The organism is Streptomyces cylindrosporus (assembly GCF_022698165.1).
In the GTDB taxonomy this organism is placed as follows: Bacteria; Actinomycetota; Actinomycetes; order Streptomycetales; family Streptomycetaceae; genus Streptomyces; species Streptomyces cylindrosporus.
In genome coordinates, this window is sequence record NZ_JALDAY010000002.1 from 621367 (window position 1) to 678237 (window position 56871).

Sequence of the window (56871 nt, forward strand, 5' to 3'; positions counted from 1 at the left end):
GTCACCTACAGCGGTGTCCGCACCGTGGAGGCGGCTCTGGTCAAGGCGGGCCTCCTGTCCGCGAGCAAGGCGGACGGGCACTACGGCACGGACACGATCAAGGCGTACGCGGCCTGGCAGCACAAGTGCGGCTACTCCGGCAAGGCGGCGGACGGTGTCCCCGGCCCCTCGACCCTGCGGAAGCTGGCCGCTAAGTACGGCTTCACCGTGACCGCCTGACGTGACCCGGGAGGACAGCGTGGACAACGACCTTGGGACAGTGTCCATCGGCGCTCGCGAGATCTACGACCAGCTGGTGGCCATGCGGGACGAGGTCCGCGCGTCCGCTCAAACTCACGTGGCCGTGGCCGAGAAGCTGGCCGACCACGAGGACAGGCTTCGGTCAGTGGAGCGATGGAAGTACGCCGTCCCGACCGCCCTGGCCACGGCCGTCATATCGGCGGCCACCACCATCACAACCGTCGTCCTGAAGTGAGGCATACATGGGAGAGCACTCCGCCCCGAACGCTGGCGTCGCGGGCAAGGCCCTGGAGGTCGTCCGCTGGGTCTGGCGCAACCGGCGCAAGGTCGCTGCCGCAGCGATCGTCGCGTTGCCGTTCGTCGCTCGGTACGTACCCGGCTTCCCCTCCGAGGAGGCTGTAGACGTACTCCGCGCCTTCCTGGGCGCCTGACGGGGGACGTCCTCTCCGGGCCGGTAGTGACAGCACTGTTGCCCCGGGGAGGACCCTTGAAGGACATCGCACTGACCGGCCTGTCTCGCAGCGGGAAGGACTCCGTGGCCGCCCGCCTGGTCGAGGCCTACGGGTACGTCCGCGTCGCCTTCGCCGACACCCTGAAGGAGGCGGCCCTGAAGGCGAATCCGTACATCCCCGTTGACGAGTACGGCGCGGACTGGGACCGCCTGTCGGACGTCGTCTCCCTCCATGGGTGGGAGATGGCTAAGGACGCCTTCCCGGAGGTCCGCCGGTTCCTTCAGTACTACGGACAGACGGTCCGGGAGATCGATCCGGAGTTCTGGATCAGGGCAGCCTGGCCCGCCGCCGTCCGTGCCAAGAGGGCGCGCCGCCCGGTCGTGTTCACGGACGTCCGGTACGTCAACGAAGCGGACATGCTGAGGCGCAACGGCTTCCGCATCGTGCGCGTCGTCCGTCCGGGCCAGGTCCCCGGCGACCATCCCAGCGAACGCGAGATGCTGGCGTACCCGGTAGACGAGACGATCGTGAACGACAACACGCTTGCCGTACTGGCGGTGAAGGCGGGAGGCCTGGCGCTGCTGTGACTGGCCGAAATCGGGGTCCCTTCGGGGGCCCCTTTTTCGTTGTAGGCGCCACAGTTGAGGCGCCTGCGCTACGCTGTTCCCTCGTTAGATGATCAAGGATCCCCCCGGGTAAGGGAGCACCACCATGGCCACGAAGAAGGCCGCCGCTCAGGCGCTGATCGAGCGCGTGTCCATCCTGCGCAGGGAAGGCTTCACAGAAGACGCTGAGGCCTTGCGCGAGGAGGCGGAGGCAGCGGTGGCGGCCTGCGCTCCCCGGGACAGGAAGGCCCTGGGCGAGGAGCTGGAAGCCGCCTTCGAGCTGGAGCCTGCCGCGCCGACCAAGGAGCTGGTCATCAGGTCCTGGCGCGACGTGGACGACGTGGAGGGCATCGTTAACGCAGGCGTCCGCCAGGTCCGCAAGGCGGTCGACGCAGGCCTGAAGACTGCCGACATGGCCCGCCAGATTGCGGTCACGCTCCTGGACGCTCGCCTGAAGATGCCGAACGACGACACGCACCTTCCGGACATCATCGCCCAGCGGAAGTACACGAAGGACATTGCCCGCGACCTCTTCAAGGAGGCCCGCAAGGGAGTCACGGAGGAGGACGTTCACCGCTGGGACACACACGAGTCCCTGGCGAAGGCCGTACGCAACCGCATGTCGGACGTGATGGTCGACTTCCTTCGCGGCCTGGAGGAGGACCCGGACAAGGCGAAGGCCGTCTTCCCCATGCTGGAGTTCCCGGAGGGCGTGTCCGCTACGGAGGTCGTTTACGACGCCTACGCCAGCCAGGGCGTGAACCTCCCGCGCAAGGGCCGCACGGAGCTGGCCCGCGAGGACGCGGCCCGGAAGCGGGAGCTGGTACAGAGGGCGATCGCCGGCGAACTCCCCCCTGGCGATGACGAGGACGTTGACGAAGAGGAGGAGCTGGCCCGCGACATGGCCGCCCTGGACCGCGTGGAGAAGAACTTCATCAGCACGACCCGGCGGGCGGAGCGGCTCACCCCCGATGCGCGGGCGGCGCTGAAGGCGAAGATCAACCAGACGATCGTGAACCTGTCCGCTGCGGCGGCTCAGCTGTAGCGCAACCGACGGACGAGGGTCGGCCCCTGGGTGGGGGTCGGCCCTTTCTGTTTCGGCGAGGAGGGCGGACCCTCTATTAGTTTCTATATTTTTGTTTAGTCCCATTTAGAAAAACAATTCTCTATTCAGTTCGTCTCGTCGCACTCTCCTCACTAACTGGGACAGTTCACGACTTCCGATCCTCCATTCCTGGGGACCTCCTCCCCGGTCAGTGGTGAAGGCATCTCGCCCCCACCACCTGGAGGACTCCCTTGTCCAAGATCGATACCGTGAAGAAGGCGGGCGCCCGCTTCTACGTGAATGAGGCCCGCCCGAACGTCACCGTCCCGGGCGTCACGTCCATCGTCGGCATGCTGCCGAAACAGGATTTCCTGGGCCCGTGGCAAGCCAACATGGCCGCTGACCTCGCGATCGACTCGTTCGAGTACCTGCGCCAGATGGCGGAGAGGGACCGCGCCGGCGCGAAGCGGTACATCGCCGGAGCCGCCCGCCGCTACACGGAGGTCCGCTCGAAGCTGGGCTCCCGCGCACACGACGTCTTCGAGCGCCTCATGAACGGCGAGGAGGTCGACTACGTCCACTCCGACATCGTGAACCACGTCGAGCACTTCCGGCAGTTCCTCGCCGCCGTGAACCCGGAGCTGGTCCGCGCCGAAGACGTCGCCTGGTCGTACGAGCACGAGTACGCGGGGTCCTTCGACGCGATCCTTCGCATCTGGGTCGAGGTCCTCCCCTCCGGCAAGCTCCGGATCACCCCGGACCGGTCCGGTACCCCGATCCTCGTCATGGTCGACTACAAGACCTCGAAGTCGATCCACTCCGACGTCGCCCTTCAGCTGGCCGCCTACCGCTACGCGGACGTGATCATTGACCCGGAGGGCAACGAGACGCCCATGCCGGAGATCGACTCGGCGGCGGTCCTCCACATCACGGACGACCAGTGGACCTTCAAGGGCGTCCGCGCGGACCGCGCCGTCCACGCCTCCTTCCTGACCCTGCGGGAGACCTTCCGCTGGGTGCGCGAGGACTCGAAGGACGTCGTCGGCCTCGCCCTGGCCTCCTCGAAGAGCCGCATGGTGACCGGCACCGAGCGACGGGGGAAGTGACCCATGGCCGCTGAGGAGTTCCTGTCGTACGTCCCGTACCGCAACGGGGAGTGGAAGGACCACAAGACGAAGGCCAACGTGCGCAACGTGATCCGCGCCAACAATGGCCGTGACCTCCGCATCTTCGTCGCCCGCGAGTCGAACGGCGTCGTGTCGTACACGGAGGTTGCCCCCTCCATCTGGCCCGCCTACTTCCGGGAGGCCTGATGGCGCGCAAGATGAGCAAGGCCCCTACGCACGCCTGGCGCACGGTCCTGGTGACCAAGTCCGCAGCGAGCGGCGAGGAGAAGACGGAGTACCTGGGCCCGTACTGGCGGAGGAGCGACGCCACGGGCCGGCTGACGACCCTGCGGTACTCCTACTCCCGCCCCTGGTCGACCTGGCAGCTCGTTAACGGCTGGATCGAGGCGGCTCCGCTGGGCGAATGGATACCCGCCCCCTGATCTATCCCTGGCCCCCTGGCCTGGCCTCGTGCCTGGTCGGGGGGCCTTTCTGCGTTTCAGGGGACGTCCTCTCCGGGCCGGTGGTGAGACAGCCACACCACCTGGAGGTTCACGATGCGCGTGTTCCGCGTCGGTCACCGAGAGAAGACGTTCACGATCGCCGACAAGCCGTTTCCGATAGGTCCCTACAACCGGGACGACTACAACGCGGACCTCAACACGGACATGATCCGCGCCCACGGCGGCTGGGGCAGCCACAAGCATCACCCGACTCCGGCCGCTGACCCGTACCTGAACGGGGTCTACTCCTGGGAGGTCTGCGGCTTCAGCTCTCTGGGCGCCCTCCTGGACTGGTTCGAGACCTTCCTTCAGACCCTCGACAGGAACGGCTACGCCCTGTGGGTCTACGACGTCCCGGACGAGGACGTTCGCGTAGGGATGCGATGCGGCCAGCTGGTCTTCGAGCCGGAGTCCGCCGTCAAGGTCAGCATGTCGCGGCTCCCGCTGGACCCGGAACAACTTGCGCTGTTCGACGCGGAGGGGACGTCCTCTCCGGACCAGGGGTGAGGGACAGCGAGGCGCCAGCTCAGGGCCAGGGGACACCCTCCCCGGACCAGGGGTGAAGGGGCGCTTCAACCCCAAGCCAGTCACCAGTCAGCCACCCCTGGAGGGACCCCCATGCTCGACATCTTCGCGACGGACCCGGAGGCCAAGGAGAAGCGGGAGGAGCGCGAGGCCGCCCGCGAGAGGGCCACGCGTCCGACCTGGGACTTCCAGTTCCGCTCGGGCAAGCGCAACGGCACGAAGCCGGTCAGCCTGCGGAAGTGGCGGATCACCACGCCCAAGCAGGAGGTTGCGAACGCCCTGAAGGAGCTGTTCGGCGGCTCGATCACGGAGGCCCCGAACGGCGACTACGCCGTGGACACCGACACGGACGCGATCGAGGTCGTCGTGGACGCCTCGAAGATCGAATCCAAGCTGATCCAGTGGGCGGACGGCCTCCCCATCCACGAGTGCGACGGCTCCAAGTACCTGTCCCCGGAGGACGACAAGGGCAAGCCGTGCGGCTGCCCCAAGCTCCTGGACGAGCGCAAGGACCTGGCCAGGCAGCGGCGCGGCCCGAAGCCGAACATCGTCCTCCCGCTGCGCCTGGCGCAGGACGAGGAGCTGGGCCTGGGCAAGTACACGGCCACGGCCTGGTCGTTCGCGGAGGACCTCCCGTACACCATGAGGGCCTTGCAGCGGATCGACGGCGAGGCGCTGTGCATCCTGCGCCTGGAGTTCGTGGAGTACGAGGTCGGGGGCGAGACCCGGTCGTTCACGAAGCCGGTCCTGGACGTCGTGTCGTCCTTCCAGGACGCCATCGCCGACGACCCGGAGAGCTGATCGTGAACGCCCTCAACCCGCTTACCGCCCTGCGGGGGGCCAGCGACGTCAACGTGAAGTTGCCGCTATGGACCTGGCCTCCCCAGCTCCGGAAGGCGGTCCTCCACGAACGGCGCCGCCGATTCGGGATTGAGGACGAACGGATCCTGCCCGCTGACCTGACCGAGGAGGACGCCCCCGCATGACCCGTTGGTCCGGCCCTTGACGGGGTCGGGCCTTCGGGCGTGCCAGAACCACTTTACGTGATCGGAGCGTCACAGTATGGTCTTCAATCTCGCCAGCGGTTCGCGAGTCACCGTCTTCGACGTGGGCGGAGGCTCCAAGGAGTTCACGACCCGCAACGCGGACGGCGACGTGGTCTCCACCGTCATCCTGGGCGCCGCCTACGCCAACCGGACCGTCGCGGACCTGGAGGCGAACGCCCGATGAAGACGAATCCGTATCTCCGCGCCGTGAACCGCCAGCCCCGCCGCTCGGTCGGGGTCATCATCGCCGCAGTCCTCAGCGTGGCCCTGGTGGCTGGCCTCCTGGTCTGGGCCGCAGTGGCGGGCCCGACGTGCGCGGAGTACCGAACGCACTGGGTCTCCGGGGTCCACTTCGTCAACGGCAGACCGCACCACTACTCCGGCTCCGAGACCTACTGCGCCCGCTGGGAGGACAGCAAGTGAAGTACGAAGCCGCACCCCTGGAGGAGCACGGTTCGACCGTCCAAGAGGCGAGCGCGAACCTGTTCCGCGAGCGCTGGGCCGACGGCCAGCCGATCCGCCTGTACGTGTCCGGAACGCACCGCGATGGGGACAACTCCGCAACCTCCGGCTTCGTCCTGGAGGACCGCCGGGCACTGCGCAACCTGATCGCCGATCTGACCGACGCCTTCAGCCACTGGCCCGCCGACCATCGCTGACCCACTGCCTGGCCTCCTGACGGGGGTCAGGCCTTCGGGGCGCCCGGACCAACCGACGCTCAGGAGGCACCCATGGCCGAAGCCACGAAGACGACGCGCACCGTGACGACCACGGAGGAGCGGTACACCCTCGACCTGTCCGCCCAGGAGTTCAGCTACCTGAAGGGCGTGATCGGGGACCTGCCGACCGGCGACGGCGACGGAGCCAGCCGCCGTATCTGGAACGCCATGCAGTCGCCGGCCAACGGTGACATGTTCGAGCACCAGGGCGTGACGTACGACCTGAAGGCGGAGTACCTGGACGCGTCCGGGGACCGCTGGAAGTTCACGGGTGCGCGGGACACCAGCGGTCAGCCGCTGATCTCCTGCCTGGTGGAGGACACATCCGAGTACCAGGACTGGTCGCTGTCGCGCTTCGTCGAGACCTACTCGTACGGCTCCGGCATCCGCCGCCGCTGACCCACTGCCTGGCCTCCTGACGGGGGTCAGGCTTCTGGCGTGCCCAGACACCCAGCCGCCCCAACGTAGGCGCCTGACGAGAGGACACGCACATGGCGAAGGTCGAGACATTCACGATCGGCGACACCGTCCGCACCACGCTGACCAGCGTCCCGAAGGGAACGATCGCCTTCGGTCCCTTCAAGGCGACCCAGAACGGCCCGGAGCGGTACATGGTCCAGCGTGAGGACGGTACGGCGCATTCGGTTGCCACCACGGACATTCGCCCGCACGTCGTCTTCAAGGTCGGCGAGGAGGCCGAGGAGAAGGCCATGGGCCGCACGGTCGAGATCGTCGCGGGCCCGTTCAAGGGCATCTCCGACCTGGACAACTACGTGATCAAGTACAAGGCGTCGGGCGCACACGGTTGGATCGGAACGAATGCCCTCCGGAAGAAGCCGACCGCGACGGTCACCTTCGACATGGCCGGCAGGCTCCAGGAATCCGTTCGCCGCATGGCCGACGACATGGATCGCGCCGCGCGCCTCTTCGGCGGTAGCTCCTACTCCTACAAGGGCCGGACCTACAGCCTGGACGGCGAGTACGAGGACCGACAGGGCGACGTCTGGAAGTTCAACGGCAAGTCCACGACCGACGGTACGCCGCTCATGGACTGCAACCTGTGCTCGCCCTTCCGCAACGTGCCCTTGTCCGACGTCCTGACCTCCTACGGCCCCCTCTCCCGCGCGTAGCGCGCGCCTGGCTCGACTCCTGACGGGGTCGGGCCTTCGGCCGTGCCCGCATCCGTTAACGAGAGGAGGCCCGCATGATCCGCGTCATCACCTCCAGCCAGGCGCCCGCCCTGGGTGACCTTCGCGTCATGCAGTCGGGAGACCTGGTCATCGTCGCCAGTGACGCGACCGACCGCGAGGACTGGCCCCGCGTCCAGGACGCCCTGAACGTGGCCGCGAACCGTGGCGCTGAGGTCGCCTGGTCCCGCGTCCCGGAAGTTCCCACGGTTCCGTTCCCGAAGGAGGTACAGGCGTGAACGACTTGGGCCTGATCATCATCGTCGCCGTGATCCTCCTGGCGGCCGGCGCCTTCGACAGCAACTCCGGGGGTGACTGATGGACGCCTGGTCCGTCCTGGTCCGCGTCGCTGCCCTCCTGGCCTTCATCGCTGCCGTGGCCTGGGCCCTCGACCTGTTCCCGTGGCAGCGACCGCCCCAGGCGCCGGATCCCGCCCGCTGCGTCGGATGCGGGGAGTACGACCAGCCAGGATGCCCGGAAGGGGTGTGCTGCCGTGGCTAACCCGTCGAAGGCGCGCGGTACCGCCTGGGAATCGCTCACCCGTGACTTCCTGAACGTGACCCTGGGCCTGTACCGAGACAACTGGAAGGACCTCACCCCCGCCCAGCGGTTCCTGAACGCCCTGGACTGGCGCAACATCAAACGCCAGACCCAGGAGGGCGCGAAGGACGTCGGGGACCTCCACGCCTGGCCGTTCATCCTGGAGGCGAAGGACGTCAAGTCTGCCGCCGTCCCGACCTGGCTCCACCAGGCCGATCAGGAGGCCGTTAACGCTGGCTTCCCGTACGGGGTCGTGATCCACAAGGTTCGGGGGAAGGGGCCGGCGCTCGCTCGCGTGCACATCTCCAGCGAGACCCGCCGCCGCCTGTCCGCTGACGGAGCCTTCCCGATGTGGGCCCTGCCGCTGGCGGACCTGAACACGCGCTCCGGCTACTGGACGTGGACCCTGGCGGAGTTCACGAAGGTCCTGGCCGCTGTTCGACAGGTGGCGTCCCTGGACGTCGCCTCATTCGACCAGCCCGCCGCGCGCGTGTTCACGGGCCAGCGGGACGACGAGTGTCCGTGTGTGCTCCGCGCTCCGGCGGACTACGACGGTCCGATGGAGGACTGTCCCGTTCACGGTCGTCAGGGGACGTCCTCTCCGGTCCAGGGGTGACCGACCCCCGATCGAGAGGAGTCCTCACCCCATGGACGTGAACGCGATCCTGGACCGATTCCAGGACGTTGACGATCACGCGGACGGTGGGTACATCGCCCTCTGTCCTGGCCACTCGGACAGCCGCCCGTCCCTCCGGATCTGGTTCGGGGAGGACGGGCGTGTCCGTATGACGTGCCGCGCCGGTTGCGAAACGGGCGACGTGATCCGCGAAGCGGGTCTTCGCTGGGCCGACATGTTCGGCGCAACGGGGGCCGCCCGGACCGTGTCGTCCGTGAAGCCGGAGACGGTGGGTACGGCGGAGGTCGCGGGCCTGCGCGTGTACCTGGACGCTGCGGAGCGCTCGTACGCCGACTCCCCCGCCGAGTCGTACGCGGTCCGCCGCTTCGGCCTCCACGACGCGGAGCGTCTGGGCCTGGGCTACGACGACGGCTCCCTTCCGGGCCTGCGCTACGAGGACGCGGAGGGGCGGACCAGGAACTACCGCTCCACCGGCTTCCGCCGCTTCCCCCGCCTGATCGTCCCCCTGGTCGGCTTCGACGGCATCGCCCGTGGCCTCCAGGGCCGCGACGTGTCCGGCGACTGTCCGGCGCGATGGATGTCCTTGACCAACCCGGAGGCTCTCCGCTGGGCGTCGTACGGGGTCCTCCTCGCCGACCGCGAGACAGCCACGTTCATCGTGACCGAAGGCCCCGGGGACGGTCTGACCGCCGTCGCGGCAGGCTTCAACGCGGTCATCATCCGGGGCGCCTCCCTCGTGAACTCCCCGGAGCTGGTGGCGGAGCTGGCCGCAGGCCTTCGCGGTAAGCGCGTGGTCCTGGCGGGCGACAACGACACGGCTGGCAACGGCTTCACCCAGCGCCTGGCCGACGGACTGGCCTCACATGGCGTCCCGACGCAGTCCCTCACGATCCCGTACGAGGGCGACGACCTGACCGACTGGAGGGCCCGCAACGTGGCCGACTTCCCCGCCGCCCTGGAGGCTGCCGTTAACGGCTCCGCTCCCGTGGCTGCCCAGCCGCTGGGCCTGACCGACGTGGACACGGGCGCCCTCGTCCCGGACGCGGACCAGGTCGAGAAGATCACGGAGCTGTACTACGAAGCGCTGCGGAGCTACGGCGCGAGCGACGTCCTGAACGCCTACCTCCTGGTCTCCTTCGCTGACGGAGCGATCAAGTACGCGCCTGGTCTCGGCTTCTTCACCTGGTCGGGCCGCGTCTGGGAGCGGTCAGACACGAAGGTCCGGCAGACGGTTCACTTCATCGGCCGCGCGCTGATGGCTGCCGCGAAGGAGAAGACGGACAACAAGGCCCCCGACGCGAAGGAGGACCCGGGCGAGGGCCTGCGCAAGGCCGCGAAGGGCTTCACGACCCGCCGCCGGATTGACGACCTCCTGGCGGAGCTTCAGTCGGTGCCTGCCGTTCACGTGCTGCCCACGGACTTCGACAACCAGCCGGACCTCCTGTCCTTCCGCAACGGAACGGTCGACCTCCGCACGGGCACGATTCGCGAGCACCGTAAGGAGGACCTCCTGACCTACTGCCTGGACCTCGACTACCGTCCGGAGGCCGCCTGTCCGCGCTGGGAGTCCTTCCTGGAGGAGGTCTTCCCCGGCATGCCCGACATGCCCTCGTACCTGCGGCGGCTGATCGGCTACGGGGCGACCGGCCACACGGCCGAGCAGTGCTTCGGGGTCCTCTGGGGCAAGGGCGCCAACGGCAAGTCCGTGATGACGGACACCCTGACCTCCGTCTTCCGTCCGATCACGGAGACGACCCCGTTCAGCACGTTCGAGGAGAAGTCGTCCGGCGGCATCCCGAACGACATCGCGGCCCTTCGCGGGGCCCGCTACGTCATGGCCAGCGAGGGCGAGTCCGGCAAGCCCATGTCGGAGGCCGTCCTGAAGCGCGTGACCGGCAAGGACGAGATCTCCGCGCGCTTCCTGCGCCAGGAGTTCTTCACCTTCAAGCCGACCTTCCTTCTCCTCCTCGCGACGAACTTCAAGCCGAAGTTTCGCGGCCAGGACGAGGGCCTGTGGCGACGCGTCAAGCTCCTGCCGTTCACCCGGTTCTTCGCGCCGGAGGAGCGGGACCCGCACCTGGACCGCAAGCTTCTGGCGGAGGCTGAGGGCATCGCCGCATGGGCCGTCCGGGGCGCTGGCGAGTGGTACCGGTCGGGCCTCCAGGACCCGGAGCTGATCGTTAACGCTACGAGGGACTACCGCCGCACCAGCGACGCCCTCGCCGGTTTCTTCCCCGGGGTCCTGGAGGAGTACGACGGAGCGGAGCTGACCGCCGGCCAGGCATACCAGGCGTACTCGCACTGGTGTGAGGCGGAGGGCCTTCCGACCCGCGAGCGCTGGACCCGCCGCACCTTCCTGGACGCCATGGAAGAGCGCCAGGTGGGACGTGTGACCACGGTGAAGGGCGTCACCCTGATCGGGGTGCGCATCGCCGCTGACCACGCTGACGTCCCCGACGGTCCCGGCATCTTCAGCGACGAGTGACCCGGGGGACGTCCTCTCCGGATCGGTAGTGAACAGCCTGGGTCCGGCCCTTGACGGGGTCGGGCCCTGGTCCGTGCCAACACACATCAATCCGAAGGACGGGCCAACGTGTCCATTCTCGAACTGTGCGCAGGGTACGGAGGGCTGGGCGTCGCCGTTGAGGCACTGACCGGGGACAAGGTGACCGTGGTGGCGGAGGTTCATCCCGCTGCCTGCCAGGTCATGGCCACGAGGTTCCCCGACGCTCCGAACATCGGGGACGTCAGGTACCAGACGTGGCGACCGCTGGTCGGCCAGGTCGACATCATCACGGCGGGATTCCCCTGCCAGGACATCAGCAACGCAGGCCGCCGAGAGGGGATCAAGGGTGAGCGCTCCAGCGTCTGGTTCAACGTCGCCGAAGCAATACGGGTCATTCGACCCCGATACGCGTTCCTGGAGAACGTCTCAGCTATCCGAAATCGGGGCCTCGACGAAGTCGTCACATCGCTTCACGAGATCGGGTATGACGCGAAGTGGACGACTGTACGAGCTTCCGACGTCGGGGCTCCGCACCATCGGGACCGCTGGTTCTGCGTTGCCGTGCCTTCCCAGTCCGACGGTGTCTGACGGCTACCGGGGACCGGACTACGCGAAGCGGGACCGCCCGAACTCCGGCGGTGACGACCTGGTGACGGCGGTCGCCCGCCTCTTCCCCCGGGACAGGGCGGAGAAGCTCTTCAAGACGCCGACGGCCAACCTGGGGTCCAACGGTTCGGCCCAGCACCCGGACAAGCGGAAGGCTGGCGGTCACGGCCCGACGCTGGAGGACGAGGTCTGTTTCCTCCTGAACGTCGACCCCGAAGCGGAGCATCCGGACGACGGTCCGCACTCCCCCGCTGAGTGGTGGGGCCAGTTCGCCCAGGCCGTGTACCGCTGGGAAGTCCTCATGGGGACTGCGGCTCCCGTTCCGATCGTCCGTGGACCGCGAGGCGGGATCAAGCTGTCCCCCAAGTTCGCGGAGTGGCTCATGGGCATGCCGGACGGCTGGGTGACCGACGTTCCGGGCCTGGACCACAAGGAACAGCTGGGCCGCATCGGTAACGGCGTGGTCCCCCAACAGGCCTACGAAGCCTTCCGGTTCCTCCTCCAAGACGCATGACAGAAGGCCTGGCTTCCTGACGGGAGTCAGGCCTTCCCCCTGTCCGCATCGTCAACGGAGAGGGGACGGCATGCGCCACTTCAGCGGAGTGCTGAACGGGCAGCCCTGGGACGGCCTTGTTGTGGAGCGCCCGGAGGACCTGGGCCCGTTCCGGCGCTGGGTCGCGGACCAGGCCCAGAGCGGGACCCCGGTAGCCGCCGACACGGAGACGTGCGGCCTGAAGATCTACGCCTGGGGGCCTGGCTTCCTGCGCCTGGCTCAGTTCGGTACGGAGACGGAGGCCTGGGCGATCCCGATCGAACACGGCCCGGAGTTCGTGGAGGCCGCCGCCTGGGCTCTCCGCATCCTGCCCGACCTGACCGGTCACAACTGGGCAGGCTTCGACGCCCTGGTCAGTGACGAACACCTGGGCGTCCCCCTGGAAGAGACCTGCGCGAAGGTCACGGACACCCAGATCCTCGCCAAGCTGGTCGACCCCCGACAGCAGATGGAAGGAGGGATTGGCTCCAGCCTGAAGCCCCTGTCCGCCCACTACATCGACTCCGCCGCCCCGGACACCCAGGACGGCCTGAAGTCCGTCTTCAAGGCCTTGAAACTCCGCATCGCCGAAGGCTTCGCGAAGATCCCGCTGGACCATCCGACGTACCTGGAATACGGCCTCCTGGACGTCATCCTGACCAGCCGCCTTCGCCCCCGCCTGGAGCGGACGCTGGAGAAGCTGGGCGTCCCGAAGCGCCTGGCCGTTTACGAGCACCGCGTAGCGCGCATCTGCGCTCAGATGGTCCGGGCCGGAATGGTCCTGGACGAGGAGTACACGCTGGGCCTCCAGTCCGACCTGTCGTACGACGCGGAGCGCTTCGCCGAAGTGGCCGCCGGCTACGGCGTGGACTCCGTGAACTCAGGCCGCCAGGTGGCCGCCGCCCTCATGGGCATGGGCGAGACCCTGACGGAGAAGACGGCCTCCGGGGCCTGGAAGGTCGACAAGGCCGTACTGATGGCTCTGGCTGACCTCGACCGAGATTGGAAGCCGATCCACTCGCGCACCGCCAACCCCCTTGCTGAAGCGGTCCTCCGCTCGAAGCGTGCGGGCAAGTGGCGCTCCGCGTACGCGGACAACTTCCTGGACAACGTGGACGCTGGGGGCCGGATCCACCCCAACGTTCAGTCCATGCAAGCGCGGACCTTCCGCATGTCCGTGACCAATCCCGCCGTCCAGACGCTCCCCTCGTCGGACAAGATGATCCGCCGCGCTCTCCTCGCTGACGAGGGTCACGTGATGATCTCGACCGACTTCCAGGCCGTGGAACTCCGCGTCCTGGCCGCCCTGGCGGACGTCAAGCGCATGAAGCTGGCGATCGCCAACGGCGAGGACCTGCACTCCTTCACCGCCCGCCTGGTCTTCGGCGAGGGGTTCACGGAGAAGGACCGCAAGGTCTCGAAGGGGATCGCCTTCGGCAAGGTCTACGGAGGCGGAGCCAGCACAGTCAGCCGCCAGACCGGCGCCCCGATCGACGCTGTCCAGCGAGCCATGGTCAAGTACGACCAGGTGTACCCGGAGGTCGGTCGCGCCGCGAAGGACTGGCGGATTGAGGCCTTCAACAACCGCATGGTCGGGATCTCGATCACTGGTCACCGCCTGCCGCTGGACCGCGACCGCTCCTACGCGATCACGAACTACCTGGTCCAGTCGACAGCCCGTGACTGCCTGGGCCAGGCCCTGATCCACATGGACGAAGCCGGCCTGGTTCCCTTCCTGCGCCTGCCGATCCATGACGAGGTCCTGGCCAGCGTCCCGAAGGGGGATGCCGAGGAGGTCGGACGCGCGATCGCCCGCTGTATGACCTTCGACCTGAAGGGCGTCCAGATCGAGGCAACGCCCGACATCGGGAAGCGGTCCTGGGGCTCGCTGTACGGCGCTGACTACTAGCCGACTCAAGATCTGGGCCCTGTACGGATCGTCTTCCGCTTCCGTTCAGGGCCTTGATCGAATCGTTACTTAGCCTCCTCAATTGAGTCGGCTGACGTTCACGGTTGCCCACACTTCCATCACAAAACGTGCCGACCTGCGGATACGTCCTCATACCCAGGTCCGATCTGGCGTCACGCGTCTGTTGCTACCAGCCGGTAACGGCATCAGGTGCCTCACAGTTGAACGCAGATCGCATTGACCCGACTCAATTGAGTCGCTTACTTTCACAAGGCGTCCACAAGGCGCGGCCCGATCAGCCGCGAACGGATGGGCGCCTTCCCATTCCGCTTCCCCCTGGTTCCCCATGCCCTGGCACAGCCATGCCCTGGCCCAGTCATGCCCGGAACCGGGGGCCTCCCAAGAGGAGACCTCCGTGAACGTCACTTCCCGCGCCCAGGTCATCGGCTCCGTCATCAGTGAGGAGGTCACGGACGAGACGCTGGCCGCCGCGAAGGCTGGCGACCGGGACGCGGCAGCGTCGATCCTGGCCGACCTCGAATCCCGCTTCGCCGCGATCGCCCGCCGCACCGCGTCCCGCACTGAGGGCGACGCCAGCGAGGGCCTGCGAGCGGCCTACGCGGAGGACTTCCTTCAGGAAGCGGACCTGATCGCCCTGGAGTGCCTGGCTGGCTACGAGGGGGACAGCGTTGACGACTTCCGCGCCTACGCCTTCCGCTACGTGGAGCGCGAACTTCCCGCCCGTGGCCGCGACATGCTGAACGGCACCGACGACGACTCCGACGGCAAGAAGCTGTTCGCCCAGATGGTCAAGCACTTCCGCGCCGCAGACGTGAACCACACCATGACGGAGTCCGACTACGTAAACCTTGCCGAGTCGGCGGTCCAGGACAAGGGCCTGGTGGCGACCCTGAACGGCGGGGCCTACAAGTCCCGCATCCGCATGTCGCCGGAGGCCGCCTACGCCGCGCGCCTGGCGTACCAGGGCATGGTCTCGATCTTCACGCCGACCGCTGGCGAGGAGGCCGATACGACCATCGCCGACACCCTGGTTGACGCCCAGCTGGTCGAGCACGCAGCGGACGTCGCGCACGCTGGCTTCCGTCCGGTCCAGTGGGTCGTCCCGACCCGCGTCCTGGAGTCGAACCTCCCGACGCCAAAGGACTCCGAGACCCGCGCCCGCGTGCTGACTGCGATGGAACGTTTCCGCGCTGGCACCGTGACGGACGAGGACCTGGAGCTGTTCGAGTCCCTCCCCTGCCGCTCCTTCGAGGTCGGGGCCGCCGTCGACATGCTGGCCGCCCTCCAGAACCAGCGCCAGGAAGGCCCGCAGGCCTCCACTGCCGAGACCCAGACGGACGCTGCCCTGGGCCGTGGCTCGATCGCCCTCAACGCCCAGCGGGCGATCCTGGAGAAGGCCACGGAGGACGCGGTCAAGCGGGCCCTGGTCCGCCGCGTGCTCGGCATGCTGTCCCCGCGCCAGGCGTACATCCTGGCCGCCTCCTTCGGCTTCATGGGCAAGTTCAAGGACGACGCCCAGGTGGCCCGCGAGATGTCGAAGGCGGGGATCGCCGACCTGGAGGCCGCCCGCGTGCGCAAGGACCGCGACAAGGCCCGTGCGTCGTTCACGAAGAAGTGGGCGGACCTGGTGGCCAAGACGGGCGGGGAGCGCATGGCCCTGGAGCTGGCCGCCGCCATGCAGGGCGTTCCGATCGCTGAGGCCCTCGACGAGGACTGAGGGGACGTCCTCCCCGGACGGTCGCAAGGGGGTCCGCGCCTGGGCCCCCTCCAGCCGCCTCAGTGGAGGCGCCTACCGAAGGAGCAAGCCGTGTCCGACCTCGAAGCCTGGGGGAACCCTGAGCACCAGTGCGACGACCGTTGCGCACCGTACGAGCCGCTGTCGGACCGCGACCTGGAGACGCTCGACGAGTCGACCCACATCGACACCCTGTACGAGGACCTGAACCTGGTCCGTGAACACGCGGCCCTCCTCTTCCTGGCCATGAACCAGCGCGTACCCGACTTCCGCGTCCCGGTCCGCTCGTTGGCCGTCCTCCTGGACATCTCCGAGTCGGAGGCTGAGTGCCTCCTGGGCCCGGAGCACCAGCGCGTAGGCGACATCGTCCAGCACGCGGTGAACGTGGCCGGCGAGGACGGCTATGTCGGCCTGGCCATGGCCGCCGTGTTCCGCGCTGAGCTGATGGAGGTCAGCACCACCCAGGACGAGGACGGCCCTTCCGAGTAGGACTTGACTCGACTCAATTGAGTCGGCTAACTTCAGTGCTCCCAGCCGCCTCGACTGAGGCGCCTAGCGAGAGGACACCCCAATGGCGATCATGCGAATCACGAAGGCCCAGACCCTGGCCCTGGCCGGCGCCTTCGAGGGCAGCGGCCCCCAGACCGTGGTCAAGGCCGACCGTGAACAGCTGAAGCTCCGCTGGGTCATCGCCTGGGGCTCCGGTCACGGCACGCGGAACGCCCTCCTGCGCATGGGCCTTACCGAGCGGGTCAAGGTCGGCCACAACGTGTACGACGTCCTGACCGGGCGCGGCCTGAACCTGGCCAACTACCTCATGAAGGGTGGCCAGCTCCGCGCCTTCGACCCGGTCCTGATCGACCTGGGCCAGATGCCCTCGCAGTGACCGCCACCTGGCCCCTGGACCGCCCGGGGGCCTTTCCGTTAACGACTTGAGAGGACCTCACCGTGAACACGCTCCGCGCCCGCCTGACCCTGACCGCCGGTCTGGTCATCGTCGCCCTGACCGCTGCGGCCTTCTGGCTCTCCTACGCGCACCTTCACGACGTGGCGTCGAGTCACGGCCTGGGCAACTCCACGGCCAGAGCCTGGGCATGGCCCGCGACCCTGGACCTGTTCATCGTCGCCGGAGAGATCATGATGCTGGTCGCCGCTCTGGCGAAGCGGCGGGACTTCTGGGCGATCGGCCTTACCGTCGCCGGGTCGGTCGGCTCGATCGGCCTGAACGTCTACGGGGTGGGTGCGGGCGCCCAGAAGATCGAGTACCTGGTCGCCGCCGTGCCTCCGACCGCCGCCCTCCTGGCCTTCGGTGCATTGATGCGCCAGGTTCACCACGCGATCGCTGGCGAGGAGGCCCAGGCCGCCCCGGTCGTTAACGGCCTGTCGGAGTCGCTGGCCGACACCTGGTCCGCCGACGGCCCGATGATGATCCTCCCGAACCACACGGTGAACGAGGAGTCCTCGCCGCTGGACGAGGTCCTGGCCGACGAGCAGGACCAGGAGGACGCCCCGGAGGCCGACGAGGACGAGGATACGGAGACTGTCCCCGTATTCACGATCGCCACGAAGCCGACCATGACCGAAATCTGCGCTGCCGTGAACGACATCCGCGCGGAGGGAACGGCGCTCTCCGGCAAGGCGCTGGCCAGGTACTTCGGTGTCAGCGACCGCTCCGGCCGGCGCTACCTGAAGGACTGGAACGACGCCCAGACCGGCGCTGCGTAGGCAGTGGACTAGACCGCATTGCAACCCCTTGCAACCTTCTGACCAGGCCCCTTCGGGGGCCTTTACCTTTGGCCATGGCCTACTAGCCGGTAGCTAACAGGTCGATAACGCAAGCATCTTCACAGGAACCACACGCTCCTCTTACCTTCCCTTTGACGTACTGTCCAAGTGGGAACTACACCTAACGCGGGGGGAATCCGTGTCTGTGCTTTCTGTCATGCTCCGTGCCTTTGTGCCCGTTTCTACGTCCTTCGGATGGACCTGGGGAACCTGGCCGGGAACCGACCCTCTGGCGGTCGAGCGGATCGCTAACGTGAACGAACTCCCGCGCGTCCTGCGCTCGTACTCGTTCACCGTGGCGACCATGCTCCGTCCCGCTGATGTCGGCGAGCGCTTCAACGTCACCGTCTTCGGCTCCAGTTCGGGCCGTGTCTACGGACGGGATCAATGGGCCTGGGACGCGATCGCCGGCCGGTACCAGCCGCACGGTACGCCCTGGGTGCCTCGCACGGAGGCCGTTAACGAGGACCTGGCGCACCTGTCCAGCGTCATACCCTTCGGCCGCAAGGCCGTCCCGGCGGACGCGCCTCCGATGGCTGCCTGACCGCTGGGTACGCTGCGGGTATGGAATCTGAGTCGCCAGCCTTCCCGCCCAAGGTGCGGACGTACAACGACACAGCAACGCTGCTGAACAAGCTTCAGGACAAGGCGAAGTTGTGGCATCGAACCGCCAAGGAGAACGAAGCGCGCGCCAATGAGTTCGACCGCGCCGCACAGCAAGTCGAGGACGGCGCAACGACCGTGACGGTTGGACTCACCACCTATGTGGTTGACGAAGAGCGTGACGAAGGCCATACGCAGCGCTAGCCTGATGGGAAGCGGTCCGGCTATCCGGGCCGGACCTGACTTCCAGTTAGGACAACCGAAGAATGACCGCCAGCGGACAACGCGCAAGCGTTGAGAAGGTCGCTGCACCTGAACCCATCGGTCAGGCGCAAGCGACGACCTCTTGTGACCGATGGGAATTTTGTGCTCTCTGCGGACTCGGTACGACCGAGCCTGTCTTCATCGGGAGCACGGAGACTTCGTCCGGCCCTGGCCACGCGCTGTACGCCGACCCGTCCTGCGCACGGGCGTACGCGCACACCAGTAGCGCACCTGAGTGGCTCCAGGAGAACTACCGGGGAGCCGCGTAGTGGACCAGCCGAACGGCAGCGAACAACCCCAGGACAAGGCAACAGCCGTCTACCGGGCATGGATGCAGCACGTAACCCACAACGACAAGGGTGAGCGCTGCGTGGTGTGCACTGAGGCGGATACGCCGAACAACGGATGCCCGGAGGGACGACGACTGTGGGGTGACTACCGACTTGCAAAGATCGTCACCGCTGTACCTGTAACTGACGGCTCGTAGCGCGACCGCTGACCGGCCCCGTTCGTCTGTGCTCCCCTTCACAGATGACCGGGGCCTTCGTCATGCCCGCTCGCTATACTCCTGGCCCCCACTGGAGGTGAGGCCATGAGCGTCGTGTGGACGACTCTGGAGGTCCTACTTATCATCGCGCTCTACTTCGTTGTTGCCCTTCTGGTCTGCGCGTTCGTCCCGTCCTGGACCCAGATTCAGCAGTGGCGGCGCGAGCGGCAGCGACACCGATAACGTGCGTCTGGAGGCACCTTCGACCCGACGATCGTGCAGCACAGCGGTTTCGCGGCGCCGAACACGCCGGGGGTGCGCTTCCACGACCTGCTGGTGGTGTCGCTGGGCGGGAACGGCCAGTACGAGCACGTCATCAACGACATCGGTGCGCCCACCTCGGGAACCTCGACCACGCCGTCGACGGTGGTGTCGTACCCCTGACGGGTTTTTGACGGGCCGTCACTTCCCGGCCGCGGCGACCGCGTCCCGTACCGCCGGGGCGATCTCCTGGGCCCAGAGGTCGAGCGCGGTCTCGTACGGCAGGTCGCCGGCCGGGAAGTGGACGAAGCCGGAAGCGCCGAACTCCAGTACCGCGCCGGTGAGTTCCTCGATCCACTGGGACACCGAGCCGCCTCGCCAGCGGCCTCCGGCGTCGCGCGGGGCGTCCACCGGGCCAGGGGTGATGACCCCGGGCATGTTGTAGACCGTGGCGATGTCACCGGGGTCGCGGCCCGCGCTCGCCGCCGCCTCGTCGATGACCGGGCGGGACTCGCGGTAGCGGCGGCTGAGCCAGTCGGCGGCCTGTCCGGGGATCCATCCGTCGGCCAACCGCCCTGTCACGGCCAGGGACTTGGGGCCGACGGAGCCGGTCCACACGGGCGGCGCGGGCACGGGGGCGGGTTCGAGGTCACGTACCTCGTAGAACTCCCCCTGGAACGTGACCGGTTCGCCCCCGTCGCACAGGGCCCGGATCAGGGTGATCGCCTCGGCCATGGCCCGTACCGCGGCGCCGGGGCCGAGCCTCGGCACGCCGAGCCGCTCGATGTCGTCCCACCGGCCGCCCGCGCCCAGCCCGAGGACCAGGCGGCCGCCGGTCAGGGCGGAGAGCGAGGCGACCGTGCGGGCGAGCATGGGCGCGGGGCGGCTGGGGAGGTTGGTGACGCTCACCAGCCCCGAGATGCGCTCGGTGCGGCCGAGTACGACGCCGGTGATCGCGTAGGCGTCGAGACGGGTGCCGAAGTAGGGGTGGTCGGAGACGGCGAACAGGTCCAGGCCATGCCGGTCCGCCCGGAGAGCGAGGCGCAGGATCGCGTCGGCCGCGTCGACACCGGTCGGGCCGCCGATTCCGAACAGTGGCGTGGGTGTCGTCATCACGCCGCCGCCCTCCCGTGGTGCCGAGTGCGTGCGTCTCACGCTGCGATCCATGGTAGTTGGGGTCGCAGTCAGTGGACACCGCATGTGCTCGGGAGCGCACGCGGAGGTGGCCCCCACCCATGGGCGGATGGGGGCCACCCCGGCCGCTGAGCACTTCGCCGGCTGTGCCGATCAGCGGCTCCGCCGCGGGGCGGCGGTGGGCCGCGGGTCGGCGATGGACCTCCCCAGGACCGCTCAGGTCCGGGTCACTGCCGCGGCCGGTGCCGGTGCGTGGCCGATCGGACGGGCGGTGAACGTGCCCCGGCCCTGGCTCCGGCTGCGCAACCGGGTTGCGTAGCCGAAGAGTTCGGCCAGGGGCACGATGGCCGTCACCACCGCCGCGCCGGCCCGCGTCGTCGAGCCCGAGACCCGGCCGCGGCGGGCGGCGAGGTCGCCGAGCACCCCGCCGACGGACTCCTCGGGCACGGTGACCGTGACCTCGGCGACCGGTTCCAGCAGGACCATCGCGCAAACCCGCAGGGCTTCCCGGAGGCCGAGCCTGCCCGCCGTACGGAAGGCGGTCTCCGAGGAGTCCTTCACGTGCGTCGCCCCGTCGGTCAGGGTGACGCGCAGCCCGATCACCGGGTGTCCGCCGAGCGGGCCCTCGGCGAGGGCGTCCCGGCAGCCGGCCTCGACCGCGCGGACGTACTCCTGCGGTACCCGCCCACCGACGACCGCCGACCGGAACTCGAACCCGGCCGCCAGCGGCTCGACATCGAGGACGACATGGGCGAACTGGCCCGCCCCGCCGTCCTGTTTGACGTGCCGGAAGACCAGACCGGACACCCCGCGCCCGACGGTCTCGCGGTAACTCACCCTCGGGCGGCCGACGTTGACCTCCAGCCCGTGCGCGAGCCGGAGCTTCTCCGCCGCCACCTCCAGATGCAGTTCACCCATGCCGGACAGCACCGTCTGACCGGTCTCGGGGTCCGTCCGTACGACCAGCGAGGGGTCCTCCTCGGCAAGCCGTCCGAGCGCCGAGGCCAGCCGGTCGGCGTCGGTGGTGCGTCGCGCCTCCACGGCCACGGAGACCACCGGTTCGGTGACGCCCGGGGGTTCGAGGACGAGCGGATGCCCGGGAGCGCACAGCGTCGAGCCGGCGCGGGCCGACTTCAGCCCGACCACGGCGACGATGTCCCCGGCGACCGCGCGCTCCACGCGCACATGACGGTCGGCCTGGACGCGCAGGATGCGCCCGATCCGCTCGGCGCGGCGCGTGCCCGCGTCCCACACGGCGTCTCCTTTCCCGATCGTGCCCGAATAGATCCGTACGTACGTCAGCCGTCCCGTCGGCGTGGCGTTCACCTTGAACGCCAGCGCGGCGAAGGGCGCCGCGGGGTCGGCCGCGCGCTCCTGCTCCGTACCGTCGTACGTGCCCCGTACGGCGGGCACGTCGAGCGGGGAGGGCAGGTAGGCGACGACGGCGTCGAGCAGTGGCTCGATGCCGCGGTTGCGGTAGGCGGAGCCGCACAGCACCACCACGCCGTCACCGCTGCGGGTCAGGTCCCGCAGGGCGCCGGCGAGGGTGTCGGCGGACAGCGACTCCCGGTCGACGAACTCCTCCAGCGCGGCCGGGTGGAGCTCGGCGACGGTCTCCTCCAGCAGCCGTCGGCGCCGCCGCGCCTCGTCCCGCAGTTCGTCGGGCACGGGCGTGTGCTCGACGCCGTCGCCGCCGTCGGCCCAGACCAGGGCACGCATGCGCACCAGGTCGACGACACCGGTGAAGCGGTCCTCGGTGCCGATGGGCAACTGCACGACCAGGGGCGCCGGATGCAGCCGCCGCCGGATGGAGGCGACCGCGGTGTCGAGGTCGGCGCCCGCGCGGTCCAGCTTGTTGACGAACGCGATCCTCGGCACGCCGTGCCGGTCGGCCTGCCGCCACACCGACTCGCTCTGCGGCTCCACTCCGGCCACCGCGTCGAACACCGCGACCGCCCCGTCCAGAACCCGCAGCGAACGCTCGACCTCGTCGGCGAAGTCCACGTGCCCGGGGGTGTCGATCAGGTTGATCCGATGGCCGTCCCAGTCGCAGCTGACGGCCGCGGCGAAGATGGTGATGCCACGGTCGCGCTCCTGCGGGTCGAAGTCGGTGACGGTGGTGCCGTCGTGGACCTCGCCGCGCCGGTGGATGGTGCCTGTGGCGTACAGGATCCGCTCGGTGACGGTGGTCTTGCCCGCGTCGACGTGGGCGAGGATGCCGAGGTTGCGGACGAGGACGAGGGGGTTGGTGTCGGTGCGCACGGCCCGTTGGCCTTTCTGGTGATCTGGTGATCTGTTGATCCGTTGGATCGGGCAGCGCGATTTCCCGGGCGGGGCGGGCACGGCCATGGCACGCCGGTGAGGGCGGCGGGTCGTGTCAGACGTTCGCCACGGGCATCCGGTACCGGCCGCGCAGCGGGCACCGGACGGACGGGGACACGAGGATCACCTCGTACTGGGCGCAGGGGACGACGACATCGGTGCGGTACCGCACGGCCGTCCTCCCCTCGCCTGCCCGCGCGTCACGGCGACGCACGGTGCGTGGCGAGTGTAGGGAGCGGGGAGGGTCCCGGGCACTGGATTTTCGCGGCGTGGCGCGGCAGGTGAACTTTCCTGGAACGGACGGAACTTATCCGCCGCGCCACTAGTTTCTACGGTGCTGTAGATCTCATACGACACCGAAACACATGGAGTTCTCATGGCCCTGTGGGACCGCATCAAGGAATCCGCGACGACGATGCAGACCCAGCTCGTGGCGAAGAAGAACGATCTGAAGAGCGGCGCCTTCCGTGACGCCAGCATGGCCATGTGCGCCCTGGTCGCGGCTGCCGACGGCACCATCGACCCGGCCGAGCGGCAGCGCGTCGCCCAGCTGATCGCCACCAACGAGGTCCTTCAGAACTTCCCCGCCGACGACCTGCGCCGCCGCTTCGAGGAGAACCTGAACAAGCTCACCACGGACTTCGCGTTCGGCAAGGTCAGCGTGCTGCAGGAGATCGCCAAGGCGAAGAAGAAGCCCGCCGAGGCCCGTGCCGTCATCCAGATCGGCATCGTCATCGGCGGCGCCGACGGCGACTTCGACAAGACCGAGCAGGCCGTCGTACGAGAGGCGTGCTTCACCCTGGACCTGCCGCCGCACGAGTTCGACCTCTGACCGGCGCCCGGCCGCCCGGCACGGGCCCCGGCGTCAACCACTGAGTTCACGCCAGGACCCGTACGGGGTGGTTTACGGCCGTCGGAACGGGTGAGGCGGTCGTAATGTCCCAGGACCAGGCCACGGTGGCCACCACCGAAGCTCCCGTAACCGCTCTGCCGGAGCGCGGGGTCTCCCCGCCGCATGCGCGGGCGAAGGAGCGTGACTCCTACTTCGACAACGCGAAGTACCTGGCGATCGTGCTGGTGGCCGTCGGACACGCCTGGGAGCCGCTGCGGGACGGCAGCCGTACCGTCACCGCGCTGTACACGCTCGTCTACGCCTTCCACATGCCGGCGTTCATCGTCGTCTCCGGCTACTTCTCGCGCAGCTTCGACGCGAGCCCGGGCCGGATCCGGCGCCTGGTGACGGGGGTGGCCGTGCCGTACGTCGTGTTCGAGACGGCGTACACCCTCTTCACCCGCTGGACCGACCAGCAGCCGGACCGGCCCATCAGCCTGCTCGACCCGCTCTATCTGACCTGGTTCCTGGTCGCGCTGTTCGTCTGGCGGCTGACCACCCCGATCTGGCAGCGCGTGCGATGGCCGCTGCCGCTCGCCCTCGTGATCGCCGCGCTGGCGACCGTCTCGCCGTCCATCGGCAACGACCTCGACCTGCAGCGGGTCCTGCAGTTCCTGCCCTACTTCGTGCTCGGCCTGTGCCTGCGGCCGGAGCACTTCCGGCTGGTGCGCCGCTGGCGGGTGCGCCTGCTGGCGGTCCCGGTGTTCGCCGCCGCGCTCGCCGTGGCGTACTGGACGGTGCCACGGATGACCGGCTCCTGGTTCTTCCACCGCGACAGCGCCCCGGAACTGGGCGCGCCCACCTGGTACGGGCCGCTGATGACGCTGGCGTCCTTCGGGTGCTCCATGGTCCTGGTCGCCTGCTTCCTGGCCTGGGTGCCCGGGCGGCGCACGTGGTTCACGGCCCTGGGCGCGGGCACGCTCTACGGCTACCTGCTGCACGGGTTCGTCGCCCAGGGGTCCAAGTTCTGGGGCTGGTACTCGCCCGACTGGATCCACCGGCCGCTCGGCGAGCTCACGGTCACGGTGGCAGCCGCCACGATCGTGACGCTGCTGTGCACACCGCCCGTCCGGCGGATCTTCCGCTGCGTGGTGGAGCCGAACATGGGGTGGGCGTTCCGACGGGACCCGCGGGACCCGCAGGGCGCGCCGGAACCGGCCCGTGAGCTGGGAACTCGGATCGGGTCACGGGCGTTGTCCTGATACCGACCGAGCAGGAGTAGCCACCCGCTGTCCGCCAGACCGACGGCTGGCCCCGGCGAGTTACGGACCGGGATCTCGGCATGGGCCAGGACGCCCTCACCACCTCACGATCGCTCAGGTACCCCGGCGGGCTCGCTCGACGATCTCGTCCTCCGTGAGCGGCACATCGTGGTGACTGAGGCAGATCGGCACCTCGATCTTGCTGAATCCGGTCCCTTCGGTTGCGGCGTTGAACATGCCGCGCGGGAGACCGGCGAGGTTGTCGAGAACCGTGTTCCGCGCCTGTGCCATGCCCTCGGCCGCGCCGATCTGAGCATTGGCGGTGAGCCGGCCGATGAACTGGGTCACGGTGTTGCCCAGTGCCTGGTTGTGGATCCCCTTGGGCGCCTGCGAAGCAAGGACCATTCCGAGCCCGTACTTGCGTATCTGGCGGATGAGTTCGACCGTGCTCTCCGTACTCGGATTCGACGCCCCGGAGGGCACGAAGTTCTGCGCCTCGTCCATCACCAGCAGCCCGCCCAGGGCACGGTCGCCGACCGGATTTGCCCTGAACCAGGAGAACAAGGTCGCCTGGAGGCGGCTGACGAACTGGGCCGGTCCGTCGCCGGACAGGCCGATGAAGCTGATCACCGAGATACGGGCGGCCTTTCCCGGCGACGGGATCAGGAGCATGCCGGGATCGGCAGGTGCGCCGGACTCCCCGAACAGCGGGTCGGTCTCCATCGCGGCTTCCAGCGTGTCCGCCATCTGCACCGCGAAGCGCATGGTCCTGCTGTTCACGATGTCGTTCGGGGGCTCGGCGAGCAGCTCGACGAAGCCGGCCAGGGTCTTGCCGCCGTCACGCGCGTACCGTTCGAGGGCACGCTTGAGGACCCCCAGCTGCTGGGTCGCGCGACCACTGCTGCCACGTACACCGGCGTGCGGCGCGAGTGAGGTCACGGTCGACCTGACCAGACGGGGAAAGTCGTCCTCGTCGTCGAGGACGGGCCCGAAGTCGGGAAGCGGGTGGAAGGAGATCGGACGTCCCCGGTTCAGACCCGGTGTCCACACCACCACTTCGACATCCGCGAAATAGCGTCGGGCCTCGCGCTCATGGTCGTCCGTCCAGCCCTTCGGCGGCCGCGACCAGGGGTCGCCGAGCCGGGCCAGGTCGTCGTTCGGATCCAGCACGATCGCCGAGACGCCGCGCAGCGCGCACTGCTCCACAAGCCGCTTGATCAGGACCGTCTTGCCCGATCCCGCCGCGCCGACCACCGCGGTGTGCATCCGGAGCCGTTCCATGGGTATCGCAAACGGACGGCTGCCCCGGACCGTGGTTCCGACGACGATGTCGGTACGAGCGAGCTCGGCGTCCTCCGCCACCCTGGAGCCGGCATCCGCGGTCGCGATGCCGAGATGCTGCCGCAGATCGGCCAGCACCGGCGCGAGGACCTCGATGCGGGAGGCGGGGCGCTCCTGTCGTAGCCATTCGTCCAGGCCCGACGTACGGTCGTCGAGCATGGCCCGGAGGGCGGCCAGGGTTCGCAGGTCGGCGGCGCCGATCGGTAACGACACCCCGCCCCGCGCCTCGAAGTCGTCCTTGATCTCCTTGGTCTTGGGGCCGCTCGGGTACGGCATGTTGCGCAGCAGGATCAGCCGGCGGCTCGCCAGACCGGCCGTCAAACCGGCCTCCACGGCCGCGCTACGGATCCGGGTCTGGGCGGCGATGGCGTTGCTCGCGGCGATCGCCCGGAAGGACCAGTGGATCTCGTTCTCGCTGGCCTCGTCCACGACATAGCGCAACCGGGCGTGCAGCGCCGCCTTGCGGCCGAAGTCGGTCTCGATGAGGAACCTTGTCTCGTCCGCACCGAGTTCCTTGACCAGGCTCAGCAGCCCGACGCCCAGCAGAGCCGGCATCAGGTCATCCTCGAACGTGGCATCGAGGGGCCGGAGGTCATCGGCCTCGGCTCGGAGCTTTTCGAAGGACTCGGTCAGGGCGTGCAGGTTGCCGGCCTTCGCGTGCGGGGTCTGTACGGCCGTCCTGGGCTCTTCGTCTGTCAGGGAGGTCAGCTCGATGACCGTGCCGGTCCGCTCGCACTCGGTGAGGTGCTTCTCGACGCGCTTGAGCAGTCGCCGTGCGGTGAAGCGGTGGGGAGCTTCGGCCAGCGCGGCCGGGCTGATCGGCCAGGTCGGGTAGGGCGGGGTGAACCCCTCCGCCTCGTAGCCCTGGCGAAATCGGCTGCTGATGATGGCGGCAGCCGTGTCCGCGTCGGGAATCGCTCCGAGCGTCGGCAGGACGTCGAACCGATCCAGGGCGGAACGAAGTGCCGATCGGGAAATCAGTTCCCAGGTGTCCTGGAGGCACGCCACGACCATCAGGGTCCGGCGGGTTTCCTCCCGCAGATCCATCAAGCCGGCAGCGATGTCCTTGGTCAGCCCTTTCGCGGTCGCCTTCTCGGCAGCCACCAGGTTGTCGAGCTGGTCGAAGGCGAACACCAGCGGTCCGGCAAGGGCGAACAGGCGCGTGAGATCGCGGAGCAGGACTTGAGCAGCTCTCCCGCGCGACGACATCCCCCAGGCGGCGCGTCGGCCCGGATCGTCGTCGCCAAGTGCGAGGTAGGCGTGGCCGACCCCCGCGGCATCGCCTGTGGAGGCGACGAGCGCCAGCGCGCGGGCCGTATCGCCGGCCTCGTTGCCGACCTGCCGGTCGATCTTGCGGATGCCCTGCACGAACGCGTCGACATGCGCGCGCGTCAACTCGCGCTCACCGACGAGGGCGTTGTGGGTCTCCGTGTCGAGGCCGGCTTGGCGCGACAGCTCTCCGAGCAGGCGAACCAGTTGCAACTGGCCGCCCTCGTCCTCCCGGTACAGACTGCCGACGAGACTGTCAGTGGCGCCCTCCCAGAAGTCCCGGCCGGTCACGAGCTTGATGTAGAAGAAGAAGCCGCCGCGCTCCTGGATCTCGTGGCGGGTCCAGCCGAGCAGATGCGTCTTGCCTGATCCCCGCTCCCCGCACACCACCGCCGCGACCGGCGAGTGGGCGCGCTCGACGGCGCTCATCGCCCTTTCCAGCCGCCGGTACACCTCCGGATGAAGGCCGTCGACGTGGTAGGCCACCGGCTTCCAGACCTCGTCCTGCGTCGGCGCGGTGCTGATGTGGAGGGTCTTCAGGGCCGCGATTTCCCTGTTCACGCCGGTCCGATCCGCAGCAGGTGGCGGGGTTCGCCGCCGATCTCGACGGCAGCCTTGTGGTCGTCGTCGTTCAGCGTGCGCTGGTTCAGTCCGGCCATCAGCTGTACGTCGGGCTGCTCGATCATCCGGTCGAGTTCGGCGTCGACAACCCCTCGCGGCAGGTCCACCAGCCACGGACGCAGCGCCGACAGTCTGACCCAACTGCCCGGTTCCCGGCGGACGGTGAGTTCCGTGTAGACAGCGCGGATCCAGTTCTCGACATCGGGCTTGAAGAACTCGCCGAACTTGGTGCCCGAGCGGGCCAGATACTGTCCGACGTTGTCCAGCACCGCATACAGCACCCCAGCCGGAAACTTCGCTCCGTCCGGGCGACCGGCCACCAGAGCGGACTCGCACCAGCTCCGGCCCGCAGGGGTGAGCTGGTGCGTGTTGACCGCGCCGCGCTTCTTGGTCGCGATCCGCTCGGCATCCTCGTTCACGCGTCGGCGTACGGCCGCGGTGATCTCCAGACCGGCGAGTTCGCGCAGTTCACGGTTTGTCACCGGCCGCGCGACCACCATCAGGGCAAACAGCGATGCGTGGTCCCGTAAGGTCAACTCCGTCGGCACAGTCCCCTCCTCGATGAGGCCTCAGTGGGCCGAAAGCCGTTCAGATGTCGAGCTCCCGCCCGGGCACCAGCTCCACCCGGCCGGTCGTGCTGGACAACTCGCCCGCCACTTCGACCTCGCGCCCCTCCCGATGCGCGGTGATGGCGCGGTCGTACGACTCCTGGTCCGGAAGTCGCACCCAGACAGCACGCCGGACCGGTTCGGCATGCTCGGTGCGCAGGTCGCCGCGGACCCTGATCCGCCACCGGTCGTTGCCGGATGCGTCGTCGTGCAGCCCCTCGACCACACCGGAGACCGTCGCGGCACCGCCGGCGTTGAGGCGACGAAGTCGCTCGTGCGCCGCCGACAGCAGCGAGCCCGAAGTCTCCGGGAAGGAGACGACGTGTGACGGCGCATCGAGTGGCTGCGAGCGCGCCCACCGGAACGTGATGTCGAACGGCTCGCTCCCTTTGGCGCCGCTGAGTTCGCTGAGCGCCTTGCACAGATCCGCGGAGACGCCGGCCGTGACGGTGTCGTCGAATGACGCGGGGTCGCCGTCCGCCACGGCTGCCCGCGCTGCGCTCACCGCCTCATGCATCTGAACCAGGACGGCCCGGCCGGTGACGTTCTCTCCACTCGGCGACCAGACCGTCGCATCCGCCGGGACCCGGGTCTCCACGACATAGCTCCCGGCGCGAGAGGGGCCGAGTTCGGCCGCACGCAAGAGGTCGCCCACCACGCCCGGTTGCCTGCCGGCGAAGGCGAAGTGCGGGCCCTGTACGACGGTGCGCGCCGCCGCGGCCAGAACATTGCGGACTCCCAGCACCGCCTGCATACCCAGGAGCAGTGAGGTGTAGCCGGAGTCGTGGCCGGTGGGAAAGGTGCGGAAGGACTGCTTGTCCAGCTGCGGTCTGGCGATCTCCAGGGCGATCTCACCGGCCGGCCGGTCCTCCAGCGCGCACAGACAGCGCAGGATCTCCCGTACCCGGCGGTCGTTGTCGCCCATGCCGTCGCGAGCGGGCACCAACACCTCGTAGTCGCCCGGGTGTTGCCAGACACTCGCCCCGCGCCAGCCTTGTGGATCCCGCTCCCAGCCCGTTTCCGCCAGATAGCTGGCGATGTCGTCGACCTTCAGCGGAATCGTCATCGGTTCCCCTACCAGTCCGACTGTGTCTCGGCGAGCCGGCGCAGTGAGGCGGCGGTGAGCACGTTCGCTGTCGGAACCCTGACCGGACGTATTCGCTTACGATCAGGATCCTTGATCGGCTCCTCGCAACGAAGCGAGACAAAGTAGCCCAGGTGACGAAGCATGACGCCCTCGGTGGTCATGGCCGCGTACTCATCCTTGTCCGCGGGGACGCAGATGACGAACAAGAACCGGGGAACGGTGAAGTCGGGGCCGGCGAGCTTGTTGAACTGCCATTCGTTGAGCCCGCGGTAGTGCAGATGGCCGGATGAACCGGACGGCTTCGACCACGTCTTGACCTGGGCTTCGATCCTGGGTGACAGCCACCGTCCGTACCGACCGGTGGCACGGAATCCGAGGTCGATCCCATCAGCATCGAGATCGTCGTGCGAAACGATCAACCCTGCCGCTGAGGCCAGCACACGGACGTAGTCCTCCCCGAACTTGCCCTGATGCTGCTTCGCATCGAGCACGAAAGCCCCCCAGATGTCCCCCTACCGTGGCGCACAGTAGCCGGAATCTTACGGGACGCACTGAAGGCTGTCAGGGCCGAATAATGGCCCTTTCAACAGGCAGCCGCCACGTGCGCCGCCTGGGCTGGGCCGGCGGCTGACCTACGACCCTGAAACAGGAAAAGTGCTGGCCAAAGCACGGCCAGCACCCCTTGTGTGTGCACAGTCAGTGTCCGAGGGGGGACTTGAACCCCCACGCCCGATAAAGGGCACTAGCACCTCAAGCTAGCGCGTCTGCCATTCCGCCACCCGGACCAGGTGTCTGCCGCCCGGCCGGGGGTGTTCCCCGCGGCGACACGGACAACAATACCAAGGTTTCGGAGCGCCTTTCACCTGCATATCCGTCACCCGAGGTGACCGTTCCGCTACGGCTTCCCGTCGGCGAGCAGGGCCTGAAGCGCCCGCACGAGACCCTCCGCCTGCCCCTCGTCCAGCGGCGCGAGAAAGCGCCGTTCGGCGGCCCGCCGCGCCTGCTCCGCCTCGCGCAGGCACTGCTCGCCCGCGGGGGTCAGCTCGACGATGTTCTTGCGGCGGTCCTGCGGGCTGCGCCGCCGCGTCACCAGGCCGTGGTCCTCCAGGCCGTCGACCAGCGACACCATCGTGGTCCGGTCCACCCCGAGCCGGCCGGCCGCCTCGGCCTGCGACAACGGCTCCTCGCCGGACAGCACCACCAGCACGGCCAGTTCATGACCGTCTATCCCGTACGGCGCGAGCGCCTCCGCGGACGCCCGGGCGAGCTTGGCCTGCGCGTGCTTGAGGAGGTAGCCGAGCCGGAGTTCGAGGGGTGCGGGTCTCGCGTCTGCTGCCATGCACAGACTGTAACCCCGCCTGATCGTCAGTACTCCTGATGATTTAGTACGCTGACGAATATGATGGTAAAGAACATGACGGTGACGAGCATGACGACGACTGTGCGCTTCGGCATCAAGACCACCCCGATGCATGTGCCGTACGAGGACATCCTCCGGGTCTGGCTGGAGGCGGACGCCGTGCCGGAGATCGAGGACGCCTGGCTGTGGGACCACCTGCTGCCGGTCGCCGGCCCGAAGGACGGACAGATACACGAGGGCTGGACCCTGCTCAGCGCGCTCGCCGCGCAGACCGGACGGCTGCGGCTGGGTCTGCTGGTCACGAGCAACCGGATCCGCCCGCCGGCCCTGCTGGGCAAGATGGCGTCCACGGTGGACGTGATCTCGGGCGGGCGGCTCGTGCTGGGGCTCGGCGTGGGCGGCACGCACCAGCCGCCGGGTGCGGGCGGGATCGCCGGGGCCAATCCCGCGATCGAGGAGTACGAGGCGTACGGGCTGACGCTGGTGCCGCCGGCCGAGGGCATCGCGCGACTCGCGGAGACCGTCGAGATCCTCAAGCTGATGTGGACGCACGACGTCTTCGACTTCGCCGGCCGGCACTACCGGCTGAAGGGCACGCGGAACGAGCCCAAGCCGGTGCAGCGCCCCGGTCCCCCGCTGCTGATCGGCGGCTGGGGCACCCGGCTGCTGCGGCTGGTCGCCGAGCATGCCGACGTGTGGAACATCCCCGGACCGCCGCACAACAGCGTCGAGTTCGTCGCCGAGCGGGCGCGCGTGCTGGACGCGCACTGCGCCGACCTCGGCCGCGACCCGCGCGAGATCACCCGGTCCGTACAGGTACTCGTGTCGTACGACGACCCGGCGGCGACCCGCGCGACGGTGGCCACACTGGTCGGCGCCGGCGTGAACCACGTCGTACTGAACCTGCCCCGCCCCTATCCGCGGGGCGTGGCACGGTGGTTGGCGGACGAGGTGATCGCCGGGTGGCGTCCCCGGGACGCGGACGCGGACGCGGGCGCGCACACGCACACGGGGGACGCCACCCAGCCGTCGGTCACGGCATGAGCCGGGCGGCAGTCCGGTTCACGGCATGAGGTGGTAGTCCGGGAAGTTCCCGGGCAGCCGCTCTCCCGCCGGGCCCTGTGTCACGGCGCGCACGAGCAGTTCGCCGCCGACGAACGCGCCGCGCCAGGACGCGCCGAATCCGCCGAACAGCTCGTCGCGGTCGCCGCGGGAGCGCGGCTTGCCGTGGCCGACCTTGAACGCCCGGATCTGCGGGGCCAGTCGGTCGAAGGTGGCCCGGTCGTCCGTGGACAGCGTGGCCACCAGCGCGCCGTTGGAGGCGTTCATCGCGGCCAGCAGCTCCGCCTCGGTGTCGACCAGGACGATGGTGTCGACCGGGCCGAACGGCTCCGCGTGGTGCAGTGGTGAGGACGGCGGCGGGTTCAGGAGCGTGACCGGCTGGACATACGCCGAGGTGTCCTGGCCCGGCAGGAAGCGGGCGTCGGCCTCGCTGCCGCGGTGCAGCGGGACGGCGCCGCGGTCGACGGCCTCGGCGACCTGGTCGCGCAGCTCCTTCGCCTTGGCCGCGTTGATGACCGGCCCGAAGTCCAGTACGGGGTACGGGTCTTCGGCCTGCTCGACGGCGAGCGGGTGGCCGACCCTGAGCGTGCGCACCGCCGGGAGGTACGCCGCGAGGAACTCGTCGAACAGCTGCCGCTGGACGACGAAGCGCGGGTACGCCGTGCAGCGCTGCTTGCCGTAGTCGAAGAGCTTGGGGATCACCGCCGTCAGCGCGTCCCAGTCCGAGTGGTTCCAGATGCCCCAGGTGTTGAGTCCCTCCTGTTCGAGTACGTGTCGTTTACCCAGGTCGGCGACGGCGGTGGCCACCGCGGCGCCGGTGTCGCGGCCGCCGACGAAGGAGACGCAGCCGATCTCGGGCGCCCGCACCAGCGCCTGGGACAGCTCGCCCCCGCTGCCGCTGACGAGGGTGGCGGGAATCCCCTCGCGCGCGGCGAGCGCACAGGCCAGGGTCAGACAGGCGAGGCCGCCGTCGGTCGGGGTCTTGGCGATGACCGCGTTGCCTGCCAGTGCCTGGACCAGCATTGCGTGAACGAGCACGCTCATCGGATAGTTCCAGCTCGCGATGTTGGAGACCGGGCCGTCGAGCGGGGCCCGGCCGTCGAGCATGGGGTCGATTCCGTCGACGTACCAGCGCACTCCGTCGACGGCCCGGTCCACGTCGGCCTGCGCGAGCCGCCAGGGCTTGCCGATCTCCCAGACGAGGAGCAGGGCGAGCAGTTCGCGGTGTTCGGTGAGTGCGTCGAGGGTGGCCGCGACGCGGGCCCGGCGCTCGTCGAGGGGGACGTGCCGCCAGGCGCGGTGCTGGTCGAGCGAGGCGCGGACGGCCTGGTGGGCGGTGTCCCGGTCCAGGCGGGGCGGGCCGGCGATGGGGCTGCCGTCGACGGGGCTGGTGGCGGGCAGCGCCCGGCCGTCCGTCCGCCAGGCGGAGCCCCAGAGGTTGAGGACGCGGTCGTCCTGGAAGGCCTCCGGGGCGACGGCGAGGCAGCGCTGCCAGGCGTCTGCCCAGGCCGTGCCTGATTTGAGGGTGAGGGTGGGAGTGTTGCCAGGGTTGAGGTCGGTTGCCATCGGGTTGCTCCGCTCTCGGTGCACAGTCGGGGGCGGGGGTTGCATGGCTCACATCAACTATGAGTGTCGGCAGGCCCGGCTTCGAGACAGGCGAGCACGAGTTTCGCCGTCTCCGTGGGTGTGGATCCCACCCTCACCCCGACCGCCTCCAGCGCCTCCTTCTTCGCCTGCGCGGTGCCGGAGGAGCCGGACACGATCGCCCCGGCATGCCCCATCGTCTTTCCCTCGGGGGCGGTGAACCCGGCGATGTAGCCGACCACGGGCTTGGTGACGTGCTCACGGACGTACGCGGCCGCGCGCTCCTCCGCGTCGCCGCCGATCTCCCCGATGAGGACGATCAGTTCGGTGTCGGGGTCGTCCTGGAAGGCGGCGAGGCAGTCGATGTGCGTGGTGCCGACGACGGGGTCGCCGCCGATCCCCACACATGTCGAGAAGCCGATGTCGCGGAGTTCGTACATGAGTTGGTAGGTGAGCGTGCCGGACTTGGACACCAGGCCGATGCGGCCCGGCTTGGTGATGTCGGCCGGGATGATGCCGGCGTTGGACTGGCCGGGGGTGATCAGGCCCGGGCAATTGGGCCCGATGATGCGGGTGCCCTTCGACTTGGCGTACGCGTGGAAGGCGACGGAGTCGTGGACGGGGATGCCCTCGGTGATGACGACGGCGAGCCCGATGCCGGCGTCGGCGGCCTCGGTCACGGCCGCTTTCGCGAAGGCGGGCGGCACGAACACGACCGTGACGTCCGCGCCGGTGGCGTGGATGCCCTCGGCGACCGACCCGAAGACGGGGACGGCCCGGTCGTCGAAGTCGACCGTCCGGCCGGCCTTGCGCGGGTTGACGCCGCCGACGACGTTCGTGCCGGCCGCGAGCATGCGCCGGGTGTGCTTCATGCCCTCGCCGCCGGTCATGCCCTGGACGAGGACCTTGCTCTCCTTGGTGAGGTAGATGGCCATGTCGGGCTCCTTCAGCCGGTGGTGGCGAGTTCGGCGGCGCGGCGGGCGGCGCCGTCCATGGTGGTGGCCTGCTGGACCAGCGGGTGTGCGCGGCCGTCGAGGATGGCGCGACCGCGGGCCGCGTTGTTGCCGTCGAGGCGCACGACCAGCGGTTTGGTCAACTGCACGGAGTCCAGGGCCTGCACGATGCCGTCGGCGACCGCGTCGCAGGCGGTGATGCCGCCGAAGACGTTGACGAAGACCGACTTCACCGCCGGGTCGGACAGGATGACGGTCAGGCCGTCCGCCATGATCCGGGCGGAGGCGCCGCCGCCGATGTCGAGGAAGTTGGCGGGCCGGGCGCCGCAGCCCGCGACCACGTCCAGGGTCGACATGACGAGCCCCGCGCCGTTGCCGATGATGCCGACCTCCCCGTCGAGCTTGACGTAGTTCAGGCCCTTCGCGGCGGCCGCCGCCTCCAGGGCGTCGTCGTGCTCCATGTCGTCGGCTCCCCAACGCGCCTGCCGGAAGCGGGCGTTGTCGTCGAGGGTGACCTTGCCGTCGAGGGCGAGGACCTGCCCCTGCCGCGTGCGCACGAGCGGGTTCACCTCGACGAGCACGGCGTCCTCGCGGACCAGCACCTCCCACAGCCGTACGAGAACGTCGACGGTCTGCGCGGGCAGTCCGGCCGCCTCGGCGATCTCGCCCGCCTTCGCCGAGGTGACGCCCTCGGCCGGGTCGACGGGGATGCGGGCGACGGCCTCGGGCCGGCTTGCGGCGACCTCCTCGATGTCCATGCCGCCCTCGGCGGACGCGATCGCGAGGAAGGTGCCCGCCGCGCGGTCGAGGACATAGGAGACGTAGAACTCGGTCTCGATGTCCACGGGTTGGGCCAGCATCACCTTGCCGACCGTGTGGCCCTTGATGTCCATGCCCAGGATCTGGCGCGCGGTGAGCTCCGCGGCGGCCGGGTCGGCGGCGAGTTTCACACCGCCCGCCTTGCCTCGTCCGCCAGTCTTGACCTGGGCCTTCACTACTACGCGCCCGCCGAGTGCGCGGGCGATCTCACGGGCCTTCTTGGGAGAATCGGTCACCTCGGCCCTCGGCACCACAATGCCGTGTTCCTCGAAGAGTTCCCTTGCCTGGTGCTCGTACAGGTCCATTCCGGCTCCTGACTTAAAAGTGCCGCACGCCCCCTGGACACCACCCACCGGATGCGGGATAACAAGCTTCATACAGTATTCGTCGACTGTATGCAATGTACCGCGAGAGCGTTCCAACCCCCTACGAAGGGACAGGACTTCGCCATGCCCGACGACACCCAGGACGTGATTTCCGGTGGTCATCTCGTTGCCAAGGCGCTCAAGGCAGAGGGAGTCGACCGCATCTACACGTTGTGCGGCGGCCACATCATCGACATCTACGACGGCTGCGTCGACGAGGGCATAGAGGTCGTCGACGTCCGCCACGAACAGGTCGCCGCCCACGCCGCCGACGGCTACGCGCGCATCACCGGCAAGCCCGGCTGCGCGGTCGTCACCGCCGGTCCGGGTACGACCGACGCCGTCACCGGTGTCGCCAACGCCTTCCGCGCGGAGTCCCCGATGCTGCTGATCGGCGGCCAGGGAGCGCTCACCCAGCACAAGATGGGGTCACTGCAGGACCTCCCGCACGTCGACATGATGACGCCGATCACCAAGTTCGCGGCGGCCGTGCCGGACACGGCCCGCGCCGCCGACATGGTGTCGATGGCGTTCCGCGAGTGCTATCACGGGGCGCCGGGGCCGTCCTTCCTGGAGATCCCGCGCGACGTCCTCGACGCCAAGGTCCCGGTGAGCAGGGCGCGCGTGCCGAAGGCCGGTTCCTACCGCGCCTCGACCCGCTCGGCCGGCGACCCCGAGGCGATCGAGAAGCTCGCCGACCTGCTGGTGCACGCCGAGAAGCCGGCGATCCTGCTCGGCAGCCAGGTGTGGACGACTCGGGGCACCGAGGCCGCCATCGAGCTCGTACGTACCCTCAACATCCCGGCGTACATGAACGGCGCCGGCCGCGGCACCCTCCCGCCCGGCGACCCGCACCACTTCCAGCTGTCGCGCCGGTACGCCTTCTCAGGCGCCGACGTCATCGTCATCGTCGGCACGCCCTTCGACTTCCGCATGGGCTACGGCAAGCGGCTCTCGCCGGACGCGACCGTCGTGCAGATCGACCTCGACTACCGGACCGTCGGCAAGAACCGCGACATCGACCTCGGCATCGTCGGTGACGCGGGCCTGGTGCTGAAGTCGGTGAGCGACGCGGCCTCCGGGCGCATCAACGGCGGCGCCGCCAAGCGCAAGGAGTGGCTCGACGAGTTGCGCGCGGCCGAGCAGACCGCCATCGAGAAGCGGCTGCCGAGCCTGAAGTCGGACGCCTCACCGATCCACCCGTACCGTCTCGTCAGCGAGATCAACGACTTCCTCACCGAGGACTCCATCTACATCGGCGACGGCGGCGACATCGTCACCTTCTCCGGGCAGGTCGTCCAGCCCAAGTCACCCGGGCACTGGATGGACCCGGGCCCGCTCGGCACCCTCGGCGTCGGCGTCCCCTTCGTGCTCGCGGCCAAGCAGGCCCGGCCCGACAAGGAGGTCGTCGCCCTCTTCGGCGACGGCGCCTTCTCCCTCACCGGCTGGGACTTCGAGACCCTCGTCCGCTACGACCTCCCGTTCGTCGGCATCGTCGGCAACAACTCCTCGATGAACCAGATCCGTTACGGCCAGGCCCAGAAGTACGGCCTGGAGCGCGAGCGGATCGGCAACACCCTCGGCGACGTCCACTACGACAAGTTCGCGCAGATGCTGGGCGGTTACGGCGAGGAGGTCCGCGACCCCGCCGACATCGGCCCCGCCCTGCGCCGCGCCCGCGAGTCGGGCAAGCCGTCGCTGATCAACGTCTGGGTCGACCCGGACGCGTACGCCCCCGGAACCATGAACCAGACCATGTACAAGTGAGGTGGCCCGCATGACTGGAACGCCCACCAAAGCACTCGCCGGTGTCCGTGTCCTCGACATGACCCACGTCCAGTCCGGTCCCTCGGCGACCCAGCTGCTGGCCTGGCTCGGCGCGGACGTCGTCAAGCTGGAGGCGCCGACCGGGGACATCACACGCAAGCAGCTGCGCGACCTCCCGGACGTCGACTCCCTCTACTTCACCATGCTCAACTGCAACAAGCGGAGCATCACCCTCAACACCAAGACCGAGCGCGGCAAGGAGATCCTCACCGAGCTGATCCGGCGCTCCGACGTCATGGTCGAGAACTTCGGACCGGGCGCGGTCGACCGCATGGGCTTCACCTGGGACCGCATCCAGGAGATCAATCCGCGGATCGTCTATGCCTCCATCAAGGGGTTCGGGGACGGCCCGTACACCAACTTCAAGGCGTACGAGGTCGTCGCGCAGGCCATGGGCGGGTCGATGTCGACCACCGGCTTCGAGGACGGGCCGCCGCTGGCGACGGGAGCCCAGATCGGGGACTCGGGCACGGGCGTCCACGCCGTGGCGGGGATACTCGCCGCACTGTTCCAGCGCGAGCACACCGGGCGCGGGCAGCGGGTGAACGTGGCCATGCAGCACGCTGTGCTCAACCTCTGCCGGGTGAAGCTGCGCGATCAGCAGCGCCTGGCCCACGGTCCGCTCCGTGAATATCCCAACGAGGACTTCGGCACGGAGGTTCCCAGGTCCGGGAACGCGTCCGGCGGCGGCCAGCCCGGCTGGGCGGTCAAGTGCGCGCCGGGCGGCCCGAACGACTACGTGTACGTCATCGTGCAGCCCGTCGGCTGGCAGCCGATCAGTGAGCTCATCGGCCGGCCCGAGCTCGCGGACGACCCCGAGTGGGCGACGCCGGAGGCCCGGCTCCCCAAGCTCAACAAGATGTTCCAGCTGATCGAGGAGTGGTCCTCGACGCTCCCCAAGTGGGAGGTGCTGGAGCGGCTCAACGCCCACAACATCCCGTGCGGGCCGATCCTCTCGACCAAGGAGATCATCGAGGACGACTCGCTGGTCGCCAACGAGATGGTCGTCACCGTCCCGCACCCCGAGCGCGGCGAGTTCACGACCGTCGGCAGCCCGCTCAAGCTCTCCGACTCCCCCGTCGAGGTGACCAGTTCACCCCTGCTCGGCGAGCACAACGAAGAGGTCTACATCGGCGAGCTCGGCCTCGGCGACGAGGAGCTGCGCCTGCTCAAGTCGAACGGAGTGATCTGACGTGATGGCGGAAGACCGGGAGCTGAGGGTGCGGTCGCTCCTCGACACTGTGCGGGCCGAGGGGCGGACCGCGCTCACCGCACCCGAGGGCAAGGTGATCGCCGACGCGTACGGGATCGCCGTACCCGGGGAGGAGCTGGCGACCGACGTAGACGAGGCCGTGTCGTACGCGGCGCGGTTCGGCGGGCCCGTGGTGATGAAGATCGTCTCCCCGGACATCCTGCACAAGACGGATGCGGGCGGTGTGATCGTCGGCGTCGAGGGTGCGGCGGACGTACGGGCGGCGTTCCACAAAATCATCGAGAACGCGCGCGCGTACGACGCGAACGCGCGGATCGAGGGCGTGCAGGTCCAGGAGCTGCTGCCGCAGGGGCAGGAGGTCATCGTCGGCGCGGTGACCGACCCGACGTTCGGGAAGGTCGTCGCCTTCGGGCTCGGCGGGGTGCTCGTCGAGGTCCTCAAGGACGTCACGTTCCGGCTGGCGCCGGTGAGCGCCGACGAGGCGCTGTCCATGCTGGACTCGATCCGGTCGGCGGAGATCCTGCACGGGGTGCGCGGCCAGGCCGGGGTGGACCGGTGGGCGATCGCCGAGCAGATCCGGCGGGTGTCCCAACTGGTCGCGGACTTCCCGGAGATCGCGGAGGTCGACCTCAACCCGGTGATCGCGACCCCTGAGGGCGCGGTCGCGGCCGACATCAGGGTGATCCTCTCCGAGGCGCCCGCGAAGCAGCGCCGCCGCTACACGCGCGAGGAGATCCTCACCTCGATGCGCCGGCTGATGCAGCCCTCGGCGGTGGCCGTGATCGGTGCCTCCAACGAGCAGGGCAAGATCGGCAATTCGGTCATGCGCAACCTCATCGACGGTGGATTCGCCGGGGACATATTCCCGGTGAACCCCAAGGCCGATGACATTCTGGGCCGCAAGGCGTACAAGAGTGTCACGGACGTTCCCGGTGAGGTGGATGTGGCGGTCTTCGCGATACCCGCCAAGTTCGTGGCCTCGGCGCTGGAGGAGGTGGGACGCAAGAACATCCCCAACGCCGTCCTGATCCCCTCCGGCTTCGCGGAGACCGGTGAGCACGAGCTCCAGGAGGAGATCGTCGCGATAGCCGAGCGGTACGGCGTCCGGCTCCTCGGCCCGAACATCTACGGCTACTACTCGACGTGGCAGGACCTGTGCGCCACGTTCTGCACGCCCTACGACGTCAAGGGCGGCGTCGCGCTGACCTCGCAGTCCGGCGGCATCGGGATGGCCATCCTGGGCTTCGCCCGCACCACGAAGACGGGCGTGTCGGCGATCGTGGGCCTCGGCAACAAGTCGGACCTGGACGAGGACGACCTGCTCACCTGGTTCGGCGAGGACCCGCACACCGAGTGCATCGCCATGCACCTGGAGGACCTCAAGGACGGGCGCGCCTTCGTCGAGGCCGCGCGGGCGACCGTACCCAGGAAGCCGGTGGTCGTGCTGAAGGCCGGTCGTACGGCGGCGGGCGCCAAGGCGGCCGGGTCGCACACCGGGGCGCTCGCGGGCGACGACGCCGTGTACGACGACATCCTGAAGCAGGCCGGCGTCATCCGGGCGCCCGGGCTGAACGAAATGCTCGAGTACGCGCGCGCGTTGCCGGTGCTTCCCACCCCCAGGGGCGACAACGTCGTGATCATCACCGGGGCCGGCGGCAGCGGCGTACTGCTGTCGGACGCGGTGACCGACAACGGGCTGTCCCTCATGGAGATCCCGCCGGATCTCGACGAGGCCTTCCGGAAGTTCATCCCGCCCTTCGGTGCCGCGGGCAACCCGGTCGACATAACCGGGGGCGAGCCGCCGTCCACGTACGAGGCGACGATCCGGCTGGGTCTGGAGGACCCGCGCATCCACGCGCTCGTGCTCGGCTACTGGCACACGATCGTGACGCCCCCGATGGTCTTCGCGGAGCTCACCGCGCGCGTGGTGGCCGAGTTCCGGGAGCGCGGCATCGAGAAGCCCGTGGTGGCCTCCCTCGCGGGCGACGTCGAGGTCGAGGAGGCCTGCCAGTACCTCTACGAGCGCGGGGTCGTGGCGTACCCGTACACGACCGAGAAGCCGGTGGCCGTGCTCGGCGCGAAGTACCGCTGGGCGCGGGCGGCGGGACTGTTGGGGGGCGGTTCATGAGGTGACCGGACATGGGGTCGGCCGACGGTGCGCGTCGGCCGGCTCCGGGACCCGTGCGCGCACGAAATGCATTGGACAGGGGGCGCTGGCCAGAGCTTTCGACGCAAGGGGCTACTGAACCATGACAACCACCGACTACCCGAGGTCCGTGCCCTACAGGGAGGTGACGGACCGCAACGGCCGCGTGTACCGCATCGGGGAATCCGATGTCGACATCATGGGCCGCACACGCAAGTGGATGGTCATCCTGCCCTGGGTGGGCATGATGGGCATCAGCTCCGCCGAGTACGCGTTCACGTCGGCGGAGGACACGCTCCACGAGGCGCATCTGTGGAGCAGCGGACACATCTTCTGGCTGATGGGCGTCTGGGTGTTCTTCCAGGCGGCCGTGGCCTTCCCCGCCGGGCAGCTGCGGGAGAGCGGAAAGCTGCCCGCCCGTACGGCGATGATGATGGGCGCCGTCGGAACGATGCTGGGATATCTGTCGCTGGCGTACGCGCCGCACGTGGCCGTCGCCTACATCGGCTTCGGCATGTTCAGCGGCATCGGCGCCGGTCTCGTCTACGCGACCTGCGTGAACATGGTCGGCAAGTGGTATCCGGAGCGCAAGGGCGGCAAGACCGGCTTCGTCAACGGCGGCTTCGCCTACGGGTCCGTGCCCTTCGTCTTCCTGTTCACCTCGTACATGGACCTGGGCAACTACCGGACCGTGCTCGCCTGTGTGGGCATCGGTCTGTGCCTGGTGGTGGCCGCCGCCGGCTGGTTCTTCAGGGACCCGCCGAAGAACTGGTGGCCGGCCCATGTCGACCCGCTGCGGCTCACCGACGACCCGAAGATCCGCCGGGCACTGGAGAAGAACCCGCCGGCGGTCAAGCAGTACACCCCGAAGGAGGCCGCCCGTACGCCCGTCCTGTGGATGATGTGGTTCTGTCTGCTGTGCACGGCCGGCATCAACATCTTCGGCATCGCCATGCAGGTGCCGTTCGGCAAGGACATGGGCTTCGCGGGCGGGATCGTGGCCACGGCGATGTCCCTGAAGGCCATCGTCAACGGCACCGGGCGCGGCGTCATCGGCTGGATCTCCGACCGCTCCGGGCGCCGTAACACCCTGATCATCGTCTGTATCGTGCTCGGCTCGGCGCAGTTCGGCGTGCTGGTCTCCGGCCAGATGGGCAGCATGCCGTTCTTCCTGTTCTGCTCCATGGTCTCCGGCTTCGGCGGCGGCGCGATCTTCCCGCTGTTCGCGGCCATGACCGCGGACTACTTCGGTGAGAACAACAACGCCACCAACTACGGAATGGTCTACAGCTCGAAGCTGATCTCCGGGCTCGTCGGCTCCGGCCTGGGCGCGGTCGTCGTCGGCGCCTGGGACTACCACGGCGCGTTCGTGCTGGCCGGTTCCATCGGCCTCGGCTCCGCCGTACTGGCGCTCTTCCTGAAGTCCCCGGGCAGGCCGAAGGCCCGGCGCATCGTCCCCAACCCGCACCCGCTCGGCGAGGAGATGGCATAAGCATGACCGCAGATCCGCTCTCGGCCGACCCGGCAGCCGCACACCGTCCCTACCGCGAGGTGACCGACTCCCGAGGCCGCGTGTACCGCATCGGCGAGACCGACCGGGACATCCTCGGACACTCCCGCAAGCTCATGGTGTATCTCCCGTGGATCGCCATGATGGCCATCAGCGTCTTCGAATACGCGTACGGCTCCGCGGAGGACACGCTGTCCCACGCGCACGGCTGGACGCAGTCCAACACCTTCTGGATCCTCAGCGTCTGGGTGTTCTTCCAGGCGGGAATCGCCTTCCCTGCGGGCTGGATGCGCGAGAAGGGCATCCTGACGGCCCGCAGGGCCATGTACGTGGGTTCCGGCATGTGCCTGGTCGGCTTCCTCGCCCTGTCGCACCTGAGCAACGTCCTGCTGGCGATCCTGGGCTTCGGCGTAGTCGGCGGCATCGGCGCAGGTCTGGTGTACGCGACCTGCATCAACATGGTCGGCAAGTGGTTCCCGGAGCGTCGCGGCGCCCGGACGGGGTTCGTCAACGGCGGCTTCGCGTACGGGTCGCTGCCGTTCATCTTCATCTTCAACTACGCCTTCGACACCGGGAACTACCACCGCGTCCTGGACCTGATCGGCTGCTACATCATGATCGTGGTCTTCGGATGCGCGTTCTTCTTCAAGGACCCGCCGAAGAACTGGTGGCCCGCGGACATCGATCCGCTCACGTTCTCCGGCAGTGAGAAGAACGCGGCGAGCCTCGCCAAGAACCCTCCGGCGGTGAAGCAGTACACGCCCAAGGAGGCCGTCAGGACCGGCATGCTGCCGCTGATGTGGGTGGCCATCGTGATGACCGCCGGCGTCTCGATCTTCGGGATCTCCTTCCAGGTCGACTACGCCAAGGACGTCGGCTTCGGCCCGCTCGTCGCGGCGTCCTCGATGGGCGTCATGGCGGTCATCAACGGCGTCGGCCGCGGTGTCGTGGGCTGGCTGTCGGACAAGTGGGGCCGCAAGTCGACCCTGGTGTTCGTCATCGTCGTCCTGGGGCTCGCCCAGTTCGGCGTGATCCTGGCGGGCGAGATGAAGAGCGAGTGGCTGTTCCTGTTCTTCGCCTTCCTGTCCGGCTTCGGCGGCGGCGCCTTCTACCCGATGTTCGCGGCGCTGACCCCGGACTACTTCGGGGAGAACTACAACGCCACCAACTACGGCCTGGTCTACAGCGGCAAGCTGATCAGCGGCCTGTTCGGCGGCGGCCTCGGCTCCATGGTGGTCGCGGCCTGGGGCTACAACGGCGCGTACGCGCTGGCCGGCGGCGTCTCGATGGTCGCGGCGGCGATCGCGCTGCTGCTGCGGCAGCCGGGGCGCAGCGACTCCGACGTGCTGACCGCGCAACCGCAGCCGACCGGCTGACGGGCACGCGCGCGTGAGGAGGCCCTCCCCGGCGACGCGGGGAGGGCCTCCTCATGTGCGCGCTGTCGCGGTGGTCAGCACTTCTCGCGCAGGCTGTGCAGGTACGAGCTGGAGCGGCGCGCGAACGTGAACGACTCGGTGGGCTGGTCGTGTTCGGTCTGCCAGTGGTGGGCGAGGCGTTCGCCGTGCAGCCGGGTCACGGCGGAGATGAACTTCTGGTAGTCGATGTCGCCGTCGCCGACGTCGACCATGCGGTAGCCGAACTGGTTCGCCGGGTCGCTGACACCGTCCTTGACGTGGAACAGCGGGTAGCGGTGGGGCTGCCTGAGGACGTAGTCGAGCGGCTCGAAGGGCGCGGCGGAGCCGTCGGGCCGCTTGGAGAATCGGAACTGGCCCGCGTACGCCCAGAAGATGTCCATCTCCAGGAACACCAGGTCGGGGTCGGTCTCGGCGAGCAGCACGTCGTAGAGGCGGACCTTGGGGTTGTCGGTGGCGAAGGAGAACTCGTCGGAGTGGTTGTGCTGGTAGAACTTCATGCCGCGCGCCCTGGCCGCCGCGCCGTACGTGTTGAACTCCTCGGCGGCGCGCTTCCACGCGTCGACGGTGGAGCCGTAGCGGAACGGTCCGGAGGCGGTGCCGATGTGCTTGAGGCCGAGGGCCTGGGCGTCGTCGAGGATCTTGGTGAGGTTCTGGGCGAAGGTGTAGGCGTTCGGGTCGTCGGCGTAGTAGCCGACGTGGCTGCCGATCGGGGTCAGCCCGTGGTTCCTGGCCAGCCGCTTCAGCTGGGCGAGGGTGATGGGGCCGGCCGAGCCCTGGGTGTATCCGGCGAACTCGACCTCGTCGTAGCCGTACTTCTCCAGCTCGGCGAAGACGGGCGCGAAGCCGAGCGTGGAGACCTTGTCGCGCAGGCTGTACAGCTGGATGCCGAGCCGGCCGGGAGGCAGGACGGGGCGGCCGCGGCCCGCGGCGGTCGGTTCGGCGGCGGTCGGTTCGGCGGCCGTCGCGGGAGTTGCCGCGGCGCCGAGCAGCGCGGCGGCGGTGGCGCCCGCGGCGACGCCGAGCATGCCTCGTCTGGTGAGGCGGTGGGTGAGTTCGGGGTCGGTCTGGGAGATGCGGCTCATGCCTGGAACTCCTCGGTGTCGGAGGGCGTTGTCAGTGGTGAGTGCTTCACTTGTGACCAGTCAGGAAAGACCGGCCAGTCGGAGCAGGAGTGACTTCACGTCGGTGGCCGCGAGGCGGTCGCCGACGGCGCGGGGGGTGGAGCAGATGAGGAGCGGACCGTCGTCGTCGCTCGCGGGAAGGCGGCCGTGGCTGCCGCGAATAGGTGAGGGATCCAGGGGCACGACCGCCATGCGGTAGCGCATGCCGAGTTTCTTGCGCGCCAGCGCGGTGGCTGCCTTGACCTTGACGTAGGGGTCGAGGGGATCCATGAACAACTCGACCGGGTCGTAGCCGGGTTTGCGGTGGATCTCGACGAGCTGCGCGAAGTCGGGCGCGCGAGTGTCGTCGAGCCAGTAGTAGTACGTGAACCAGGCGTCCGGCTCCGCGACGGCGACGAGCTCGCCGGAGCGCGGATGGTCGAGGTGGTGGGCCTTCTTGCCCTCGTCGTCGAGGAGTTGGTCGATGCCGGGCAGGCCGACCAGGGCTGCCCTGGTGACGTCGAGGTCCTCGGGCCGGCGCACATACACGTGGGCGATCTGGTGGTCGGCGACCGCGAAGGCACGGGACGTCATCGGGTCGAGGTACTCCATGCCGTCCTGCGTGTGCACTTCGAGCAGCCCGGCGCGGCGCAGGGCCCGGTTGATGTCGACGGGACGGTCGGCCCGTGTGATCCCGTACTCGGACAGCGCGACGACGGTACGGCCCTCGGCGAGGGCGTCGTCCAGGAGCGGGCCCAGGGCGGAGTCCAGGTCTGAGGCCGCCCGCAGGGAGCGTGGGTCGTCGGGGCCGAAGCGCTGCAGGTCGTAGTCGAGGTGAGGGAGGTAGCACAGGGTCAGGTCGGGGTGCCGGGTGCGCACGATGTGGCGGGTCGCGTCGATGATCCACTGGCTGGAGACCAGGTCAGCGCCGGGTCCCCAGAAGTGGAAGAGGGGGAAGGTGCCGAGCTTTTCGGTGAGTTCGTCGTGCAGGGCCGGGGGCCGGGTGTAGCAGTCGGGTTCCTTGCGGCCGTCGGCGTAGTAGACGGGACGGGGGGTGACGGTGATGTCGGTGTCGGCGCCCATGGCGTACCACCAGCAGATATTGGCGACCGTGTAGCCGGGGTGGGCTCGGCGGGCGGCGTCCCACAGCTTGTCTCCGGCGACGAGACCGTTGTGCTGGCGCCACAGGAGTACGTCGCCGAGCTCGCGGAAGTACCAGCCGTTGCCGACGATGCCGTGCTCGGACGGGTGGGTGCCGGTGAGGAAGGTGGACTGGGCGGCGCAGGTGACGGCGGGCAGGACGGTGCCGAGCGCGGCGCGGGAGCCGGACCGGGCGAGGGTCCTGAGGTGGGGCATGTGGTCGAGGAGACGGGGGGTGAGGCCGACGACGTCGAGGACGAGGAGCGGGGTGGGCGCGGCCTGCCCGGCGCCCGGGGTCGGCTGGTGGGCGCTCATGGCAGTTCCTTCAGGCCGAGGTCGGTCAGCAGGTCGCGGGCGAGGGTGAGTTCGGCGGCGATGCCGTCGGCGAGCTGGGAGCGGCCGCGGGGACGCAGTTCGGGTGGGAGGGCCTGCCAGGTGTAGGTCTCGACCTCCAGGTGGCTGGTGAGCGGGTGCGGGCCGCCCACCAGCCGGGTCAGGGCCGCCTTGAGCACGGGGAGCGTGGAGGTGAGGGGCGCGGCGGGGGCCGCGTGGAGCGGGACGTGGAAGTGGGCGCGCCAGGGGGCCGCGTCGGGCAGGGCGTCGGTGGTGAGGGCCTCGCCGAGGTCGTCGGTGCCGCGCGGGCCGGCGGCTGTGGCCGTGCGGGTCTGGTGCAGGAAGCGGGGTTCGTCGAAGGCGGCGAGGGCTGCGCGGACCTCGGGGAGATGGGGGTGTTCGGCGTGCAGGGCGGCTGAGAGCTGGGACTTGACGACGGAGACGCGGGCTTCGGTCAGGGCGTCCAGGGCGGTGTGCGGGTCTTCGAAGGAGGTGGCGAGGTGGCAGGTGTCGACGCAGACGCCGATGCGGTCGTGGGCGATGTCGGCGAGCGGGGCGAGGGCGTCGGTGGTGGTCTCGACGACGCAGCCGGGTTCCGGCTCCAGGCCGATGCGGATGGAGCGTCCGGTCAACTCGTCGAGGGCGTCGAGGCGTTCGGCGAGGGTGAGCAGGGCGGTGCGGGCCTTCGCGGCGCGATCCGGGTCGTAGGCGGTGCGCCAGGCCAGCGGCAGGGTCGAGATGGTGCCCTCGGTGACGTCGTCGGGGAGGAGCCCGGCGAGGACGCGGGCCAGGGCGGTGGTGTGGTCGAGGCGTTCGGGGTCGGCCCAGTCCGGCTTGTAGACGCGGTACTTGACCTCCTCGGCGCCGAAGCCCTCGTACGGGAAGCCGTTGAGGGTGACGACTTCGAGGCCGCGCCGGTCGAGTTCGGTGCGCAGGCCGCGCAGTGCGGAGGGGTCGCCGACCAGGGCGTGCGCGGCGTCCCGGGCGAGCCACAGGCCGATGCCGAGGCGGTCCCGGCCCAGGCGGCGGCGCACGGGCTCGCAGTGGTCGCGGAGCTGGGCGAGGACTCCGTCGAGGATTTCGGCGGGGTGGACGTTGGTGCAGTAGGCAAGGTGGACGGTGGAGCCGTCGGGGTGCCGGAAGCGCATCGGTCACTCCCCGCCGCGGAGGACGGAGTTGCCCTCGTGGGTGGCCGCGGTGCCGGCGGGGGTGAGGTTCAGGCGGCCGCTGAGCCCGTAGAAGGCGACGGGGTTGCGCCACAGCACGAGGTCGACGTCGTCCTCGCCGAAGCCGTCGGCGAGCATCGCGTCCCCGACCCGCCGGGTCTTGAGCGGGTCGCTTCTCCCCCAGTCGGCGGCGGAGTTGACCAGCACCTGCTCGGGGCCGTACTCACGCAGGATCGCGACCATCCGCTCCTCGTCCATCTTGGTGTCGGGATAGACGGAGAAGCCGAGCCAGCAGCCGCTGTCCTTGGCCTCCTTGACGGTGGTCTCGTTGAGGTGGTCGACGAGGACGCGGTCCGGCGCGAGGGCGGATTCGCGCACCACGTCGAGGGTGCGGCGCAGGCCGGCGAGCTTGTCGCGGTGCGGAGTGTGGACGAGCGCGGGCAGGCCGTGGTCGGCGGCGAGCTGGAGCTGGGCGGCGAAGGCGGTGTCCTCGGCGGGGGTCATCGAGTCGTAGCCGATCTCGCCGACGGCGACGACCTGGTCCTTGACGAGATACCGGGGCAGTTCGTCGAGGACGGACACGCAGCGGGGGTCGTTCGCCTCCTTGGGGTTGAGGGCGATCGTGCAGTGGTGGGCGATGCCGTACTGGGCGGCGCGGAAGGGCTCCCAGCCCAGCAGGGAGTCGAAGTAGTCGAAGAAGGAGGCGGGCGAGGTGCGGGGCTGGCCGAGCCAGAAGGAGGGCTCGACGACGGCGCGGACGCCCGAGGCGTGCATGGACTCGTAGTCGTCGGTGGTGCGGGAGGTCATGTGGATGTGGGGGTCGAAGATGCGCATCAGGACTCCTTGCCGTCGGTGCCGCGCGGGTCGCGCTCGGCGCCCGGTGCGGGTGGGGTGGCCGTGGGGTCGGTCAGGGTCAGGACGCGGCGCAGGTCTTCGGGCACGGGACGGCCCGCGGCGGTGCGTTCGGCGGCGTGGTCGCCGAGCATGCGGGCGAGTTCGGCGTCGGCGCGGGCGCGGCGCTCCAACTCGGCGACCTCGGCGACGGGCACGCCGGTGAACAGGCACTTGAGGACGGCGTGCCGCCAGTGGTGGGGGCTGAGGTGACGGGCGGCGTACGGGCCGACGGCGGCGGAGAGGAGCCGGGTGTCGTTGGTGCGCAGGGCGTCCTCGACGAGCGGGACGGCGTCGGGGCCAGGCACGAGATGGGGCAACGCGTGCAGGACGGCGCGGCGTTCGGCGGCGGTGCCCTGGAAGTAGACGCGGCTGAGGGCGTCGGTGCCGGCGCGGGCGGCGTGCAGGATCAGCACGCGGGCGGCGTCGGCGTACTCGGCGCCACACCGGCGCCCGGCCTCGGCGAGCCGCAACTCCCATACCGAGATGGGCCCGTGGATGCCCGGCTGGCCGGCGGCCTCGTCGAGAGCCTGACCGAGCCAGGCACGGGCGGCCGCGTCGAGGCGGGCGGTGAGCTGGTCGTGCAGGGTGCGGAGCGGAGTCTGGGCGGGTGACTCCAGGGCGGGGAGAGGAGTCCGGGCGGGTGACTCCCGCGTGGGGTCAAGGCCGGTGGCACGAGTCTTCGGCTCCGGAGCGGGAGCGGCGCCGGTGGCGTCGGCCTTCGGCCCACGTGTCGCTGCCGGGTTCGTGCCGTCCGCTGGTGTCCGCGGGGGCGCGGCCCGGGTCATGCCGTCGGCCTCTCCCTCCGGGGCGCCAGTCGGGCCGGTGGGCCCGAGGGCTGCCGTGGGGGTCTCCCAGGTGGCGTGCGGGTGGTTCATGAGGTGCTGCTCCCTTCGGGGGTGGCGGAGGGATCGCCGTGGGGTGGGGCGGGATCGGACGGGGCGGAGGCCGTGGCCGCCGCTCGGTGGAGGAACTGGAGGGAGTGTTCGGCGAAGTGGGGGCCCGCGTGGGAGTGGCGGGGCAGTTCGACGACGGTCAGGCCCTGGTAGCCGGTGTCGGCGAGGGCGGAGAGGACGGGCGGGAAGTCGATCTCGCCGTCGCCGAAGGGGAGGTGTTCGTGGACGCCACGGCGCATGTCCTCGATCTGGACGTGGCGGAGCCAGGGCGCGGCGGCGCGTACGCAGTCGGCGGGAGAGAGGGGTTCGAGGCACTGGCAGTGGCCGATGTCGAGGGTCAGACCGAGGCCCTCGGGGTCGCCGAGGATGCGCCGCAGATGGTGGAAGTCGGCGAGGGTGGCGAGGAGGTGGCCCGGCTCGGGTTCGACGGCGAGGGGGACGCCGGCGGTGGCGGCGGCCTCCAGGACGGGGGTGAGTGATTCGGCCAGGCGTTTCCACGCCGTGTCCCGGTCGGTGCCGTCCGGGGTGACGCCGCTGAAGCAGTGCAGGGCGTGCGCGCCCAGGTCGGCGGCGACCTGCATGGCGCGGACGAGGAGGCCGACGCGGCGGGATCGGTCGTCGGGGTCCGGGTCCAGCAGCGTGGGGCCGTGTTTGCGACGCGGGTCGAGAACGTAGCGGGCGCCCGTCTCGACGGTGACGTCCAGGCCGAGGGTGGCGAGACGTTGGGCGGTGCGGTGGGTGCGGGAGGTGAGGTCGGGTGCCAGCGGGTCGAGGTGCATGTGGTCGAGGGTCAGACCGACGCCGTCGTAGCCGAGGTCGGCGAGCAGGGCGAGGGCGTCGTCCAGGCGGAGGTCGGTCAGGCCGTTGGTGCCGTAGCCGAAGCGGAGGGGGGTGTTGGCGTGGGGTGGGGTGACGGGGTTGGTGTCGGAACTGGGTTTGGCGTTGCTGTTGGGGTTGGTGCTGCCCCGGGTCACGTCACACTCACCTTCCTCGCGAACCTCCTGCCGAGGGGGGCGAGAGCCGCGACGAACAGGGCGCTGACGCCGGCGCCGGAGCGGGCGGTGAGGGCCGCCTGGAGGGGGATCGTGGCGCGGATGCCACTGCTGACGGCCCGTTGGGTGAGCGGGGGTGAGGGGTTGAGGGTGGCGTGGAGGTAGGGGCGGGCGACGGTGGCGGCGTAGGCGGCACCGAGCGCGAGGCGCAGGGTGGCATCCGCTGCGGTCGCGCGTGAGTCTTCCGGCCGGGCGTGGGTGGCTGCTTGCCCTCGGCCTGGCGGGAGTTGGGAAGCGGTGCGGGTGAGCAGCCGGGTCAGGAGGCCGGTGGTGGCCAAGGCGGCGAGCGGTGCGAGGGGCGAGCCGTCTCTCGTCTCCTGGCGGGACACCGCGGTCACCGCGAGGGTGTGCGTGGCGAGCAGTGCTGCGGAGGAAAGGGCCTTGCGGGTGTGACCGCTCGTGGCTGCCGCTCCCATGAGCAGGTCGAGTCCGCGGGCCGCCGCCATGGCTGCCGGGCCGGCCGGCGTGTGTTTGAGGCGGAGGTCGTAGGCCCAGACGGTGGCCGCGAGGGGTACGGCTACCGCGAGGGCGGGGCGGCCGGCTCGGGCGGCGAGAGTCAGTCCCGCGCCGGTGAGGGCGCAGGCTGCGGTCAGGGCCGCGTTGGGGTGGATCCGGCCGGAAGGGAGGGGGCGGTGGGGACGGTCCACGGCGTCCTCAGCGCGGTCCGCCCAGTCGTTGAGGGCCATACCGGCGTCGTAGAGGCAGAGGGAGGAGCCGATGGCGAGCAGGGTGCGGGAGGTCGGCGTGGCGGAGGCGGCGGCCGCGCCGGCGAAGGCGTCGCCGGGGACGGTGAACAGGGCGGGGAGCCGCAGCAGCTCGGCCCAGCCACGGATACGGCTCACCGCAGCCCCTCCAGCCGTCCGGCACGGGGAGAGCCACCGGGCCACTCCAGCGCGGCCGAGCCACCGGCTCCTCCCGGCTCGACGGCCCCGCCAGGCCTCACGGCCCCGGCGAGGCCCGCAGACCGCTCCGACTCGCCGGGACCTCCAGAACGCACCGTCCTGGCGGGGCCCCCAGACTGCACCGACCCGGCGCTGTCGCTAGACCCATCCGACCCGGCAAGGCCCCCAGACGGCCCCACCCCGGCAGAACTCCCAGACTCCACAGCCCCGACGCCGTCGCCAGACCCATCCAACTTGGCCAGGCCCCCAGACCCCACCGACCCGACAGAGTCACCCCGCTGCCCACCCCCCATGGACTCCCCGAGCCCGCCCGCCCCGTCCCGACCTGCACCGCCGCCCTTCTCTCCTCCCCCCAACCGCCCCGCAAACGCCACCAGCGCCGCATACTGCTCCCCCAGCGCGGAAGGCCCGTCCCCCACCGGATCCTTGAAGTAGAAGCCCAGTTCGGACAGGGGACCGCTCAGGCCCACCTCCTGCGCCCGTGCGACCAGGCGTGCCAGGTCGAGGATCAGAGGCGCCGCGAGGGCCGAGTCGCAGCCCTGCCATGTGGTCTGGAGGATCATGCGCGTGCCGAGGAAGCCCTCGAAGGCGATGTGGTCCCACGCGGTCTTCCAGTCGCCGAGGGCGGGGACGTCGTCGATGTGGACCTCGCCCTCGGGGGTCGTGCCGAGGGTGTCGGTCAGGACCCGTTCCTTGCCGGCGTTCTTGGCCGCCGCGGCGGCCGGGTCGGACAGGGCCGCGCCGTCCCCGCCGCCCAGGAGGTTGGTGCCGGACCACGCGCGGACCGTCAGGGCCCGTTGCGTGAACATCGGTCCCAGCACGGAACGCAGCAGCGTCTGCCCGGTCTTGCCGTCGCGGCCGGCGTACGGCACACCGCTCGACTCGGCAGCGGCGGCCAGAGCCGGGTGGTGCAGGCCGGTCGAGGGGGTGAAGTTCACGTAGGGGCAGCCCGCGCGGAGGGCTGCCGCCGCGTAGAGGGAGCTGGGCGGGAGGGTCGCTCCCGCCGCGGCGGGCTCGGTGGCGGCGGGCTCGGTGGAGGCGGGCTCGGTGGAGGCGACGTTCACCACGACCGCGCGGGCCAGGTCGTGCCGTCGTACGAAGTCACGTATGTCCGCGGTGAAGGTGGTGATCAGCTCCGCCTCGGTCCGGGTGTCGCCCGGTACCGGGCCGCCGGGCCTGATCTCCCGCTCGGCGGCGGCGAGTTCGGTCGCGACTGCCGCGGGGAGCCCGTGCGGCAGGACTCCGCCGGCCGCGAGTGCCTCCGCGCGCTTGGGCAGGGGGCAGTCCAGGGTGTCGTGGCCGCCGAACACGAGCGCGGCCAGGGGCGGGAGTTGGGCGTCCGCGAACTCGGGCGTCTCGGTGACCAGGCCGGTCGGCGCGTGCAGGCCGGCGGTCAGCGCGGCGCAGCCCGCGACGACGGTGGTGGCGACGGAACCGCGCGCCCCGATCAGCCATACACCGACGCGCGGCCCTGAGACGGGGACAGAGTCGGGGAGGGGAAGGGACGGGGACATGGACAGGGAGTCGGGCGAGGACATGGGCAGCCTCCTTGTCGAGCGCGGCGTTCGAGTCGTGCGTGCAGGGCGGTTCGGACCGGGCCGTGCGCGGCATACGGCCGTAGGGGTCGGGTCGGTCCGACAGGTCGGGCGAACCCGTAGGCCGTCGGCTCGCGGCGGCCCCTCGCGAGGTCCGAAGACGGCGGGCGGAGGTCCGGCGTCCCCCGCCCGCCGTCGCTCAATTGCCCTTGGCGGGCAGTTCCTTGAGCCGGATGTCGCGGAAGGACACCTGGTCGTCGGCTCCGTGGTTCTGGATGCCGAGGTGGCCGTCGCGCAGGCTCCGGGCCGGGTCGGTGTTGGTGAAATCGTTGATCTTCACGCCGTTGAGCCAGACGCGGAGGCGTTCGCCCTCCACGCGGATCTCGTACGTGTTCCACTCCCCCGGCGGGTTCAGCGCACGGTCGCGCTTCTTCAGGTCGGCGGACTGGAAGCCGTAGACGGACCCGGTCGTCTTCTCCGGGACGTCGGTGGCGTCGATCTGGATCTCGTAACCGTTGTTCACGGCCGACCAGGGGTCGTCCGAGGGCGGAAAGCCCACGAACACACCGGAGTTGTCGTCCCCGTCCGCGCCGGCCATCCTCCAGTCGAGCTTCAGGGAGTACGAGGTGAAGCTCGAAGTGGCGTACCAGAGCAGGCCCATCCCGCCCGACGAGGTCAGCGTGCCGTCGTCGGAGAGGGTGAAGGAGCCCGGGCCGGCCTGCTTCCAGCCGTCCAGTGAGCCGCCGTCGAAGAGCGCGCGATAGCCGTTCTCCGGCCGGCAGTCGGCCTGGGCGTCACCGACGGCCCAGCGGATGCCGCCCAACAAGTGGGCGCGGAAGGCGGGTTCGGCGTAGGACTCCTTGGTATGGCCGAGGCCCGTGTAGAAGGCCCGGCCGCCCTGGTAGTTCTGGCACCAGGCGATGGGGTGATCGCCGTTCATGGTGCCGCCGGTGTACGAGGACTCGTCCAGCGAGGCGAGCACATGGACCCGGTCCCGGGGATCGGAGCGGTAGTTGTACCACTCGTCGGTGCGGTCCCAGGTCCCTGCCAGGCCGGACGTCGAGGGATGGGCGCGGTCCTCGACGTCGACCGTGGCCGGCTGGATCGCCGGGTGCGACTGGAAGTAGGCGCCGGCGAGGCCGCCGTAGAACGCCCAGTCGTACTCGGTGTCGGCGGCGGCGTGGATGCCGACGTAACCGCCGCCATGCCGGATGTAGCCCTCGAACGCTGCCTGTTGGGCGTCGTCGAGGACGTCGCCCGTGGTGGAGAGGAAGACCACGGCGTCGTAACGGCCCAGGTTCTTCCCCGTGAACGCGCCCGCGTCCTCGGTCGCGTCGACCGTGAAGCCGCCGCTCGTGCCGAGCTGCTTCACCGCCTCGACGCCCGTCGGGATGGAGTCGTGCCGGAAGCCGGCCGTCTTGGAGAAGACCAGCACCCGCTTCCCGGCCGCCCCGGGGTGCGAGGAGGCGGGGCCCGAGACACAGCCGAGGAGCAGGGCCGCGCCCACAACGGCGGTCGCCAGTCGGGTGGTTGAGCGCATCACGCGTCCTCCTCTCAGCCGGTCGTGAAGGTGAAGTCGTCCACGTCGAACAGCGCGCCCGTGCCGCCCTTGAAGACGAGGTAGAGCGTGGTGGTGCCCTTCGGTGCGCGGGACAGGTCGGCGCTGACGTCCTGGAAGGTCTCCCAGCCGCCGGTCACCGGGACGGTCGCCCTGCCGAGCAGGGTGCCGGTCGACGAGCCGGCCCGGACCTCGAGCGTTCCGCCCGCGCCGCCGGACGAGACGCGCGCCGTGATCTTCTTGGCGTTGCTGAGGACGTACGGCGTGAAGGAGATCCAGTCGCCGTTGTCGATGTCGCCGACCGTCCTGCCGCCGTGCGCGGTGTCCTTGGTGATGACCGAGATCCCGGAGCTGTTGCCGAAGTGCTCGGCCTGACGGTGCCGTGGCTGGAGCACGTTCTGGTCGTGCGAGGTGAGCGCGGCCTGGCCGCCGCCTCCGCCGTCGGTGTACTCGGCGTCGAGCACCCCGAAGATGTTGGCGTCCTCGTCGTGGCCGCCGTCGGCGGTGGTCTGGATGGTGCCGGTGCAGCCGTCGGCCGAGGTGATCGGGTGGCCGTGGGTGTCATGGCCGAGGACGAAGGTGACCTTGACCTTCGAGCAGTCGACGGTACGACCGTCCTCGGGATCGGTGACCCTCACCTTGAACGGGATCGCGTCACCGAAGCTGAACAGCTGCCCGTCACGCGGGAGTTCGAGAGTCACCGTGGGCGCCGTGTTGCCGACGACGATCTGCACGCTCGCACTGCCGGTGCGGCCGGTGGTGTCCCTCGCGGTCAGCGTCGCGGTGTAGGTGCCGTTCTTCTTGTACGTGTGCGTCGGGTTCGCCGCCGTCGACGTGCCGCCGTCGCCGAAGTCCCAGCTGTACGTGAGCGCGTCGCCGTCCTGGTCGGACGTGCCCGCCGAGGAGAACCGGACCCGCAGCGGCGCCTGTCCGGACGTCCTGCTCGCCGCGGCCTGCGCCACCGGGGAGTGGCCGTCGGTCGCGTTCTCGATGCGGTAGAGGCCCGAGTTGTCGTCGCCGCCGAACCACGCGGTGCCGTAGTCGAGGACGTACAGCGCGCCGTCGGGGCCGAAGGCCATGTCCATCACCTGGGTGCCGGTCCACGGGAAGGCGTTGATGGACTGCACGGTCCCGCTGCCGTCGCTGACGATGCGCTTGATCCAGCGGCGGCCGAACTCGCCGGCGAAGAAGTTCCCGTCGTAGGCCTCGGGGAACTTCACGGGCGAGTCGAGCGAGGCGTCGTAGTGGTAGACCGGGCCGCCCATCGGGGACTCGGAGCCGTCGCCGAACTCCGGTACGGACGGGCCGTTGTACGGGATCCAGGCGGGCTGGGCCGGGGGCAGGTCCGTAAGCCCGGTGTTGTGCGGGGAGTTGTTCTTCGGGGCGTTGCAGTCGAAGGACGCTTCGGAGGTCTTGGTCGCGAAGTCGTAGTCCACGTAGGGGTCGTTGGCGCCGGTGCAGTACGGCCAGCCGAAGTTGCCGGGGCCGGTCACACGCGCGAACTCGACCTGCCCCGCCGGGCCGCGGGCGGGGTCGGCGGCGCCCGCGTCGGGGCCGTAGTCACCGACGTAGAGGATGCCGGTCTTCTTGTCGACGCTGAAGCGGAACGGGTTGCGGAAGCCCATCGCGTAGATCTCGGGGCGTGTCCTGTCCGTGCCGGGCGCGAAGAGGTTGCCGTCGGGGACGGTGTACGAGCCGTCGGCGTTGACCTTGATCCGCAGGATCTTGCCGCGCAGGTCGTTGGTGTTGCCCGCCGAACGCTGGGCGTCGAAGCCAGGGTTGCGGTCGGCGCGCTCCTCGATGGGGGTGTAGCCGTCGGACTGGAAGGGGTTGGTGTCGTCGCCCGTCGACAGGTACAGGTTGCCGGCCGCGTCGAAGTCGATGTCGCCGCCGACGTGGCAGCACAGGCCGCGGGAGGCCGGGATGTCGATGACCTTCTTCTCGCTCGCCGTGTCGAGGGTGCCGTCGGCCTTCAGGACGAAGCGGGAGAGGCGGTTGACGCCGTCGAAGGGCGCGAAGTCGGCGGCGGTGCCGGTCTCGGGGGCGTCACCCGCCGGGGTGTTCAACGGGGGCGCGTAGTAGAGGTAGATGGCGCGGTTGCTCGCGAAGTCCGGGTCGACGCCCACGCCTTGGAGTCCCTCCTCGTCGTGGGAGTAGACGTCGAGCTTGCCGATGAGTCGTGTGTTGCCTGCGGCGTCGGTGAGGCGGAGTTCGCCGTCGCGGGATGTGTGCAGGACCGAGCGGTCGGGGAGGA

The 56871-nt window shown here is 69.5% G+C and carries 54 protein-coding genes, 1 tRNA gene and 2 pseudogenes (2 of these 57 cut by a window edge); 36 read left to right on the forward strand and 21 right to left on the reverse strand.

Annotated features, from left to right (window positions below):
- From MQP27_RS07890 to MQP27_RS08025, 28 genes and pseudogenes are all read left to right on the forward strand, one after another.
- Positions 1–219, forward strand: partial view of an N-acetylmuramoyl-L-alanine amidase gene (locus tag MQP27_RS07890; RefSeq protein ID WP_242762807.1) — the 3' end only. Its footprint begins 735 nt before the window's first position; the window shows 219 of its 954 coding nt (coding positions 736–954); its start codon lies beyond the left edge, outside the window; it ends in the stop codon at positions 217–219.
- Positions 220–238: 19 nt separating this feature from the next.
- On the forward strand, positions 239–475 hold the full coding sequence (locus tag MQP27_RS07895; RefSeq protein WP_242762810.1) for a hypothetical protein: 237 nt from the start codon (positions 239–241) through the stop codon (positions 473–475).
- Positions 476–482: 7 nt separating this feature from the next.
- Positions 483–671 (forward strand): hypothetical protein, encoded by a 189-nt coding sequence (locus MQP27_RS07900; protein WP_242762813.1) that lies wholly within the window; start codon positions 483–485, stop codon positions 669–671.
- Positions 672–727: 56 nt separating this feature from the next.
- Positions 728–1279 (forward strand): deoxynucleotide monophosphate kinase family protein, encoded by a 552-nt coding sequence (locus MQP27_RS07905; RefSeq protein WP_242762816.1) that lies wholly within the window; start codon positions 728–730, stop codon positions 1277–1279.
- Positions 1280–1403: 124 nt separating this feature from the next.
- Positions 1404–2342 (forward strand): hypothetical protein, encoded by a 939-nt coding sequence (locus tag MQP27_RS07910; protein WP_242762819.1) that lies wholly within the window; start codon positions 1404–1406, stop codon positions 2340–2342.
- A 251-nt stretch (positions 2343–2593) separates the two neighbouring features.
- The gene (locus tag MQP27_RS07915; protein ID WP_242762822.1) at positions 2594–3448 is read left to right on the forward strand and encodes a PD-(D/E)XK nuclease family protein; all 855 of its coding nucleotides are present in this window, start codon (positions 2594–2596) and stop codon (positions 3446–3448) included.
- A 3-nt stretch (positions 3449–3451) separates the two neighbouring features.
- Positions 3452–3655: a hypothetical protein gene (locus MQP27_RS07920; RefSeq protein ID WP_242762825.1), complete on the forward strand. Its 204-nt coding sequence runs from the start codon at positions 3452–3454 to the stop codon at positions 3653–3655.
- Positions 3655–3891 (forward strand): hypothetical protein, encoded by a 237-nt coding sequence (locus MQP27_RS07925; RefSeq protein WP_242762828.1) that lies wholly within the window; start codon positions 3655–3657, stop codon positions 3889–3891. Before MQP27_RS07920 ends, MQP27_RS07925 begins: the two co-directional genes overlap by 1 nt.
- Before the next feature lie 114 nt (positions 3892–4005).
- On the forward strand, positions 4006–4458 hold the full coding sequence (locus MQP27_RS07930; RefSeq protein WP_242762831.1) for a hypothetical protein: 453 nt from the start codon (positions 4006–4008) through the stop codon (positions 4456–4458).
- A 111-nt stretch (positions 4459–4569) separates the two neighbouring features.
- On the forward strand, positions 4570–5277 hold the full coding sequence (locus MQP27_RS07935) for a recombination directionality factor (RefSeq protein ID WP_242762833.1): 708 nt from the start codon (positions 4570–4572) through the stop codon (positions 5275–5277).
- A 261-nt stretch (positions 5278–5538) separates the two neighbouring features.
- Positions 5539–5706 (forward strand): hypothetical protein, encoded by a 168-nt coding sequence (locus MQP27_RS07940; RefSeq protein ID WP_242762836.1) that lies wholly within the window; start codon positions 5539–5541, stop codon positions 5704–5706.
- Complete coding sequence (locus MQP27_RS07945) at positions 5703–5945, forward strand: hypothetical protein (protein ID WP_242762839.1); 243 nt, start codon at positions 5703–5705, stop codon at positions 5943–5945. Before MQP27_RS07940 ends, MQP27_RS07945 begins: the two co-directional genes overlap by 4 nt.
- Positions 5942–6181, forward strand: coding sequence for a hypothetical protein (locus MQP27_RS07950; RefSeq protein ID WP_242762842.1), 240 nt, complete (start codon positions 5942–5944; stop codon positions 6179–6181). Before MQP27_RS07945 ends, MQP27_RS07950 begins: the two co-directional genes overlap by 4 nt.
- Before the next feature lie 72 nt (positions 6182–6253).
- Entirely contained in the window at positions 6254–6640 is a 387-nt protein-coding gene (locus tag MQP27_RS07955) for a phiSA1p31-related protein (RefSeq protein WP_242762845.1), read from the forward strand.
- 92 nt (positions 6641–6732) lie between these two features.
- On the forward strand, positions 6733–7371 hold the full coding sequence (locus MQP27_RS07960) for a phiSA1p31-related protein (protein ID WP_242762848.1): 639 nt from the start codon (positions 6733–6735) through the stop codon (positions 7369–7371).
- A 74-nt stretch (positions 7372–7445) separates the two neighbouring features.
- A complete protein-coding gene (locus MQP27_RS07965; RefSeq protein WP_242762850.1) occupies positions 7446–7667 on the forward strand; it encodes a hypothetical protein in 222 nt (73 codons plus the stop codon).
- Positions 7668–7921: 254 nt separating this feature from the next.
- On the forward strand, positions 7922–8584 hold the full coding sequence (locus tag MQP27_RS07970; protein WP_242762853.1) for a hypothetical protein: 663 nt from the start codon (positions 7922–7924) through the stop codon (positions 8582–8584).
- Positions 8585–8858: 274 nt separating this feature from the next.
- Positions 8859–11090, forward strand: a complete 2232-nt coding sequence (locus tag MQP27_RS07975; RefSeq protein ID WP_242762856.1) for a phage/plasmid primase, P4 family — start codon at positions 8859–8861, stop codon at positions 11088–11090.
- Positions 11091–11198: 108 nt separating this feature from the next.
- Entirely contained in the window at positions 11199–11699 is a 501-nt protein-coding gene (locus MQP27_RS07980; protein ID WP_242762859.1) for a DNA cytosine methyltransferase, read from the forward strand.
- On the forward strand, positions 11692–12231 hold the full coding sequence (locus MQP27_RS07985) for a DNA (cytosine-5-)-methyltransferase (protein WP_242762862.1): 540 nt from the start codon (positions 11692–11694) through the stop codon (positions 12229–12231). The genes MQP27_RS07980 and MQP27_RS07985 overlap by 8 nt, the downstream gene beginning before the upstream one ends.
- 70 nt (positions 12232–12301) lie before the next feature.
- Positions 12302–14158: a DNA polymerase gene (locus MQP27_RS07990; RefSeq protein ID WP_242762872.1), complete on the forward strand. Its 1857-nt coding sequence runs from the start codon at positions 12302–12304 to the stop codon at positions 14156–14158.
- A 415-nt stretch (positions 14159–14573) separates the two neighbouring features.
- A complete protein-coding gene (locus MQP27_RS07995) occupies positions 14574–15896 on the forward strand; it encodes a hypothetical protein (protein ID WP_242762880.1) in 1323 nt (440 codons plus the stop codon).
- Between the two features lie 90 nt (positions 15897–15986).
- Entirely contained in the window at positions 15987–16403 is a 417-nt protein-coding gene (locus MQP27_RS08000; protein ID WP_242762889.1) for a hypothetical protein, read from the forward strand.
- An 82-nt stretch (positions 16404–16485) separates the two neighbouring features.
- Positions 16486–16800: a hypothetical protein gene (locus MQP27_RS08005; RefSeq protein ID WP_242762891.1), complete on the forward strand. Its 315-nt coding sequence runs from the start codon at positions 16486–16488 to the stop codon at positions 16798–16800.
- Between the two features lie 62 nt (positions 16801–16862).
- Complete coding sequence (locus MQP27_RS08010; protein WP_242762894.1) at positions 16863–17639, forward strand: DUF2637 domain-containing protein; 777 nt, start codon at positions 16863–16865, stop codon at positions 17637–17639.
- Between the two features lie 313 nt (positions 17640–17952).
- The gene (locus tag MQP27_RS08015) at positions 17953–18243 is read left to right on the forward strand and encodes a hypothetical protein (RefSeq protein ID WP_242762896.1); all 291 of its coding nucleotides are present in this window, start codon (positions 17953–17955) and stop codon (positions 18241–18243) included.
- 20 nt (positions 18244–18263) lie between these two features.
- Positions 18264–18506 (forward strand): hypothetical protein, encoded by a 243-nt coding sequence (locus tag MQP27_RS08020; protein ID WP_242762898.1) that lies wholly within the window; start codon positions 18264–18266, stop codon positions 18504–18506.
- A gap of 811 nt (positions 18507–19317) precedes the next feature.
- Positions 19318–19497, forward strand: a pseudogene (locus tag MQP27_RS08025) (coagulation factor 5/8 type domain-containing protein); the annotation flags it as partial.
- Positions 19498–19515: 18 nt separating this feature from the next.
- Here the strand turns inward: MQP27_RS08025 and MQP27_RS08030 are convergent.
- Both MQP27_RS08030 and fusA read right to left on the reverse strand, forming a co-directional pair.
- A complete protein-coding gene (locus MQP27_RS08030) occupies positions 19516–20469 on the reverse strand; it encodes an LLM class flavin-dependent oxidoreductase (protein ID WP_242762902.1) in 954 nt (317 codons plus the stop codon).
- Between the two features lie 195 nt (positions 20470–20664).
- The gene (gene fusA / locus MQP27_RS08035) at positions 20665–22710 is read right to left on the reverse strand and encodes an elongation factor G (protein WP_242762904.1); all 2046 of its coding nucleotides are present in this window, start codon (positions 22708–22710) and stop codon (positions 20665–20667) included.
- Between the two features lie 436 nt (positions 22711–23146).
- Here fusA and MQP27_RS08040 point away from each other — a divergent pair, with 436 nt between their 5' ends.
- Both MQP27_RS08040 and MQP27_RS08045 read left to right on the forward strand, forming a co-directional pair.
- Positions 23147–23602 (forward strand): tellurite resistance TerB family protein, encoded by a 456-nt coding sequence (locus MQP27_RS08040; RefSeq protein WP_123968634.1) that lies wholly within the window; start codon positions 23147–23149, stop codon positions 23600–23602.
- Positions 23603–23706: 104 nt separating this feature from the next.
- The gene (locus MQP27_RS08045) at positions 23707–24864 is read left to right on the forward strand and encodes an acyltransferase family protein (RefSeq protein WP_242762907.1); all 1158 of its coding nucleotides are present in this window, start codon (positions 23707–23709) and stop codon (positions 24862–24864) included.
- A 114-nt stretch (positions 24865–24978) separates the two neighbouring features.
- On the opposite strand, the gene MQP27_RS08050 is transcribed toward MQP27_RS08045, so the two are convergent.
- From MQP27_RS08050 to MQP27_RS08075, 6 genes are all read right to left on the reverse strand, one after another.
- Complete coding sequence (locus tag MQP27_RS08050; protein WP_242762910.1) at positions 24979–28035, reverse strand: helicase HerA domain-containing protein; 3057 nt, start codon at positions 28033–28035, stop codon at positions 24979–24981.
- Positions 28032–28577: a hypothetical protein gene (locus MQP27_RS08055; protein WP_242762912.1), complete on the reverse strand. Its 546-nt coding sequence runs from the start codon at positions 28575–28577 to the stop codon at positions 28032–28034. Before MQP27_RS08055 ends, MQP27_RS08050 begins: the two co-directional genes overlap by 4 nt.
- A gap of 106 nt (positions 28578–28683) precedes the next feature.
- The gene (locus tag MQP27_RS08060; RefSeq protein ID WP_242762915.1) at positions 28684–29769 is read right to left on the reverse strand and encodes a hypothetical protein; all 1086 of its coding nucleotides are present in this window, start codon (positions 29767–29769) and stop codon (positions 28684–28686) included.
- An 8-nt stretch (positions 29770–29777) separates the two neighbouring features.
- The gene (locus tag MQP27_RS08065) at positions 29778–30281 is read right to left on the reverse strand and encodes a DUF4365 domain-containing protein (protein WP_242762918.1); all 504 of its coding nucleotides are present in this window, start codon (positions 30279–30281) and stop codon (positions 29778–29780) included.
- A gap of 209 nt (positions 30282–30490) precedes the next feature.
- Positions 30491–30575: transfer RNA gene (locus tag MQP27_RS08070), tRNA-Leu, on the reverse strand.
- Positions 30576–30685: 110 nt separating this feature from the next.
- Positions 30686–31129, reverse strand: coding sequence for a MarR family winged helix-turn-helix transcriptional regulator (locus MQP27_RS08075; protein ID WP_242762921.1), 444 nt, complete (start codon positions 31127–31129; stop codon positions 30686–30688).
- Positions 31130–31219: 90 nt separating this feature from the next.
- Between MQP27_RS08075 and MQP27_RS08080 the strand changes: the two genes are divergently transcribed.
- Entirely contained in the window at positions 31220–32194 is a 975-nt protein-coding gene (locus MQP27_RS08080) for an LLM class flavin-dependent oxidoreductase (RefSeq protein WP_242762923.1), read from the forward strand.
- A gap of 18 nt (positions 32195–32212) precedes the next feature.
- On the opposite strand, the gene MQP27_RS08085 is transcribed toward MQP27_RS08080, so the two are convergent.
- The 3 genes from MQP27_RS08085 to sucC are packed head-to-tail and all read right to left on the reverse strand — an operon-like array spanning position 32213 to position 35873.
- Positions 32213–33778: an aldehyde dehydrogenase family protein gene (locus MQP27_RS08085; RefSeq protein ID WP_242762925.1), complete on the reverse strand. Its 1566-nt coding sequence runs from the start codon at positions 33776–33778 to the stop codon at positions 32213–32215.
- 53 nt (positions 33779–33831) lie between these two features.
- Positions 33832–34731, reverse strand: a complete 900-nt coding sequence (sucD, locus tag MQP27_RS08090; protein ID WP_242762935.1) for a succinate--CoA ligase subunit alpha — start codon at positions 34729–34731, stop codon at positions 33832–33834.
- 11 nt (positions 34732–34742) lie between these two features.
- Positions 34743–35873, reverse strand: a complete 1131-nt coding sequence (gene sucC / locus MQP27_RS08095; protein ID WP_242762938.1) for an ADP-forming succinate--CoA ligase subunit beta — start codon at positions 35871–35873, stop codon at positions 34743–34745.
- Between the two features lie 144 nt (positions 35874–36017).
- Between sucC and MQP27_RS08100 the strand changes: the two genes are divergently transcribed.
- The 5 genes from MQP27_RS08100 to MQP27_RS08120 all read left to right on the forward strand — a co-directional run bounded on the left by MQP27_RS08100 (position 36018) and on the right by MQP27_RS08120 (position 44005).
- Positions 36018–37700, forward strand: a complete 1683-nt coding sequence (locus MQP27_RS08100) for a thiamine pyrophosphate-binding protein (protein WP_242762941.1) — start codon at positions 36018–36020, stop codon at positions 37698–37700.
- A 10-nt stretch (positions 37701–37710) separates the two neighbouring features.
- Positions 37711–38952 carry a formyl-CoA transferase gene (gene frc, locus MQP27_RS08105; RefSeq protein ID WP_242762946.1) on the forward strand — a complete coding sequence of 414 codons (1242 nt, stop codon included), beginning with the start codon at positions 37711–37713 and terminating at the stop codon, positions 38950–38952.
- A 4-nt stretch (positions 38953–38956) separates the two neighbouring features.
- Positions 38957–41101: an acetate--CoA ligase family protein gene (locus MQP27_RS08110; protein ID WP_242763622.1), complete on the forward strand. Its 2145-nt coding sequence runs from the start codon at positions 38957–38959 to the stop codon at positions 41099–41101.
- Between the two features lie 121 nt (positions 41102–41222).
- Positions 41223–42611, forward strand: coding sequence for an OFA family MFS transporter (locus MQP27_RS08115; protein ID WP_242762949.1), 1389 nt, complete (start codon positions 41223–41225; stop codon positions 42609–42611).
- 2 nt (positions 42612–42613) lie between these two features.
- Entirely contained in the window at positions 42614–44005 is a 1392-nt protein-coding gene (locus MQP27_RS08120; protein ID WP_242762951.1) for an OFA family MFS transporter, read from the forward strand.
- Positions 44006–44079: 74 nt separating this feature from the next.
- On the opposite strand, the gene MQP27_RS08125 is transcribed toward MQP27_RS08120, so the two are convergent.
- The 10 genes and pseudogenes from MQP27_RS08125 to MQP27_RS08170 all read right to left on the reverse strand — a co-directional run.
- The gene (locus MQP27_RS08125; protein WP_242762955.1) at positions 44080–45126 is read right to left on the reverse strand and encodes a sugar phosphate isomerase/epimerase family protein; all 1047 of its coding nucleotides are present in this window, start codon (positions 45124–45126) and stop codon (positions 44080–44082) included.
- Positions 45127–45186: 60 nt separating this feature from the next.
- The gene (locus tag MQP27_RS08130) at positions 45187–46599 is read right to left on the reverse strand and encodes an alkaline phosphatase family protein (protein ID WP_242762957.1); all 1413 of its coding nucleotides are present in this window, start codon (positions 46597–46599) and stop codon (positions 45187–45189) included.
- The gene (gene eboE / locus MQP27_RS08135) at positions 46596–47765 is read right to left on the reverse strand and encodes a metabolite traffic protein EboE (RefSeq protein WP_242762960.1); all 1170 of its coding nucleotides are present in this window, start codon (positions 47763–47765) and stop codon (positions 46596–46598) included. The genes MQP27_RS08130 and eboE overlap by 4 nt, the downstream gene beginning before the upstream one ends.
- Before the next feature lie 3 nt (positions 47766–47768).
- Positions 47769–48617: a TatD family hydrolase gene (locus tag MQP27_RS08140; RefSeq protein ID WP_242762962.1), complete on the reverse strand. Its 849-nt coding sequence runs from the start codon at positions 48615–48617 to the stop codon at positions 47769–47771.
- On the reverse strand, positions 48617–49462 hold the full coding sequence (locus tag MQP27_RS08145) for an EboA domain-containing protein (RefSeq protein WP_308289919.1): 846 nt from the start codon (positions 49460–49462) through the stop codon (positions 48617–48619). Before MQP27_RS08145 ends, MQP27_RS08140 begins: the two co-directional genes overlap by 1 nt.
- An 86-nt stretch (positions 49463–49548) precedes the next feature.
- The gene (locus MQP27_RS08150) at positions 49549–50430 is read right to left on the reverse strand and encodes a sugar phosphate isomerase/epimerase family protein (RefSeq protein ID WP_242763624.1); all 882 of its coding nucleotides are present in this window, start codon (positions 50428–50430) and stop codon (positions 49549–49551) included.
- Positions 50431–50540: 110 nt separating this feature from the next.
- A complete protein-coding gene (locus MQP27_RS08155) occupies positions 50541–51464 on the reverse strand; it encodes an SCO3242 family prenyltransferase (protein WP_242762967.1) in 924 nt (307 codons plus the stop codon).
- 398 nt (positions 51465–51862) lie between these two features.
- Positions 51863–53038 (reverse strand): annotated as a pseudogene (locus MQP27_RS08160) (inositol-3-phosphate synthase); the annotation flags it as partial.
- 220 nt (positions 53039–53258) lie between these two features.
- Positions 53259–54599, reverse strand: coding sequence for a ThuA domain-containing protein (locus MQP27_RS08165; protein ID WP_242762969.1), 1341 nt, complete (start codon positions 54597–54599; stop codon positions 53259–53261).
- 14 nt (positions 54600–54613) lie between these two features.
- A protein-coding gene (locus MQP27_RS08170; RefSeq protein WP_242762971.1) for a PQQ-dependent sugar dehydrogenase crosses the window boundary here: on the reverse strand, positions 54614–56871 show its 3' portion. The gene runs 241 nt beyond the window's last position; only the last 2258 of its 2499 coding nucleotides appear in the window; its start codon lies off the right edge, out of view; its stop codon occupies positions 54614–54616.

What these genes read in the sequence shown, in the direction of transcription:
- MQP27_RS07920 (WP_242762825.1), top strand. Translation starts at nt 3,452, where the DNA reads ATGGCCGCTGAGGAGTTCCTGTCGTACGTCCCGTACCGCAACGGGGAG.
- MQP27_RS08140 (WP_242762962.1), bottom strand. Translation starts at nt 48,617, where the DNA reads ATGCGCATCTTCGACCCCCACATCCACATGACCTCCCGCACCACCGAC.
- MQP27_RS07955 (WP_242762845.1), top strand. Translation starts at nt 6,254, where the DNA reads ATGGCCGAAGCCACGAAGACGACGCGCACCGTGACGACCACGGAGGAG.
- MQP27_RS08020 (WP_242762898.1), top strand. Translation starts at nt 18,264, where the DNA reads ATGGAATCTGAGTCGCCAGCCTTCCCGCCCAAGGTGCGGACGTACAAC.
- MQP27_RS07930 (WP_242762831.1), top strand. Translation starts at nt 4,006, where the DNA reads ATGCGCGTGTTCCGCGTCGGTCACCGAGAGAAGACGTTCACGATCGCC.
- MQP27_RS08115 (WP_242762949.1), top strand. Translation starts at nt 41,223, where the DNA reads ATGACAACCACCGACTACCCGAGGTCCGTGCCCTACAGGGAGGTGACG.
- MQP27_RS08075 (WP_242762921.1), bottom strand. Translation starts at nt 31,129, where the DNA reads ATGGCAGCAGACGCGAGACCCGCACCCCTCGAACTCCGGCTCGGCTAC.
- MQP27_RS08145 (WP_308289919.1), bottom strand. Translation starts at nt 49,462, where the DNA reads ATGACCCGGGCCGCGCCCCCGCGGACACCAGCGGACGGCACGAACCCG.
- MQP27_RS08060 (WP_242762915.1), bottom strand. Translation starts at nt 29,769, where the DNA reads ATGACGATTCCGCTGAAGGTCGACGACATCGCCAGCTATCTGGCGGAA.
- MQP27_RS07940 (WP_242762836.1), top strand. Translation starts at nt 5,539, where the DNA reads ATGGTCTTCAATCTCGCCAGCGGTTCGCGAGTCACCGTCTTCGACGTG.
- MQP27_RS08125 (WP_242762955.1), bottom strand. Translation starts at nt 45,126, where the DNA reads ATGAGCCGCATCTCCCAGACCGACCCCGAACTCACCCACCGCCTCACC.
- MQP27_RS07910 (WP_242762819.1), top strand. Translation starts at nt 1,404, where the DNA reads ATGGCCACGAAGAAGGCCGCCGCTCAGGCGCTGATCGAGCGCGTGTCC.
- MQP27_RS08085 (WP_242762925.1), bottom strand. Translation starts at nt 33,778, where the DNA reads ATGGCAACCGACCTCAACCCTGGCAACACTCCCACCCTCACCCTCAAA.
- MQP27_RS07900 (WP_242762813.1), top strand. Translation starts at nt 483, where the DNA reads ATGGGAGAGCACTCCGCCCCGAACGCTGGCGTCGCGGGCAAGGCCCTG.
- MQP27_RS08130 (WP_242762957.1), bottom strand. Translation starts at nt 46,599, where the DNA reads ATGAGCGCCCACCAGCCGACCCCGGGCGCCGGGCAGGCCGCGCCCACC.
- MQP27_RS08120 (WP_242762951.1), top strand. Translation starts at nt 42,614, where the DNA reads ATGACCGCAGATCCGCTCTCGGCCGACCCGGCAGCCGCACACCGTCCC.
- MQP27_RS08100 (WP_242762941.1), top strand. Translation starts at nt 36,018, where the DNA reads ATGCCCGACGACACCCAGGACGTGATTTCCGGTGGTCATCTCGTTGCC.
- MQP27_RS07960 (WP_242762848.1), top strand. Translation starts at nt 6,733, where the DNA reads ATGGCGAAGGTCGAGACATTCACGATCGGCGACACCGTCCGCACCACG.
- MQP27_RS08045 (WP_242762907.1), top strand. Translation starts at nt 23,707, where the DNA reads ATGTCCCAGGACCAGGCCACGGTGGCCACCACCGAAGCTCCCGTAACC.
- MQP27_RS08165 (WP_242762969.1), bottom strand. Translation starts at nt 54,599, where the DNA reads ATGCGCTCAACCACCCGACTGGCGACCGCCGTTGTGGGCGCGGCCCTG.
- MQP27_RS08110 (WP_242763622.1), top strand. Translation starts at nt 38,957, where the DNA reads ATGGCGGAAGACCGGGAGCTGAGGGTGCGGTCGCTCCTCGACACTGTG.
- sucD (WP_242762935.1), bottom strand. Translation starts at nt 34,731, where the DNA reads ATGGCCATCTACCTCACCAAGGAGAGCAAGGTCCTCGTCCAGGGCATG.
- sucC (WP_242762938.1), bottom strand. Translation starts at nt 35,873, where the DNA reads ATGGACCTGTACGAGCACCAGGCAAGGGAACTCTTCGAGGAACACGGC.
- MQP27_RS07965 (WP_242762850.1), top strand. Translation starts at nt 7,446, where the DNA reads ATGATCCGCGTCATCACCTCCAGCCAGGCGCCCGCCCTGGGTGACCTT.
- eboE (WP_242762960.1), bottom strand. Translation starts at nt 47,765, where the DNA reads ATGCGCTTCCGGCACCCCGACGGCTCCACCGTCCACCTTGCCTACTGC.
- MQP27_RS08080 (WP_242762923.1), top strand. Translation starts at nt 31,220, where the DNA reads ATGACGACGACTGTGCGCTTCGGCATCAAGACCACCCCGATGCATGTG.
- MQP27_RS08040 (WP_123968634.1), top strand. Translation starts at nt 23,147, where the DNA reads ATGGCCCTGTGGGACCGCATCAAGGAATCCGCGACGACGATGCAGACC.
- MQP27_RS07990 (WP_242762872.1), top strand. Translation starts at nt 12,302, where the DNA reads ATGCGCCACTTCAGCGGAGTGCTGAACGGGCAGCCCTGGGACGGCCTT.
- MQP27_RS07925 (WP_242762828.1), top strand. Translation starts at nt 3,655, where the DNA reads ATGGCGCGCAAGATGAGCAAGGCCCCTACGCACGCCTGGCGCACGGTC.
- MQP27_RS07945 (WP_242762839.1), top strand. Translation starts at nt 5,703, where the DNA reads ATGAAGACGAATCCGTATCTCCGCGCCGTGAACCGCCAGCCCCGCCGC.
- frc (WP_242762946.1), top strand. Translation starts at nt 37,711, where the DNA reads ATGACTGGAACGCCCACCAAAGCACTCGCCGGTGTCCGTGTCCTCGAC.
- MQP27_RS07935 (WP_242762833.1), top strand. Translation starts at nt 4,570, where the DNA reads ATGCTCGACATCTTCGCGACGGACCCGGAGGCCAAGGAGAAGCGGGAG.
- MQP27_RS08005 (WP_242762891.1), top strand. Translation starts at nt 16,486, where the DNA reads ATGGCGATCATGCGAATCACGAAGGCCCAGACCCTGGCCCTGGCCGGC.